The 57,671-nt window shown below is 33.0% G+C and carries 48 protein-coding genes and 2 riboswitches (2 of these 50 running past the window's edge); of the genes, 35 read left to right on the top strand and 13 right to left on the bottom strand.

The features are described from left to right. Positions 1 to 1,107: the start of a translocation and assembly module lipoprotein TamL gene (gene tamL / locus IW18_RS05310; protein ID WP_052480089.1), read on the bottom strand. Its footprint begins 1,467 nt before the window's first position; only the first 1,107 of its 2,574 coding nucleotides appear in the window; its start codon is at positions 1,105 to 1,107; the stop codon falls past the left edge of the window. A gap of 37 nt (positions 1,108 to 1,144) precedes the next feature. Between tamL and IW18_RS05305 the strand changes: the two genes are divergently transcribed. Further along, a complete protein-coding gene (locus tag IW18_RS05305; RefSeq protein WP_041516536.1) occupies positions 1,145 to 1,873 on the top strand; it encodes an RNA methyltransferase in 729 nt (242 codons plus the stop codon). A 9-nt stretch (positions 1,874 to 1,882) separates the two neighbouring features. On the opposite strand, the gene porT is transcribed toward IW18_RS05305, so the two are convergent. The 4 genes from porT to IW18_RS05285 form a co-directional block, all read right to left on the bottom strand. Continuing rightward, a complete protein-coding gene (porT, locus tag IW18_RS05300) occupies positions 1,883 to 2,593 on the bottom strand; it encodes a type IX secretion/gliding motility protein PorT/SprT (RefSeq protein ID WP_041516535.1) in 711 nt (236 codons plus the stop codon). A gap of 1 nt (position 2,594) precedes the next feature. Further along, positions 2,595 to 3,326 carry a bifunctional demethylmenaquinone methyltransferase/2-methoxy-6-polyprenyl-1,4-benzoquinol methylase UbiE gene (gene ubiE / locus IW18_RS05295; protein ID WP_041516534.1) on the bottom strand — a complete coding sequence of 244 codons (732 nt, stop codon included), beginning with the start codon at positions 3,324 to 3,326 and terminating at the stop codon, positions 2,595 to 2,597. A 567-nt stretch (positions 3,327 to 3,893) separates the two neighbouring features. After that, on the bottom strand, positions 3,894 to 4,376 hold the full coding sequence (locus IW18_RS05290; RefSeq protein ID WP_041516533.1) for a dihydrofolate reductase: 483 nt from the start codon (positions 4,374 to 4,376) through the stop codon (positions 3,894 to 3,896). Positions 4,377 to 4,387: 11 nt separating this feature from the next. After that, positions 4,388 to 4,741, bottom strand: coding sequence for a 2TM domain-containing protein (locus IW18_RS05285; protein WP_041516532.1), 354 nt, complete (start codon positions 4,739 to 4,741; stop codon positions 4,388 to 4,390). A gap of 238 nt (positions 4,742 to 4,979) precedes the next feature. Here IW18_RS05285 and IW18_RS05280 point away from each other — a divergent pair, with 238 nt between their 5' ends. Continuing rightward, positions 4,980 to 5,276 carry an isoamylase early set domain-containing protein gene (locus IW18_RS05280; RefSeq protein ID WP_041516531.1) on the top strand — a complete coding sequence of 99 codons (297 nt, stop codon included), beginning with the start codon at positions 4,980 to 4,982 and terminating at the stop codon, positions 5,274 to 5,276. 36 nt (positions 5,277 to 5,312) lie between these two features. Here the strand turns inward: IW18_RS05280 and IW18_RS05275 are convergent, their stop codons facing one another. From IW18_RS05275 to IW18_RS05260, 4 genes are all read right to left on the bottom strand, one after another. Continuing rightward, complete coding sequence (locus tag IW18_RS05275) at positions 5,313 to 6,164, bottom strand: thymidylate synthase (RefSeq protein ID WP_041516530.1); 852 nt, start codon at positions 6,162 to 6,164, stop codon at positions 5,313 to 5,315. Positions 6,165 to 6,261: 97 nt separating this feature from the next. Then, positions 6,262 to 6,885, bottom strand: coding sequence for a bifunctional nuclease family protein (locus tag IW18_RS05270; RefSeq protein WP_041516529.1), 624 nt, complete (start codon positions 6,883 to 6,885; stop codon positions 6,262 to 6,264). Positions 6,886 to 7,050: 165 nt separating this feature from the next. After that, positions 7,051 to 8,019 carry an electron transfer flavoprotein subunit alpha/FixB family protein gene (locus tag IW18_RS05265; protein WP_041516528.1) on the bottom strand — a complete coding sequence of 323 codons (969 nt, stop codon included), beginning with the start codon at positions 8,017 to 8,019 and terminating at the stop codon, positions 7,051 to 7,053. Between the two features lie 144 nt (positions 8,020 to 8,163). After that, entirely contained in the window at positions 8,164 to 8,910 is a 747-nt protein-coding gene (locus tag IW18_RS05260) for an electron transfer flavoprotein subunit beta/FixA family protein (RefSeq protein ID WP_041516527.1), read from the bottom strand. Positions 8,911 to 9,402: 492 nt separating this feature from the next. On the opposite strand from IW18_RS05260, the gene IW18_RS05255 reads away from it, so the two are divergent. From IW18_RS05255 to IW18_RS05235, 5 genes are all read left to right on the top strand, one after another. Then, positions 9,403 to 10,380: a pyruvate dehydrogenase complex E1 component subunit beta gene (locus IW18_RS05255; protein ID WP_041516526.1), complete on the top strand. Its 978-nt coding sequence runs from the start codon at positions 9,403 to 9,405 to the stop codon at positions 10,378 to 10,380. A 68-nt stretch (positions 10,381 to 10,448) separates the two neighbouring features. Further along, positions 10,449 to 12,950 carry a DUF5686 family protein gene (locus IW18_RS05250; protein WP_041516525.1) on the top strand — a complete coding sequence of 834 codons (2,502 nt, stop codon included), beginning with the start codon at positions 10,449 to 10,451 and terminating at the stop codon, positions 12,948 to 12,950. 245 nt (positions 12,951 to 13,195) lie between these two features. Continuing rightward, positions 13,196 to 13,795, top strand: a complete 600-nt coding sequence (locus IW18_RS05245) for a DNA-3-methyladenine glycosylase family protein (protein ID WP_041516524.1) — start codon at positions 13,196 to 13,198, stop codon at positions 13,793 to 13,795. 110 nt (positions 13,796 to 13,905) lie between these two features. Beyond that, positions 13,906 to 14,436 carry an inorganic diphosphatase gene (locus IW18_RS05240; RefSeq protein WP_026983866.1) on the top strand — a complete coding sequence of 177 codons (531 nt, stop codon included), beginning with the start codon at positions 13,906 to 13,908 and terminating at the stop codon, positions 14,434 to 14,436. A gap of 112 nt (positions 14,437 to 14,548) precedes the next feature. Beyond that, entirely contained in the window at positions 14,549 to 17,119 is a 2,571-nt protein-coding gene (locus IW18_RS05235) for a sodium-translocating pyrophosphatase (protein ID WP_041516523.1), read from the top strand. Positions 17,120 to 17,220: 101 nt separating this feature from the next. Here IW18_RS05235 and IW18_RS05230 read toward each other — a convergent pair whose 3' ends face one another. After that, positions 17,221 to 17,835 (bottom strand): deoxynucleoside kinase, encoded by a 615-nt coding sequence (locus IW18_RS05230; protein ID WP_041516522.1) that lies wholly within the window; start codon positions 17,833 to 17,835, stop codon positions 17,221 to 17,223. Then, entirely contained in the window at positions 17,835 to 18,650 is an 816-nt protein-coding gene (locus IW18_RS05225) for a hypothetical protein (RefSeq protein ID WP_041516521.1), read from the bottom strand. The genes IW18_RS05230 and IW18_RS05225 overlap by 1 nt, the downstream gene beginning before the upstream one ends. A gap of 224 nt (positions 18,651 to 18,874) precedes the next feature. On the opposite strand from IW18_RS05225, the gene IW18_RS05220 reads away from it, so the two are divergent. From IW18_RS05220 to IW18_RS05205, 4 genes are all read left to right on the top strand, one after another. Continuing rightward, positions 18,875 to 19,780 (top strand): GLPGLI family protein, encoded by a 906-nt coding sequence (locus IW18_RS05220; RefSeq protein WP_041516520.1) that lies wholly within the window; start codon positions 18,875 to 18,877, stop codon positions 19,778 to 19,780. A gap of 42 nt (positions 19,781 to 19,822) precedes the next feature. Further along, entirely contained in the window at positions 19,823 to 22,510 is a 2,688-nt protein-coding gene (locus IW18_RS05215; RefSeq protein ID WP_041516519.1) for a TonB-dependent receptor, read from the top strand. A gap of 93 nt (positions 22,511 to 22,603) precedes the next feature. Next, positions 22,604 to 24,829 (top strand): hypothetical protein, encoded by a 2,226-nt coding sequence (locus tag IW18_RS05210; protein ID WP_041516518.1) that lies wholly within the window; start codon positions 22,604 to 22,606, stop codon positions 24,827 to 24,829. Positions 24,830 to 24,995: 166 nt separating this feature from the next. Then, the gene (locus tag IW18_RS05205) at positions 24,996 to 26,462 is read left to right on the top strand and encodes a M28 family metallopeptidase (protein ID WP_041516517.1); all 1,467 of its coding nucleotides are present in this window, start codon (positions 24,996 to 24,998) and stop codon (positions 26,460 to 26,462) included. A 307-nt stretch (positions 26,463 to 26,769) separates the two neighbouring features. Here IW18_RS05205 and metK read toward each other — a convergent pair whose 3' ends face one another. Next, a complete protein-coding gene (gene metK, locus IW18_RS05200) occupies positions 26,770 to 28,020 on the bottom strand; it encodes a methionine adenosyltransferase (protein ID WP_041516516.1) in 1,251 nt (416 codons plus the stop codon). 535 nt (positions 28,021 to 28,555) lie between these two features. On the opposite strand from metK, the gene IW18_RS05195 reads away from it, so the two are divergent. From IW18_RS05195 to IW18_RS05140, 12 genes are all read left to right on the top strand, one after another. Then, positions 28,556 to 31,402: a TonB-dependent receptor plug domain-containing protein gene (locus tag IW18_RS05195; RefSeq protein WP_041516515.1), complete on the top strand. Its 2,847-nt coding sequence runs from the start codon at positions 28,556 to 28,558 to the stop codon at positions 31,400 to 31,402. 416 nt (positions 31,403 to 31,818) lie between these two features. Continuing rightward, entirely contained in the window at positions 31,819 to 32,007 is a 189-nt protein-coding gene (locus IW18_RS05190; RefSeq protein WP_041516514.1) for a hypothetical protein, read from the top strand. A gap of 75 nt (positions 32,008 to 32,082) precedes the next feature. Further along, positions 32,083 to 33,387 (top strand): O-acetylhomoserine aminocarboxypropyltransferase/cysteine synthase family protein, encoded by a 1,305-nt coding sequence (locus IW18_RS05185; protein WP_041516513.1) that lies wholly within the window; start codon positions 32,083 to 32,085, stop codon positions 33,385 to 33,387. A gap of 225 nt (positions 33,388 to 33,612) precedes the next feature. After that, positions 33,613 to 34,701, top strand: a complete 1,089-nt coding sequence (locus IW18_RS05180) for a homoserine dehydrogenase family protein (protein WP_041516512.1) — start codon at positions 33,613 to 33,615, stop codon at positions 34,699 to 34,701. A gap of 560 nt (positions 34,702 to 35,261) precedes the next feature. After that, positions 35,262 to 35,465 (top strand): hypothetical protein, encoded by a 204-nt coding sequence (locus tag IW18_RS05175; RefSeq protein WP_041516511.1) that lies wholly within the window; start codon positions 35,262 to 35,264, stop codon positions 35,463 to 35,465. Between the two features lie 188 nt (positions 35,466 to 35,653). Continuing rightward, positions 35,654 to 35,762, top strand: a riboswitch (SAM riboswitch). A gap of 77 nt (positions 35,763 to 35,839) precedes the next feature. Beyond that, positions 35,840 to 36,823, top strand: coding sequence for an alpha/beta fold hydrolase (locus IW18_RS05170; protein ID WP_240475533.1), 984 nt, complete (start codon positions 35,840 to 35,842; stop codon positions 36,821 to 36,823). Between the two features lies 1 nt (position 36,824). After that, complete coding sequence (gene thrA, locus IW18_RS05165; RefSeq protein WP_041516509.1) at positions 36,825 to 39,239, top strand: bifunctional aspartate kinase/homoserine dehydrogenase I; 2,415 nt, start codon at positions 36,825 to 36,827, stop codon at positions 39,237 to 39,239. 69 nt (positions 39,240 to 39,308) lie between these two features. After that, positions 39,309 to 39,734 carry an OsmC family protein gene (locus IW18_RS05160; RefSeq protein ID WP_041516794.1) on the top strand — a complete coding sequence of 142 codons (426 nt, stop codon included), beginning with the start codon at positions 39,309 to 39,311 and terminating at the stop codon, positions 39,732 to 39,734. A gap of 132 nt (positions 39,735 to 39,866) precedes the next feature. After that, positions 39,867 to 41,039: a trans-sulfuration enzyme family protein gene (locus tag IW18_RS05155; protein WP_041516508.1), complete on the top strand. Its 1,173-nt coding sequence runs from the start codon at positions 39,867 to 39,869 to the stop codon at positions 41,037 to 41,039. A 172-nt stretch (positions 41,040 to 41,211) separates the two neighbouring features. Continuing rightward, complete coding sequence (locus IW18_RS05150; RefSeq protein ID WP_041516793.1) at positions 41,212 to 41,730, top strand: RDD family protein; 519 nt, start codon at positions 41,212 to 41,214, stop codon at positions 41,728 to 41,730. A 40-nt stretch (positions 41,731 to 41,770) separates the two neighbouring features. Then, entirely contained in the window at positions 41,771 to 42,310 is a 540-nt protein-coding gene (locus IW18_RS05145) for a hypothetical protein (protein WP_041516507.1), read from the top strand. A gap of 179 nt (positions 42,311 to 42,489) precedes the next feature. Then, positions 42,490 to 42,900 (top strand): RrF2 family transcriptional regulator, encoded by a 411-nt coding sequence (locus IW18_RS05140; protein WP_012023576.1) that lies wholly within the window; start codon positions 42,490 to 42,492, stop codon positions 42,898 to 42,900. 84 nt (positions 42,901 to 42,984) lie between these two features. On the opposite strand, the gene IW18_RS05135 is transcribed toward IW18_RS05140, so the two are convergent. Next, positions 42,985 to 43,767, bottom strand: coding sequence for a sulfite exporter TauE/SafE family protein (locus IW18_RS05135; protein WP_041516506.1), 783 nt, complete (start codon positions 43,765 to 43,767; stop codon positions 42,985 to 42,987). Between the two features lie 313 nt (positions 43,768 to 44,080). Between IW18_RS05135 and IW18_RS05130 the strand changes: the two genes are divergently transcribed. The 12 genes from IW18_RS05130 to metH form a co-directional block, all read left to right on the top strand. Next, positions 44,081 to 44,983: a sulfite exporter TauE/SafE family protein gene (locus tag IW18_RS05130; RefSeq protein ID WP_052480088.1), complete on the top strand. Its 903-nt coding sequence runs from the start codon at positions 44,081 to 44,083 to the stop codon at positions 44,981 to 44,983. A 27-nt stretch (positions 44,984 to 45,010) separates the two neighbouring features. Further along, on the top strand, positions 45,011 to 45,721 hold the full coding sequence (locus IW18_RS05125; protein ID WP_041516505.1) for a phosphoadenylyl-sulfate reductase: 711 nt from the start codon (positions 45,011 to 45,013) through the stop codon (positions 45,719 to 45,721). A 233-nt stretch (positions 45,722 to 45,954) separates the two neighbouring features. Next, positions 45,955 to 46,854, top strand: a complete 900-nt coding sequence (gene cysD / locus IW18_RS05120) for a sulfate adenylyltransferase subunit CysD (RefSeq protein ID WP_035645595.1) — start codon at positions 45,955 to 45,957, stop codon at positions 46,852 to 46,854. 162 nt (positions 46,855 to 47,016) lie between these two features. Continuing rightward, a complete protein-coding gene (locus tag IW18_RS05115) occupies positions 47,017 to 48,261 on the top strand; it encodes a sulfate adenylyltransferase subunit 1 (protein WP_041516791.1) in 1,245 nt (414 codons plus the stop codon). Positions 48,262 to 48,343: 82 nt separating this feature from the next. Next, a complete protein-coding gene (locus IW18_RS05110; protein WP_041516504.1) occupies positions 48,344 to 50,434 on the top strand; it encodes a HEPN domain-containing protein in 2,091 nt (696 codons plus the stop codon). Continuing rightward, a complete protein-coding gene (gene cobA / locus IW18_RS05105; protein WP_041516503.1) occupies positions 50,427 to 51,200 on the top strand; it encodes a uroporphyrinogen-III C-methyltransferase in 774 nt (257 codons plus the stop codon). Before IW18_RS05110 ends, cobA begins: the two co-directional genes overlap by 8 nt. A gap of 164 nt (positions 51,201 to 51,364) precedes the next feature. Continuing rightward, on the top strand, positions 51,365 to 51,940 hold the full coding sequence (locus IW18_RS05100; RefSeq protein ID WP_041516502.1) for a precorrin-2 dehydrogenase/sirohydrochlorin ferrochelatase family protein: 576 nt from the start codon (positions 51,365 to 51,367) through the stop codon (positions 51,938 to 51,940). Positions 51,941 to 52,042: 102 nt separating this feature from the next. Continuing rightward, the gene (locus IW18_RS05095; RefSeq protein ID WP_041516501.1) at positions 52,043 to 53,095 is read left to right on the top strand and encodes an NAD(P)/FAD-dependent oxidoreductase; all 1,053 of its coding nucleotides are present in this window, start codon (positions 52,043 to 52,045) and stop codon (positions 53,093 to 53,095) included. Between the two features lie 138 nt (positions 53,096 to 53,233). Continuing rightward, positions 53,234 to 54,046, top strand: coding sequence for a hypothetical protein (locus tag IW18_RS05090; protein ID WP_041516500.1), 813 nt, complete (start codon positions 53,234 to 53,236; stop codon positions 54,044 to 54,046). A gap of 252 nt (positions 54,047 to 54,298) precedes the next feature. After that, a riboswitch (SAM riboswitch) is annotated at positions 54,299 to 54,413 on the top strand. Between the two features lie 308 nt (positions 54,414 to 54,721). Continuing rightward, the gene (locus IW18_RS05085) at positions 54,722 to 55,726 is read left to right on the top strand and encodes a homocysteine S-methyltransferase family protein (RefSeq protein ID WP_041516499.1); all 1,005 of its coding nucleotides are present in this window, start codon (positions 54,722 to 54,724) and stop codon (positions 55,724 to 55,726) included. Further along, complete coding sequence (locus IW18_RS05080) at positions 55,719 to 56,213, top strand: hypothetical protein (RefSeq protein ID WP_089081904.1); 495 nt, start codon at positions 55,719 to 55,721, stop codon at positions 56,211 to 56,213. Before IW18_RS05085 ends, IW18_RS05080 begins: the two co-directional genes overlap by 8 nt. Before the next feature lie 267 nt (positions 56,214 to 56,480). After that, a protein-coding gene (gene metH / locus IW18_RS05075) for a methionine synthase (RefSeq protein ID WP_084607918.1) crosses the window boundary here: on the top strand, positions 56,481 to 57,671 show its start. 1,485 nt of this gene lie beyond the right edge of the window; the window shows 1,191 of its 2,676 coding nt (coding positions 1-1,191); it begins with the start codon at positions 56,481 to 56,483; its stop codon lies beyond the right edge, outside the window.

The raw sequence follows: 57,671 nt of genomic DNA, 5'->3' as shown, positions 1-57,671 counted from the left end.
GCGTTTATCAACTTCATATTGAATAGAAGGATAATTAAATATTTTTAGGTTGTTTAAATATCTTGATGAAAGAGTTGTTCTTGTGTCAGAAAAAGTACTTCCTTTATTAATAAAAACAGCATCTGTAATGGCGCGAGGTTTATATTTTAATTTTTTGTAGCTGTACAAATTAAAGTTGTTGTACGTTGTGCTGTCAGTAATTTTGTTTTTTGCATTTGCAGCAGAATAATCGGTAAAAATATTGACATCACTAATTTTATACAGTTTGAAAGGTTCCGTACGACTTGAATCTTTTTCCTGGATATTATTGTTGTTAATAATTAAAGTAACATTTGCTTTGTTCTTTTTGCCAATTGTATCAATGTCAAAAGTGATATAAGTGGGCTGAAAAAAGTAAGCTCCGTGATTTCTAAAGTATGTGGTAAGACGATTTTTTTCTTCTTCAAAATCTGAGGTTTTGTATTGATTTCCCGATTTTAAAAATGAAGGTTCAGGATTGTTTTTGTATAATGAATCTAATGCAGGAGTCATTATATTGGTTTTAATGGTATCTAGAGTATATCCTGGACCAGTTGTAATGTTATAATTTATTTTGGCTTTTTTCTTAGCAACACTATCAATAGTGTAATCTGTTGTAACATTAAAATAACCGCTATTGAAATAATAATATTTCAAGCGTAAAAGAGATTTTTTTGTTTTTGCTGTATCAATAATTACAGGGGGCTCGCCAGTGCTTTTTAGGAATTCATGAATACCTTTGTAATAGAATGATTGACCAAGTCGATCTACTTGTTTGGCAGATAAGATTTTAGACATTCGCTCGTACTTGCCAGGATGATTTTTAAATTTTGCCTGATAAGTTGAGTCTGGATTTAAGTTGGCTAAATTGTATAAATTTAAACGTAAGCGATAACCCAATAAGGTACCATTTGGTTTTTGGTACATTTGGTTAGAAGCAGTTTCGTCGTTTGTGGCCTTGCCATTTACAAGGATATTATTTTTAACAAGAAGGTTTTTTCCATCAGGAACTCTTTTTACAGCATTACAAGCGCAAATAAATGTTGCTATTAGAATAAATGCTATTATTTTTGTGGAATTCTTTTTCAAGTGTTCTTAAATATTTAATTCAAAAGTACATTATTTTATGGTTAGTAAAAACCAAATAAAACTTATCTCAAGTTTACATCAAAAAAAGCAACGTTTTGCAAATCAATTATTTTTCGCCGAGGGAGTAAAAGTAATTCAAGAATTGTTGCAATCCAATTTTGAATTAGAGCATTTATACACGACTCTAAATGATTTTGAAACAGTTCAGACTTCAAAACGCACTCTAATTAATGAACAAGAGCTTAAAAAAATAAGTGCTTTAGCAACTCCAAATACTTGTTTAGCAGTGTTTAAAATTCCAATGGAAAATAAAATCATCGATTCAGGTTTAATACTGGCTTTGGATGATATTCGTGATCCAGGAAACTTAGGTACTATTTTACGCCTTTGTGACTGGTTTGGTATCAAACAAATCATTTGTTCAAAAGAAACGGTAGATATCTACAATCCAAAAGTCGTACAGGCAACAATGGGTTCAATTACCAGGGTAAATGTAAATTATGTTGATCTGAAAACTTTTATTAGCCAAACAAAAATGTCTATTTTTGGAACTTTTATGGACGGTGAAAATATTTATCAATCCCATTTGCCAAAAGAAGGAATCATTATTATGGGTAACGAGGCCAACGGTATTTCGGCAGAGATTGAAGAAATAGTTACAAGCCGTCTTTCAATTCCCAGATTTGGAGAACTACAAAAAACCGAAAGTTTAAATGTAGCTACAGCAACAGCAATTATTCTTAGTGAGTTTAAACGAAATAGTTAAAGATTTGTTTTAATGAAAAGTAAAATTTATTAAAATAGCTCTCGATTTCATAGAATCAATATTATCAGTCCATGGACTTGGTCCTTTTGCCGGATTATCGCGAATCAATTCGTCTGTAATGCCAAACATACCTCTTATTGAAGGAGAGAAAATAAAGTATTCAGAGAAAATGTCGATTCCAAAACCTAGTTCATAAGCAGCAGTCCATGGTTTTACTCTAAATTTCCCTTCGTTGTTATCATCCTGAGATTTTGAATTACTTGAGAGATTCAATGTAGTAGACATTCCACCAACTAAATACGGGCGAATATTTCCAGTACGTAAAGAAGAAAATTTTAATAATAAAGGAAAGTGTATATAAGTACTATTTACTTCTCTTAAATAGTCTTTTTGTAAAGGCATATTGGGATAGTATAAGTCGCGTTTGGTGTAATACAAACCTGGTTCAAAGCGCAAATTAATATATTCCTGTAATCTTAAATCGGCAACAACACCTACATTAAAACCAGTAGTTTTTTTTACCTGAATGTCCTGCCCTGGATTTTTGTAGTCGAATTTAAAGTCAAAACTATTGAATCCTAGATAATATCCAAAGTAAACACGTTGCTTTTGCCAGTTTTCCAGATTGATAATAGGATCTTTACTAAACATGCTTTTAGTAAATTGAGAATATCCTTTTGTCGTTAAGACTAATAAAATTAAGACTACAGTTTTTTTCATACTATTTTTTAGATGCAGAATAAATAGTTGCAACGCCAAAAGTTTGAGGCATAGCTACAACATCTATAAACCCAATTTTTCTTAAAATATTGTTCAGCGCTTCTCCATATGGAAAAGCTGCCGCAGATTCAGACAAATAGCCATATGCAGAATTGTCTTTAGAGAATAACTTCCCGATAAGAGGCAAGATATTTTTGCTGTAAAAATTATATCCTTGCTTGTAAGGAGTTTTATCCGGTACAGAAGTTTCTAGGATTACAAATACACCATTAGGTTTTAAAACTCTCAAAATTTCAGCAAAACCTTTTTCTAAATTTTCAAAATTTCGAACTCCAAAACCAACCGTTATAGCGTCAAAATAATTATCATCAAAAGGAATTTTTTCTGAATCTCCTAAAACCAGATCGATAACATTTGATAAGCCTTTTGCTTCAACTTTCTTTTTGCCTACTTCAAGCATACCTGCTGAGATATCTAAACCAATGATTTTTTCTGCATTAGTTTGCGTCATTAAAATAGCTAAATCACCAGTTCCGGTTGCAATATCAAGAATTTTTTTTGGTTTAGTATCAGAGACAATTTTTAAGACTTTTTTGCGCCATTTTGTATCAATTCCAAATGAAATTACGCGATTTAAATTGTCATAGTTACCAGAGATGTTATCAAACATTTGGGCAACTTGCTCTTTTTTACCTAAAGAAGAGTCTTTATATGGAGTTATTTTTTCAGACATTTTTTTTATTTACGCAAATATAAACAATCTAGTTTAACTGTAATTGTGTTTTTTAATTTGTAATTAAAATGTATTTAGAAAGAGGCTCCTGATGGTTTATTAGTTGGCATCCCTAAAAGTTGGTATTGTAAAAAAATCCCTAAAAGTGGGTATTGTGTGTGGTCGATTTTATAGTCAACTTTGTCAAAGTAAAAATGATGAGATTTTAATGATTGATAATACAATGGCTTAAATCAAATGAGTGTTTTTTGCGCTAATATTCATTCGTTCTTGTAGATAGTTTTGAAAGTATTGTTCTTGGGGGTCAGTACTATTTAAGAGTGCAAAATACGTTCTTAGGATTAAATTTGTTTTTGGAAATTTTAATTTTCTTGCCTTTAATATCTTAGTGGTATTTGTTATTAAAGGCACTTTTGAGATTCGTTCTCAAATAACATTCAATGTTATTCATTTATTTCAAATGCTTATTTAGCATTTGTTATTTTTTTACAAAGCTATTTCTCGAAAGAGTCAGATGTAAAAAATCAATCGTTTTTAAAAAACATCCTCTGAAAAGAGGGTGTTTTTTTATTTTCTAATGTAAGTTTCGTAAGTGTAATCGTAAAGATGTTTTTCGTCTTTAAAGTTTTCTTCCGCTTCAACAAGTTGCCATTCACTTTCTTTGATTTTAGGAAAAAAAGCATCTGCATCAAAAGTGTGATGCACTTTAGTTATTTCTATAATGTCAGTATAAGGTAAGCCTAAGTTATAAATTTCGCCTCCACCAATGATGTAAGAATCTTCATTTTCAGGACATGCGGCAATTGCTTTTTCTATACTGTCGACAACAATACAGCCTTCTGGATGATAATCATTCTGACGTGTTATTACAATATGGACTCTATTTGGTAAAGGTTTTGGAAAACTTTCAAAAGTTTTTCTGCCCATAATAATGTGATGATTCGTAGTAAGCGATTTGAATCTTTTAAAATCATTTGGTAAATGCCAAACTAATTCATTATTTTTTCCAAGGGCATTATTTTCGGCTACAGCCGCTATCATTATAATCATGGTATTCTAAACTAAATTTTACTTTCAGTATCCTCGTTCACTCGGGATTCTAATTGACTGATTCTTTTTTGCTGTAATGCGACAAGTCTGTCAATTTGTTCTCTTTCCCATTTTTTATTCATAAATCGGTCTGTAATATAGACTTTTATAAAATGTAAAATAAAAATAAAGAACCAAATAGTAATGGCCCAAATACACCAATTTTGATCAGTTGTGGTGCCAAAACCAAAAAATCTGTTAGCAATAAATAAAAATAAACTTCCTAAAAGAAAGAGTACAAAATGAAAATATAGAATCTTCTTTTGTCTAAGTCTTCTTCTCGCGTATTCATATTGTTCATATTGTTCGTGTACTTCTTTTTCCATAAAGCGTAAATGAGATCATAAAGTTAAAATTTATTTTTAAAACACAATATTTTGATCGCATTATATTTGTTTTAAAATGAGTTACGAATCTGAATTACAAAAAATATTATGGATTTAATTACGGATACGATTAAAATAATATTCTGTTTTTGATATTATCGTAAATCGGCCAGAAGAGTATTGAATGTTTAAGTGATTTTGTTTAATTTAGATGTATAAATCTAAAAACTAAATAGTTATGTCTTTAAAGAAGCAATTTATTAAAACAAAGCCAGTATGTAAAGTAACATTTTCTGTCGAAGCTAAAGATGCAAGTTCAGCTGCGGTAGTTGGAGATTTTAACAATTGGAACGTAGAAGAAGGAACTTTGAGTAAGTTAAAAAACGGAACTTTTAAAGCGACTTATGATTTAGTTAAAGATGCAATTTACGAGTTTAAGTACGTAATCGATGGAATTTATATTAACGATCCTGAAGCCGATTCTTATAAGTGGAATGACTTTGCAGGAAGCGAAAATAGTGTTTTAGTTGTATAAAAAAAATCCGCTTATAAGCGGATTTTTTTATAAATTTTATACAGCAACACTTCCTTTTATTCCGGCATGCGGTTCATAATCTACAAGTGTAAAATCGTTATAATCAAAATCGAAAATGTTTTTAATCTCAGGATTTAAAATCATTTTTGGTAATGGTTTTGGTTCGCGTGTCAATTGCAATTCTAGTTGTTCAAAGTGATTGTTGTAAATGTGTGCATCCCCAAATGTATGAATGAATTCGCCATATTCTAAATCGCAAACCTGAGCAATCATCATAGTTAGTAATGCATAAGAAGCAATGTTAAAAGGAACTCCTAAAAATATATCAGCACTACGTTGGTATAATTGACAAGAAAGTTTCCCTTTTGTTTCTCCTTTTTCAAGATCTGGACTTGCTACGTAAAACTGAAAAAAAGCATGACAAGGAGGTAAAGCAGCTTTATTATTGGCTACATTTTCTTCGAATGATTTTTTTGTGTCAGGTAAAACACATGGATTCCAAGCCGAAACTAACATTCTTCTGCTATTTGGGTTTGTTTTTAATTCTGTAATTAATTCAGAGATCTGATCAATTTCTTCACTATTCCAATTGCGCCATTGATGACCATAAACAGGGCCTAAATCGCCGTTGGAATCTGCCCATGCATCCCAGATTTTTACTCCATTCTCCTGAAGGTATTTTATATTAGTATCGCCTTTTAAAAACCAAAGTAATTCGTAAATAATAGATTTTAGGTGTAATTTTTTAGTAGTAACCATTGGGAAACCTTCACTTAAATCAAAACGCATCTGGTAGCCAAAAACACTTTTGGTTCCCGTTCCTGTTCTATCTCCTTTTTGACAGCCATTTTCTAAAACATGCTGTACTAAATCTAAGTATTGTTTCATTGCCGTTTAATTGTTTAATCGTGGATTTGTTTAATCGTTTTTGTTTGTTTGTCTAATCGATTTAACAAATAAACAAATCAACGATTAAACGTGAGAATTATCTTTTAGAGATTTCGTCTCTAATTTTGGCTGCTTTTTCATAATCTTCTTGAGAAACTGCCTGATCTAAAAGTTCGTTTAGTTCTTGTAAAGTATGTTTTGCGTAAACATCGCCAGATTGATTTGTTTCTTCTTCATGTCCAAAAGTTTCCGGATTCGAAAGTACATCATCAATTTCCTGAGAACCCTGATCTGTTTCTGCTGTATTTGATTTTAAGTAAATACCAGCTTTATCAAGTATGTTTTTATAAGTAAAAATCGGAGCGTTAAAGCGTAAGGCTAATGCGATTGCATCAGAAGTTCTTGCGTCGATAATTTCTTCGATTTTGTCTCTTTCGCAGATCAAACTAGAATAGAATACACCATCAACAAGTTTGTGAATGATGACCTGTTTTACGACAATATCAAATCTTTCGGCGAAGTTTTTGAATAGATCGTGTGTTAATGGGCGAGGAGGTTTGATTTCTTTTTCTAATGCAATAGCAATTGATTGTGCTTCAAAAGCACCAATAACTATTGGTAATTTTCTTTCACCATCAACTTCATTCAAAATTAAGGCATAAGCGCCATTTTGAGTTTGACTGTATGAAATTCCTTTTATGGATAATTTAACTAGACTCATATATATGGGTAAAAAAGGGCAATTAATGCCTCATTTTAATACTTTTTTTGATTGGAAAATAAAGGTGCAATTTTAATCAAAAAATATGGAACAAAAAAGCCACCTAAAGCAAAGATACGATTATCTTATTTTTAGGCAGCTATATTTTTATAGAGAATTTCTAAATTAAGAGTGTTGTGCTTTAAAAGCTTTTAATTTCTCAATTAATTGTGGTACAATTTCAAAAGCATCTCCAACAACACCATAATCAGCAACTTTAAAGAAAGGAGCTTCTGGATCATTATTGATAACAACTTTTACTTTTGAAGAGTTGATTCCGGCAATATGCTGGATTGCTCCAGAAATTCCAATAGCAATATATAAGTTTGTTGCAACCGGTTTTCCTGTTTGTCCAACGTGCTCGCTATGAGGTCTCCATCCTAAGTCTGAAACCGGTTTAGAACATGCAGTTGCAGCACCAAGTACAGCAGCAAGATCTTCTACTAATCCCCAGTTTTCAGGACCTTTCAATCCACGTCCGCCAGAAACTACAACATCAGCATCAGCAATAGATACTTTTCCTGTTACTTTTTCTACAGATTCTACTTTTACTCCAAAGTCATTGTCTCCAATTGTAGGGTTAAAATCTTCTTCAGTAGCAGATCCTGCACTTTCAAAAATTCCGTAAGAGTTTTTAGCCAAGCCAAGAACTTTTACATCTGTATTGATTTCTGTAATGTTAAAAGCTTTGTTTGAGAAAGCATTTCTTTTTACCTGAAAAGGGGAAGTGCTTACCGGTAATCCAACCACATTTGAAGCAAAACCAGCGTTTAAAGCCACTGCTACTAATGATGAAAGGTAGATACTATCTGTTGTAGAAGAAAGTAAAACTACTTTTGTTCCTTCTTTTTCAGCAGCTTGTTTGATTACATCGGCGTAAGCCTTAGCAGTAAAACCTGCTAATTTGTCGTTTGTTACTTTTAACACCTTATCAACTCCGTATTTAGCTAATTCGCTTACGTCGCTAGTGTTAATAGTTAAAGCTGTAACGGTTGTTCCTAATGATTCAGCTACTTTTTTAGCGTAAGATGCTAATTCAAAAGCAACTTTTTTAAATTTTCCTTCTGCAGATTCTGCATATATTAATATTGACATAACAATTTTAGATTTTAGATTTTAGATTTCAGATTTTTGAAAATGAAATCTAAAAAGATTATTGATTTTAGATTTTGAAGTGAATCAAATGTAATTTTAGATTTTGTATTGCGTTCTGCAATCTAAAATCTAAACTCTACAATCTTAAATCACCTTAGCCTCGTTGTGTAATAAATTGATTAACTCATCTAAATTATCAGGAGAAACTAATTTCACTGCTGATTTTGGAGCTGGTTTTTCAAATTTAACCGCTTTTGTATTTACTGGAGCGTCAACTGGCTCTAGAATAGTTAAAGCTTTTGTTCTAGCAGTCATAATTCCTCTCATGTTTGGAATACGTAAATCTTTTTCTTCAACAAGACCTTTTTGACCGCCAATGATTAAAGGTAAAGTTGTACTTACAGTTTCTTTTCCACCATCGATTTCACGAACCGCTTTTACGTTGTTTCCGTCAACAGTTAAGGCTGTACAAGAGTTTAAAAAGTTAGAGCCTAAAATTCCAGCAATCATTCCAGGAACCATTCCTCCATTATAATCTAAAGATTCCTTACCAGCGATTACTAAATCGTAACCACCGTTTTTAATTACTTCAGCTAATTGTTTTGCAACGAAAAAACCATCAGTTGGATTAGCATTTACACGAATTGCTTCGTTTGCACCAATTGCCAATGCTTTACGTAAAGTTGGCTCTGTGTCAGGGCCTCCAACATTTACCACAGTTACAGTTGCGCCTTGTTGTTCTTGGAACCAAATTGCACGAGTTAAACCAAACTCATCATTAGGATTAATTACATATTGTACACCATTGGTATCAAATTCTGAATCACCATTGGAGAAGTTGATTTTTGAAGTAGTATCAGGCACGTGGCTGATGCAAACTAATATTTTCATAAGTATATATTTTGGATTTATAATATGCTTTTACAAATTTAGAATTTAATTCGGAATAATTATACTATGCATGCATAATATTTTTAAAAAACTATTACGTTTTCGCAGATTCTGAAATTATGAAGTCTTTTTATCGTGGTTCAACAGTGATAATGCAGTCAATTCAATTGATTGCTAAGGATTTTGCAAATTAAGAAGGCTGCTAAAGTGTTGAAATTTATATGTGTTCATACTACATTTTCAATTGCTACGTTATATAGATAGAATTTTGCAAAATAAGAATCAAACAAATAAAGTAGAGTTTGTCTGAAAAATGTTTTTTATGATGAAAACACACTTATTATATCGATTTCGTTAATATCACAATAATTTTTAAAAAGTTAAAAGCTTAGGTAGGGATGAAGTTCATGTGATTTTAAATGTATTTTATGCATTTAAGTTATTTAAAATATTTATTTTTGCTCTTCAGAAAATTCAACATACAATATAAATATGAGAACAATACAATTTAGAGAGGCCATTTGTGAAGCGATGAGCGAAGAAATGCGTCACGATGAATCCATATATTTAATGGGCGAAGAAGTTGCAGAATATAATGGAGCATATAAAGCTTCAAAAGGAATGCTTGCTGAGTTTGGCGAAAAAAGAGTAATTGATACTCCAATCGCAGAGCTTGGTTTTACAGGAATTGCAGTAGGATCAGCTATGAACGGTTGTCGTCCTATTGTTGAATATATGACTTTCAACTTCTGTTTAGTAGGTATTGATCAAATTATAAATAATGCTGCTAAAATGCGTCAAATGACAGGAGGACAATTTAATGTGCCTATCGTTTTTCGTGGACCAACTGCTTCTGCAGGTCAATTAGGAGCTACTCACTCTCAAGCTTTAGAAAACTGGTTTGCTAACACTCCAGGTCTTAAAGTTGTTGTGCCTTCAACTCCTTACGATGCAAAAGGACTTTTAAAAGCTGCAATTCGTGATAATGATCCTGTGATTTTCATGGAATCTGAGCAAATGTATGGTGATAAAGGTGAAGTGCCAGACGGAGAATATACAATTCCTCTTGGAGTTGCTGATGTTAAACGTGAAGGAACAGATGTAACAATCGTGTCTTTTGGTAAAATTATCAAAGAAGCTTTTATCGCTGCTGATGAATTGGCTAAAGAAGGAATTTCATGTGAAATTATCGATTTAAGAACAGTTCGTCCAATGGATAAAGATGCTATTCTTGCTTCTGTTAAAAAAACAAATCGTTTAGTAATTTTAGAAGAAGCTTGGCCATTTGCAAGTATTTCATCTGAAATCACTTATATCGTACAAGAACAAGCTTTTGATTTTCTTGATGCGCCAATTCAACGTATTACTACTGCAGATACACCTGCGCCTTACTCTCCTGTTTTACTAAAAGACTGGTTGCCAAATGCAGCTGATGTAGTAAAAGCAGTAAAAAAAGTAATGTACAAATAGTCAAATAAACAATACTCTTAAAACTTCATCAGTCATAATTAATTGATGAAGTTTTTTTTTGCCGGATTATGAAAAAAATAATTTTACTCAGCCTGTTTTTTGTACTTGTATTTGCGAGTATCGCTACTGCACAAACTAAAGTGAGTGGAATTGTTTTGGATAAATCTAAACAGCCAATTCCTTTTGCAAATATTGTTTTTAAAGGATCAAATACAGGAATCGTTTCTAATGAAGATGGTCGTTTTTATTTAGAATCGCCAAATACATATACTGCTTTGTTGGTTACTTCGGCAGGATTTTCGGATAAAGAAGTGCCCTTAGAAAAAGCAGTCAATTATAATTTTGTTATTGTTCTTAATGAAGCCGAAGTGCTTAGTGAGGTTGTAATTTATACCGGGAAAACTTCTAAGAAGAATAATCCGGCCTTAGATATATTGAGAAAAATTTGGGAAAGAAAGCGTAAAAACGGACTTTATCAGTTTGATCAATATCAAATGCAAAAGTACGAGAAAGTCGAGTTTGATATGAACACGATCGATAGTGCATTTATGAAGAATAAGCTCTTTAAAGGAATGGAGTTTATCTTTAAACACATTGATACATCTGACGTTACCGGAAAAACATACCTTCCAATTTTTATTAATGAATCTGTTTACGATGTTTATGGAGATAATAAAATAAAAAAGGTAAAAGAAAATATGACTGGAAATAAAATGTCCGGTTTTAATGGAAATCAACAAATTTTATCTTTCGTAAAAGATCTATATTCAGATTATAATATTTACGATAATCACCTTAAATTTTTTGATAAAAGTTTTACAAGTCCACTGTCAAGAACAGGAATTGACGTGTACAATTATGTATTAAAAGACAGTGCTTATATTGATAAAAAATGGTGTTATAATATTGTTTTTTATCCAAGACGTAAAAATGAACTAACCTTTAAAGGAGATTTTTGGGTTAATGATACCACTTTTGCGATCAAGAAAATTAATATGGGCGTTACTAAAAGTGCCAATATTAACTGGGTAAAAGATATTTATATAGAACAGGAATTTGACGTAGAAAACGACTCTGTTTTTTTACTGACAAGAGATTATATGATGTCTGATTTTGCTTTAAATAAAAAAGAAAAATCAAAAGGAGTTTATGGAAAACGTACCACTTTGTACAGAAACCATAAATTCAATCTTCAGAAACCTGAAAAATTTTATAAAGAAGAAGTCAATTATGTTGATAACGCAGTTTATGAGCGGCCGCCAGAGTTTTGGGACGAAAATCGCTTTGAGAAATTAAATAAAGACGAAGCGGGTATTTATAAAATGCTCGATACATTGCAGACCGTTAAACGATTTAAGCAACTCTATAGTCTCGTCTCTATTTTAGGAAGTGGTTATGTTGAGTTTAAAAACTTCGATTTTGGGCCTATTTTTTCCACATTTGGATATAATGAGGTCGAAGGCTTGAGGCTTCGTGCAGGAGGAAGAACATATTTTGGACCAAACGATCCTTGGCGTATACAAGCTTATACCGCTTATGGTTTTGATGATAATAAATTTAAATATGGAGTTTCTGGAAAATGGATGATCGATAAGAAAAATCGAATCATTATTTCTGGAGGAAATAGGCGTGATATTGAACAAATTGGAGCCAGTTTAACGACAACAAATGATATTTTAGGACGAAGTTTTGCCTCTTCGGCATTGTTCACAACGGGAAGTAATGGTAAGTTGACAAATATTAATTTAAGTAATGTTTCGTTTGAAATAGAGCCTAAAAAGAATTTTCTTATTCAAGCAGGATTGTCTTATCGTACGCTGGAGTCGGCATCGCCAACCTTTAGTTTAGATTATTACACCACTTTGCCCTCCGCAACAAACCCAACGGGCGTTATAGAAAGTAAAGTAACACAGTCTGAAGCAAATATTCAATTTGAATACATGCCCAATCGTAAAACAATTGGTTATGGAGTAGAGCGTAGTCTTGTAGATAGCCCATTTAGTCATTTCTTTGTTAACTTTAGTTATGGTTTAAAGGGAGTTTTGAATAGTGATTTCGCTTACGAGAAAATTCAAATATTCTATAAACAACCTATTATTATTGGACCATTAGGAAGATCAAATATTATTCTTGAAACAGGGAAAACCTTTGGAACAATTCCGTTAGGATTAATGAGTGTAATTCCGGGTAACCAAACTTACTTTACGATCGAAAATACGTTTAGTAACTTGAATTTCTATGAATTTGTAACAGATCAATATACAACTTTACAATGGAATCATGATTTTGGAGGAAGATTGTTTGCCAGGGTTCCGTTTATGAGAAAATTAAACTGGAGGGAATTTATTGGGGTTAGAGCTGTTCACGGAACTATTTCTGACGCCAACCGAGCTATAAATGCTTCTGGATTACCATACAATGCGCCAGAAAAAGTATATTGGGAATACAACGCCGGAATAGGAAACATCTTTAAAGTTTTTCGTATTGATTTTTCATGGAGAGGAAACTATTTAGACATGCCAGATGCTCATAAATTTGCTATAAAGGGATCTTTCGGATTCTATTTCTAATTATAAAAGGTACAAAGCATCAAAGTTACAAAGTCGCAAAGTTTTAAATTCTTTGCGGCTTTTTTTGTAGCATAATATTTGTTTCTCGCAGATTTGGCAGATTAAAGAAATTTTAATTACCATTTGAAAAGAATAAATCTGCTCAATCTGCCAAATCTGCGAGAAGCAAAACTTTGCGCCTCTGCGACTTTGCGAGAGTTGACTCCATTTTTCTTAATTTTGATTCAGTATCAAAAACTAAAGTAATGCAAGAAGCCATCGATTTTCTTTCAGCCAAAAATCCAATATTTCAGCAAATCATCGATAAATATGGATTGCCGCCAATACCAAAACGGCCACAAGGTTTTGAGACCTTAGTATTGCTAATACTCGAACAACAGGTTTCTATAGATTCGGCGAAAGCCACCTTTTTAAAAATTAAAGCTTTTACGATTTGTAATCCAGAAGCAATGTCGGTTTTATCAGATGAGGACTTTCGAGCATTGGGTGTAAGCCGGCAAAAAACGAAATACATCAAAATCTTGGCCAGTGCCATTTTAAACAAAGAGTTAGATATTGAAAGTCTAGCAACAAAATCTGCAAAACAAGTTAGAGAAGAACTCATAAAGCTAAAAGGAATTGGGAATTGGACGATCGATATTTATCTCATGTTTTGTCTGCAAGAGCCAGATTTGATTCCGCTAGGAGATATTGCAGTGGTAAATACAATCAAAGAATTACTGGATATTCATGACAGAAATGAAATGGAAATTCACGCGCAACAATGGAGTCCTTATCGATCTTATGCTACATATTTACTTTGGCATTATTACTTAAACAAGCGTAATAGGAAAATTACATATTAACTGTCTGTTATTTAAAAGAAAAGTGTGTAGATAAATGTAGTTTTTTATTGTAAAAAAGGATTCTTTAGTTACTTTTGCAATCGAAATTATAGAAAAAATAAAAAACGAAAATGACCGCAGACAAACTAACGACTTTCGATGTATTAATCGAAATACCAAGAGGAAGCAGAAATAAATATGAGTACGATTTTGAAATCAAAAGAATGCGTTTTGACAGAATGTTGTTCTCGTCAATGATGTATCCAGCTGATTACGGATTTATTCCTGAAACTTTAGCTCTTGATGGTGATCCTCTTGATGTATTGGTTTTGATTAACGAACCAACTTTTCCTGGATGTGTTATAGAAGTAAAACCAATTGGGGTTTTTCATATGGCAGATGACAAAGGACCAGACGAAAAAATCATTTGTGTACCAGTTTCAGATCCAATCTGGAATTCATTAAATGATCTTTCAGATATTAACGGACATTTATTGAAAGAAATCGAGCATTTCTTCCAAGTTTACAAAGATCTTGAAAACAAACAAGTAGATGTTGAAGGTTGGGGAGATGTAAACGAAGCATTTGCAATTATTGCTGAGTGTACTAAGCGTTTTAACGATATTGAAAACAAACCAGAAGGATTATTTAGTATTAAATAATTTTTGCATTCATATTTTATAAAAAAAGCAATACTCCGTTAGGAGTATTGCTTTTTTGTTTAAATTCGTTTTAGTTAGTTTATTGACTATTAACCAAAACCATTAAAATATTATGAATGCATTTATGATTTATTTGCCAATTGTAATGGCAATTATAGGATTACTTTTCATGGGAATAAAAAGGACTTGGGTTTTAAAACAAGATGCTGGCGATGGCAAAATGAAAGAAATCTCAGATCACATTTACGAAGGCGCACTTGCCTTTTTAAAAGCAGAATATAAATTATTGACAATTTTCGTAATCATCGCAAGTATTGCTTTGGCGGGAATTACTTTTATTCCTGGAGTTAAAACGCATTTATTAATAGTTGTTGCATTTATTTTTGGAGCATTTTTTTCGGCTTTGGCCGGAAATATGGGAATGAAAATAGCAACCAAAACAAATGTTAGAACAACTCAGGCAGCACGTACTAGTTTACCTCAAGCTTTAAAAGTTTCTTTTGGAGGAGGAACAGTAATGGGACTTGGAGTTGCTGGTTTAGCGGTTTTAGGTTTAACTACTTTTTTTATAATCTTCTTTAATTTATTGTCTGGCGGAGTTTGGAAAGATACCGAGACAATGACAGTTGTTCTAGAGACTTTGGCGGGATTTTCGTTGGGCGCAGAGTCAATTGCGTTGTTTGCCAGAGTTGGAGGCGGAATCTACACAAAAGCAGCCGATGTTGGTGCTGATTTAGTAGGTAAAGTCGAAGCTGGAATTCCAGAAGATGATCCTCGTAATCCGGCAACAATTGCAGATAATGTTGGAGATAATGTTGGAGACGTTGCGGGTATGGGTGCCGATTTGTTTGGATCGTATGTAGCAACAGTTTTGGCAGCGATGGTTTTAGGAAACTACGTTATCAAAGATATGGGTGGAAATATTCAAGATGCTTTTGGTGGAATTGGACCAATTTTATTACCTATGGCAATCGCCGGTTTCGGAATTTTATTTTCAATAATAGGAACGACTTTGGTGAAAATATCAGATGATAATGCCAAAGAAGCACAAGTGCAAAAAGCATTAAATATAGGAAACTGGGTTTCGATTGTGTTAACTGCAATCGCTTGTTTTTTCTTAGTACAACATATGTTGCCTGAGACAATGCAAATGACTTTTTTTGGAGAAGGTTCTAAGGCCATTTCTTCAATGCGTGTTTTTTATGCCACTTTGGTTGGATTGGTAGTTGGTGGAGCTATTTCATCGGTAACAGAATATTATACAGGATTAGGTACAAAACCAGTTATGGCAATTGTTCAAAAATCATCTACAGGAGCAGGAACAAACGTAATTGCAGGTTTGGCAACGGGTATGATTTCTACGTTTCCAACAGTATTATTATTTGCAGCTGCAATCTGGGTTTCATATGCATTAGCAGGGTTTTATGGAGTGGCGCTAGCAGCTTCTGCAATGATGGCAACAACAGCCATGCAATTAGCAATTGATGCTTTTGGACCAATCTCTGACAATGCCGGAGGAATTGCTGAAATGAGCGAATTACCAAAAGAAGTTCGTACAAGAACAGATATTTTAGATTCAGTTGGAAATACTACAGCAGCGACAGGAAAAGGTTTTGCGATTGCATCTGCAGCATTAACCTCTTTGGCTTTGTTTGCAGCCTATGTTACTTTTACGGGAATTGATGGAATTAATATTTTTAAAGCGCCAGTTTTAGCGATGCTATTTGTAGGCGGAATGATTCCGGTAGTTTTCTCTGCTTTAGCGATGAATTCAGTTGGAAAAGCAGCAATGGATATGGTATATGAAGTTCGTCGTCAGTTTAAGGAAATTCCGGGAATTATGGAAGGAACCGGAAAACCGGAATACGGAAAATGCGTTGAGATATCTACAAAAGCAGCTTTACGTGAAATGATGCTACCAGGAATCTTAACGATTGGTTTCCCAATTGCAATTGTACTTTTAGGAAAATTAGTTTACGCAGACAACAATCAGTTAATTGCTGAAATGTTGGGCGGATATATGGCAGGAGTGACAGTTTCTGGAGTTCTTTGGGCAGTTTTTCAAAACAATGCTGGAGGTGCTTGGGATAATGCTAAAAAATCTTTTGAAGCAGGAGTCTTAATCAATGGTGAAATGACATATAAAGGTTCTGATGCACACAAAGCAGCTGTAACCGGAGATACAGTTGGAGATCCTTTTAAAGATACTTCAGGGCCGTCAATGAACATCTTGATTAAATTGACTTGTTTGATTGGTCTTGTAATTGCTCCAATTTTAGGTGAAGGACATTCGACATCGGCAATGACAGAAAAAGGTTCTTGTTGTGCAAAAACAGAAATGCATGTTGCTGGAAATTCGGCTAAATGCGATATGTCAAAAATGGCAACAATGACTAAGGAAGAATGTGCACAGATGTGCAAAGAAAAAGGATGTACACCTGAGGAAACTGCAAAATGTTTAGCGAATTATGATGCCAACGGAAAGTATATACACCAAAAAACCGATTGTTTTGATACAACAAAATACAGTAAAACCACTACGGAAGGAGTTCGTGTAGAAATTGTAAATTTAAATGGTCAGGTAGTTGGAACTGTTATAACAACTAAAAATGGTAAAGTTGATACGAAGGTTTTTAAAGGTACAGAAAAGGAAGTTAATGCTCAAATCGACGCTTTGAAATAAGAAAATAACTTAGTGATACTGACAAATTTTTAAAACAAAAAATGCCTCTAAAAATATTTAGAGGCATTTTTTTATTTGTGTAAATTAGTGAAATTCGTGTTCTAGAATAAACCGTTTAATTCAGCATCAATTCTATTAATGATGTTTCCTAAATCTTCGGGATTATCAACAAAGTTAATGTTGTCAACATCGATAATCAATAGTTTACCTTTAGTATAAGTTTGAACCCAAGCTTCGTATCTTTCGTTCAAACGACTTAAATAATCAATAGAGATTGAATTTTCGTAATCACGTCCGCGTTTATGAATCTGTCCCACTAAATTAGGGATAGAACTTCTTAAATAAATCAATAAATCCGGAGCTTTTACCAAAGATTCCATTAACTCAAAAAGAGATGTGTAATTTTCGAAATCACGGCTTGTCATTAAACCCATCGAATATAAGTTGGGAGCAAAAATATAAGCATCTTCATAAATCGTTCTGTCCTGAATGATTTTCTTTCCGCTTTCGCGAATTTGCAATACCTGACGAAAACGACTGTTTAAGAAATAAATTTGCAAATTAAACGACCAGCGTTCCATTTGATGGTAAAAATCATCTAAATAAGGATTGTCAACTACATCTTCATAATGTGGTTCCCATTTAAAATGTTTCGCCAATAATTTAGTTAAAGTTGTTTTTCCGGCCCCTATGTTTCCTGCTATTGCTATGTGCATTACGGTGTTACGATTTTATAATTTGTTATTTCTTTAGTTGTAAAAATAGATAAAATTTGGTCTTTGTAGCAGAATTTGTCGAATGATTTTTCTAAAATTTCAATTTCCGAAAAACCATTTGAATTTGTACTTGTAATGTCTTTAAAATACAACAAATTAACTTTGCTAAAAAGATATTGATGATTGTTAATTATTTCAATCGAATCAAAATCAGCAACTTTTCCTAAAGAAGATACTTTTCCAAAAATATCACATGAAAACCAATTGTTTTTTTTATCAATCCAATAAAAAGTATTGAAATCTGTTTGATAATATTTTATGGTTTCTATAAAAGGCGTTGAAACCGTTTTATATTCATTTTTTAAGTAATCGAAAAGACCAATTTGTTGGTTTAAAGTGTTGAAAATCCAAAGTTGATTTTGCGTTGACATTCCAATTGCCGAAACTACAATAGGCGTATTATTTAAAGAAAAATTAATCTCAGTAATTTTATTCAATTGATTGTCCAGTAAAACTACAGTATTAAAATCTTCATAGAACAATACTATTTTAAGAGGGTTTTGTAAATCGACTTTTGTGATTTTTCCTAGCGAAACATTTTTATACTCAAACAGCTCCTTTCCTTTTATTTTGCTAAAAACGTTGTTTGTTATTTGATAGTAATAACCAAAAGAGTCAAAACCTAAAAAATCATCTGTATCATTTGTAAAATGAGAGATTAGAGTTGCTTTTAGTTTTGGATTTTGCGAAAAAACAACTGAAAAAGAGCAGACGATAAATAAAAGACATAAAAAAGTATGTGCCGTTTTGCTCATAAGATTAGGTTTGTAAACAGCCAAATTACAAAAAACAACAGAACAAATTGTTTAAATTATTCGAGAATTAACTTTAAAACCTTATTAAATCATAACGGTCTAACTAATAGCAGGTTTTGTCTATATCTTACAGGTGTTGATATATTTAACGCTCTATAATTTAAAAATAAATAATACATTTGAGTGTGAGTTTTAGTGGCTTACTCAATTTTAAAGAAAACGAAATGAAAAAAGGGTTTTATTATATTTTCTTGATGTTTGCGTTTACTCAAATGCAGGCGCAAAAAGATTTTCAGGGAATGGCGGTTTACGAATCGAAAACACAAGCGCCAAAATTTGATGGGATCAGAAGTAACCGAGACATCACACCCGAGATGCAAAAGAACATGGAGGAGCGAATGAAAAAAATGCTGGAGAAAACCTTTATTCTGAATTTTGATAAATCAGCATCAATTTATAAAGAAGAAGAAAAACTGGAAGCTCCTGGACAGCAGGGAGGCGGAATGCGTATTATGATGAATTCGTTTATGGGCGGAGGCGGAACTTTTTACAAAGATGTAAAAACCAAGTCGTATACTGTAGATAAAGAATTTATGGGTAAAGAATTTTTGGTAGTAGATTCTTTGCCAAAATTAAACTGGAAATTAGAACAAGAAACCAAACAAATTGGCGGTTATACTTGCTACAAAGCAACGGCAGTAAAAGAAGCCAGTAAAACGGACTTTAGAAATTTTAGACCTAAAAATAACGACGACAAAAAGCCTGAAGAGAAGAAGGTCGATGCGAAAAAAACTTCGGGAGAAACAAAAACTAATTTTGAAGACAACTTTGAAATGCCAAAAGAAATTGTTGTTACAGCATGGTATTCGCCAGAAATTCCAGTAAATCAAGGTCCAGAAAACTATTGGGGTTTACCTGGTTTAATTTTAGAAGTAAACGATGGCAAAACAACTATTTTGTGTTCTAAAATTGTTTTGAATGCCAAAGATAAAGTAGAAATAAAACCATCTAAAAAAGGAAAGGTTATTTCGCAAAAAGATTATGATGAAACTGTAATTAAAAAAATGAAAGAGTTTAGAGAAATGAATGGCGGACGTCCAGGTGGGCCTCCTCCTATGATGGGAAGATAAGAACTTCGGATTCTGAAATTTATTTATTCTAAAGCTTTTTTAATGAACAAGATACTTTGTTTCTTCGCTATTTTATGCACTTGTGTTTCCTTTTCGCAAAGTGTACGTTTTGATGGTTTTATTCAGGACGAACAGAAAAATCCGTTGGAAATGGCTAATATTATGGCAATAAACGTTGCTACAAAAGCAATGGATTCGTACGGAATTACCAATGATAAAGGTAGGTTTCAATTGACCTTAAAACCCAATACCTCTTATTCTGTTAAAGTGAGTTATCTGGGGATGAAATCGAAGGAAATTGTAATTTCGACAAAAGCAGAAAATATCGTTCAGAATATTGTGATGGATGATGCAGGAATCGAACTCGCTGGCGTAGAAATTGTTCGTGAAATGCCAGTTTCCATAAAAGGGGATACAATTGTATATAATGCAGATTCTTTTAAATCTGGAACTGAAAAAAAATTAGAAGATGTCCTGAAAAAGCTTCCGGGAGTTGAGGTAAATGCTGATGGCGAAATAGAAGTTGAAGGAAAAAAGGTGAGTAAATTAATGGTCGAAGGAAAAGACTTTTTTGACGGAGATACTAAACTTGGTGTAAAAAATATTCCTGCAGATGCGATTGATAAAATTCAGGTTCTTAGAAATTATAACGAAGTTGGCGCATTAAAAGGTTTAGAAAATGATCAGGATAATGTGGCCATGAATATTAAATTGAAAGAGGGAAAAAAGAATTTTTGGTTTGGAGATGTTACTGCCGGAATTGGAGTTGCAGAGCTAGATAGCCGTTATATTATAAATCCAAAACTATTTTATTATAGTCCAAAATACAGTATAAATTTAATTACTAATTTTAATAATATTGGTGAATTGCCACTTACGGCTCAGGATTATTTTAAGTTTACAGGTGGATTTAAAAATTTGGCCAAAAAAGGAGGAAGTAATTTTAATGTTTCTTCGAATGATTTGGGAATTTCGATTTTGAGAAATAACCGCGCCAAAGAAATTGAAACCAAATTTGGAGCAACAAACTTCGCGTATTCTGTTACAAAAGCATGGAATATAAGTGGATTTGGAATTCTTTCTACATCAAAAACAGATCTTGAAACCAAATCTCAAACTACAATTTTAGATTCTGGAGATCAGCAAAAACGTGATGAATTAACGCATCAAAAAAATAATCTTGGACTTTTTAAACTGAGTTCAACTTATAAACCCAATGATAAGTTTCAGTTTGATTATGATATCTTAACCAAGATATCCAAACAAAATGAAAATACTGATTTGTTGCGTGAATCTATTGTAAGTAACGTCTCGACAACAGAAACTATTTTTACCAATAAAAAACAAGACCCAACATCTATAAATCAAAATCTGAGTTTGTATTATACGCAGAGCCCAAAGAATATTTTTGCTTTTGAAATGCAACACTTATATCAAGACGAAAATCCTTTTTATAATGCCAATTTGCGCACACAGCCTTTTGATTTATCTGGTTATACTTCAGGTCAGCAAAGAAATGATCTTAATCAGGATCGTTTTGTTAAAACCAATAAACTCGATGCCAAATTGGATTACTATTATATGGTAACACCAAAAAGCAACATCAATATCACGCTTGGAAACACCTTTTCTTATCAGGATTTTAATTCGCATATTTTTCAGATGTTAGATAACGGAAGTAAAAATGATTTGAATAATCCGGAAAATAACAATCAGGTAAATTATAATTTCAATGACACATTTTTAGGATTTCATTATAAAATTCTAACTGGAAAATTTACCTTAACTCCGGGTGTTAGCGTGCATTCGTACACCATGAAAAACACCCAATTGGGAACAGATTATTCACAGAATTTTACAAAAGTATTGCCTGATTTATTTGCTTTATATCAAATCAAGAAATCAGAAACATTGACCTATAATTTTTCGTTAACAAATGATTTTACAGATATTAATCAATTGGCAGCGGGTTATGTTTTATCAGATTATAGTAGTTTGTTTAGAGGAAATCGCTATCTCGAAAATGCCACTTCGCAAGTGCATTCGTTGCGTTATTTCAAATACAATATGTTCAACTTTGAGAATATTTTTGCCAATGCAACTTATACAAAAAAAGTAGATGCAATTAAAACCAGCGCCGATTTTACGGGAATTAATCAGTCATCATCGCCTTATAATTCTAATTTGGCCGATGAAACTTTTACCGGAATGGGAAATTACGGTCGTTCGTTTTTAAAGAATTATAAAGCCTCAGTCAATGCAAGTTTCAACTGGTCAAAATTTAATAATATCCAAAATAATGAATTAAGCACAACCGAAAGTTTTGTGCAGAGTTATACCGTAAAAGCATCAACAAACTATAAAAATGCCCCGAATATTGAATTTGGCTACAATGCCTTAATTAATAAATACAGCGGTTCAACTTATTATACAGACAAGCCTTTTGCAAGATTAGATTATTACTTTTTGAATAGTTTTTCGTTTGTTTCTGAATATGAATTTTATCATTATTATAACGGGAATAAAACAGTCAATAATGAATATGACTTTTTGAGCGCCAGCTTAATTTATCAAAAAAAGAATAGTAAATGGGAGTACAAAGTTTCGGCAACAAACCTCTTAAATACTACTTATCTTAACGACGATAGCTTCTCGCAATTCTCGACAAGAGTTTCTCAATACACTGTACAGCCGAGGTATATTATCTTTTCGATGAAATATAATTTATAGTACTTTGATTACATATTTTTTTGTTTTTAGAGAGTTTATTTCGACTAGAATCAAATATCTTTGCGCCTGATATTAACAATCAAAATTTAGATCATGCGCAAATTTTTATGGAGTTTTTCAATATTTTTCTGTTTAATATTTAGTTCTTATTCCCAAACAAAAGGCATTGAAAAAGGCACCTATTTATCTACAAACAAAGGGCAAAAAATCAAGTTAAATTTATTAGACAATAATAAATACGAATTGGTTTTTTATTCTGGGGACTATAAAATCAAAGGAGATTCTTTGTCATTTTTTCAAACCGAAAAAACGGAGAATTCTTTTAATCTTACTTTTAAAAATGACAAGAAGGCTAAAAAGATTAAAATTAAGTTTTTAGATCCATCTTATTATTCATTTTATATCGGAACACAAAGCGGTTCTGCATCAGTTCAATATCAGAGAATATCAGATATAAAAACAGAAGTAGATCCTGATTGGACAAGTGTTGATGCTGATTTTGAAATTGACCGTACAGATTTTTTATATTTAGTATATGAAGGATATGAAACAGAAAGCAAAATTTATAAATATGCTTTACCAAAAGATGTTTCAGAAGTCACGATCAAGTATGAACTTGATGCCGTGGGAGATTTAAACATTTCAGGTTTTTTTGACAGAAAAACAAATCAACTGATGATTTCGGAGCAAACGGGGAAAAATCCTATAGCTTTTTCGAATGAAAAAGATGCTTCGCCAGTTGCTGCTACAACGGTTAAGCCAATTGAGAGTCAAAGTGTTTCAAACTGGACATATCCAGGAAAAGAAGCTTTTGTAAACCCAGATAATGGAGTGGCTGTTGATAGTTCATATGTTGTTGTAGATAGTGCTTATGCTGCTAAAGGTTTTGATTTTAAATTTAAAATCGAGAATAATCTAAAAAGTGCGATTGCATCTACCAAAAATGATAAAACTAAATTTTTGGTAGTTTCTGTAGATAGCAAAAATACTTCGGCTAAAGCTGATTTTGATGCATTTATTAAAGATCATGAATCTCAATTGAGCGATACAATGTATGATGAATATCATCCGGAATATGATTTGTTTAATTATTATTTAGCTACAGCCGATGATAAAAAGTGGTTGAAAATCAATAAAATTACAGATAGCCCAACTGTGTTAGTATTGGATAGCAATGGAAATATTTTGGCCAGTGCAAAATCTAATTTGCTGGATAAACGTTATCAGTTTTATTATTATGATGAGTTGTATAAAAAACTCCAAAGAACAGAGAGATTAATTTCTTTTAATAAACCCCTAAAAAATAAAAAAGCAACAGATGCTGATTTAATTTTAGCTTTTAATAAGATTGCAGCGCTTGAAATACCATATGACTACGACACAACTACAGATGAAAATGATGCTGAATTTAAGTTTGTAAATACTACAGTAGATAAAAAAGAAGTAGCTCAAACTTGGAAAAAACTTGTTGAATCGCATCAAAAAGATAAACAGCCAAATATGTATTTGGTTGAAACCATTTTAAGAGAAATTAAAAATCAAGGATTCTCGAAGCAATTTTTACCAGAAGACAGAGTACTAAACGATACTGATTTTCTTGCTATAGATTATTTGATAAAACATTATGATGCAATCGATGCAGGACGTTTGGCGTTTACATCTATCGAAAATGAAACCCATACAATTGGTGCTTTAAATACTGAAATTGCCAATGCATTAGAACAAAACAAATATGTTGTAGAGAATGAAATTTCGGGAGAATCAAATCAAAGTAAAGTGATCTCTGTTTACAAAAAATTAATCGCGGCAGGAAAAGGAAGCTTTGAGTGTTATCGAAATTACTTTGCTTATTTGGCTCAAACCGAAGATAAAGACGGTTCTAATACAAGTTACTTAAAGGAGTTTAGTACTTATTTTAACACAAACTTATTAGCAGATAACCAAAGCCCAATTGAAAGACTGGACACTATGTTTACCGCTTTGGATTCAAGCTCTAGTTATACTTATGATGGTTGGAATTCGTTTAAAGAATATCATTCTAATTTTTGTAATGATGCCGCTTGGGCAGTAGTTTTAAAACCTGCAAATTCTAATTTTATAAAATCGGCTATTACTTGGTCAGAGTATAGTTTGGCAGTGACCAAAAACAATCCTTATTATTTAGATACTCTGGCGCAGTTATATTATAAAGATGGTCAGAAAGAAAAAGCAATTGCAACCCAAACATTAGCAGTTAAGTATTTAAATGCTGATGTAGAAGAACAAACAGCAAGTGAAATAAAAGAAACCTTAACGAAGATGCAAAACGGAACATATTAAGATAGTTTCAAAAAAAATTGTAAAAGAATGACTGCCACAATTGGCAGTCATTTTTGTTTAAATTCGATTCCTTTTATAGATTTTATCATTTAACAGACAGATGTTTTAAAATTGAAGGTTACGTTTCTGCATAAATTAGTAAGTTTGGAATACTAAACTTAAACATATGAAAAACAAAATGATCTTAGGTTTGATTATTTGCGGAGGACTTGCTTTCTCTCAAAACATCAAAAAACCTTTAGTTACGGCAATCACTGAAAAAGATCTTAGAACCGATATGTACCAAATGGCAGGCGATCATTTTAATGGTAGAGAAGCCGGAACTTTAGATGAGTTAAAAGTATCAATGTGGTTGGCAAATAAAGCCAAAGAAGCAGGAATGTTACCAGCGGGTGATGACGGAACTTATTTTCAGTTTTTTGATTTATACAGGCATCAGGTAACTCCAAACACAAAATTTAAAATAGGACAAAAAGAATATAAATTGTGGAAAGATGTTCTGGTAGCAGAGACGACAAATATAAAAGTCGATGCGTCATTAGTGTATTTGGGAGCGGCAACAAAAGAAGAAATTGAGAAAGCCGATGTAAAAGGAAAAGCTGTTGTTTTATTAGCATCTAAAGATGGAATCGCAGATGATATTTCGTTATTTGACAGACGTTATCCAGGTCTTGTTCGAAATAAATATTATGATCTTGTTGTAAAAAAAGGAGCAGTGGCACTTATTATGGTGGCAGATCAATTGGCAGAAGAAAGCTGGTCTCAAGTCGAACCACAAATGACAAGAGGTATTTATGGAATCGAAGGTTTTCGAGATAAAATTGGTGCAACAATGCCAGTATTTTGGGTACACAATGATCAATTAGCATATTTAAAAAGTACAAAAGATCTTTTATCTACAGAAGTAATTTCTGAAACCTATAAATATCCATCCGTAAATGTGGTTGGAAAAATCGAAGGAACAGATCCTACATTAAAAAAGGAATATGTTCTTTTTAGCGGACATCAGGATCATGATGGCGTTCGTCAAAAATACGGTCAGGATTCAATTTATAATGGAGCCGATGATAATGCCAGTACTTGTGTAGCAATGTTAGCGATTGCAAGAGCCTATAAAAAACAGCCCGGAAAAAGAACCGCTTTATTTGTATTTCACGGTTCAGAAGAACGTGGTTTGTTAGGATCAAGATGGTATGCGTCGCACCCAACAGTTCCTGAAAAGGATATTATTGCAGTTTTAAACGGAGATATGATCGGTAGAAATAATGTAAATCAGGCGGCACTTTTAGGTTCATCTTCTCCTCATGAAAACTCATCAGATTTAGTTGCTATAGCTAAAAGAGCAAATGACGAAGGGCCAAAATTTGATTTGGATAAACTTTGGGACAGACCAGAACATCCAGAGTATTTTTATTTCCGTTCAGATCATTTGCCATATGCAAAAAAAGGAATTCCATCTGTTTTTTACACTAGTGTTTTGCACAGTCAATATCACACACCAATGGATGAGTCTGAAAACATTGATTTTGTGAAGCTACATAAAATGACTGAATGGATTTATCGTACAGGTTGGATTTTATCAAACGATGCCAATCGTCCTAAAACATTACCAAATGTACAATTAGAGCGATAAATTCTGTTTTATTTGTATTGAAATTTAGACGCTGATAAAACGGATTCGCTATTGCGAAAACGCGGATAAAAACGGATTTTTTCTTTCTTTATTTTCTACTTTAGGCAGGATATAAATAAAAAATCCGTTTTTATCCGCGTCTTTATGAAGTAAATCCGTTTCATCCGCGTTCAAATAAACACACAGATTTCAAAATCCATACTAAAAATAAAGAGGCTATCTAAATGAATAGATAGCCTCTTTTTATGCTTAAGAATAACTAGTTGTCGAAAAATCTAACAATCTAAGTTAGTCTAATAATCTAAATTTACAATCCAAAAGCAGTTTTTACTTGGTCAACAAAATCAAGTTTTTCCCATGTAAACAATTCAACAGTAACCGTTTTTTCGTTTCCTCCCGGAGCAGAAAAAGTTTTAGTTACAGTTTCTGGTTTACGTCCCATGTGTCCGTAAGCAGCAGTTTCACTATAAATTGGGTTTCTTAATTTTAAACGTTGCTCGATAAAGTAAGGACGCATATCAAAGATAGCTTCTACTTTTTTAGCGATTTCACCGTTAGTTAAGTTTACTTTAGAAGTTCCGTAAGTATCAATAAAGATTCCCATTGGTTGAGCAACTCCAATTGCATAAGAAACTTGAACTAAAATCTCGTCTGCAACACCAGCTGCAACTAAGTTTTTAGCGATATGACGTGTCGCGTAAGCAGCACTTCTATCAACTTTACTTGGATCTTTTCCAGAGAATGCACCACCACCGTGAGCACCTTTTCCACCGTAAGTATCAACAATGATTTTTCTTCCTGTTAAACCAGTATCTCCGTGAGGTCCTCCAATAACGAATTTTCCTGTTGGGTTAATATGGTAGTTGATTTTATCATTAAATAAATGAGCGTGCTCAGGATTTTTAGCGATAATTCTTGGAATCAAAATTTCGATAATATCTTTTTTGATTTTAGCCAACATTGTAGCTTCTTCATCAAAATCGTCGTGTTGAGTCGAAATTACAATTGCATCAATACGAGTTGGTTTATTATCGTCACTATATTCTAAAGTTACTTGAGATTTAGCATCAGGACGTAAATAAGTAATCTCCTTATTTTCGCGTCTTAAAATTGCTAATTCTTGCAATAAGCTATGAGATAAGTCAAGAGCCAATGGCATGTAGTTTTCAGTTTCGTTAGTTGCATAACCAAACATCATTCCTTGATCACCTGCACCTTGTTCTTCTGGCTTAGCTCTGTCAACACCTTGATTAATATCTGCAGATTGCTCGTGAATTGCTGAAAGAATTCCACAAGAATTTGCTTCAAACATATATTCACTTTTAGTATATCCAATTTTACGGATTACTTCGCGAGCAATTTGCTGCACATCAAGATAGGTATTCGATTTTACTTCACCAGCTAAAATTACCTGACCAGTTGTAACAAGAGTTTCACAAGCTACTTTTGAGTCAGCATCAAATGCCAAAAAGTTATCAATTAATGCATCCGAAATTTGATCTGCAACTTTGTCTGGATGCCCTTCACTAACAGATTCTGACGTAAATAAATAAGCCATAATAATTTTTTAAATTAAAATTAATTGAGGAAAAATAATTGCTAGAAAAGGCTAAAGGAGAGTTTCTGCTTTAGCATTTTTTACTACTGAAATCAATTTTCCAGTATTCATAACGAACCATTTCATTATGAAGAGGTTGCAATCAGTTCAAATTTTTCCTCTGTATTCGGGTGCAAAGGTATAAAACCATTTTGATTTGCAAATCAAAGTTCAACTTTTTTTACTTTTATAAGTAGAAATTTAACAGAAACATACTAAATTGATAGGGTAGTGGAAATTATTTCTATTTTTGTTTGGTCGATTAAAAAATAGTTTGCAAATTTGCCTCATCAAAATAATAGAAAGAATGAAATTAACAGTTTGCAATAAGCCATGTATGATGCCGGAGCCTTCCGCAGAGATGCTATTGTAGTTTTTTTTCAAGAAAAATATAAATAGAACCTCTGCAAATTGCAGGGGTTTTTTTGTTTCTAAAAGAAACTAAACCGCAACAAAAACAATTTAAACCAAAACATTAATTAATCAGAAAAAAGTAATGAAAAAAAATGTACTACTTGCATTAGGTCTTTTAACATTTTCCGGTATTTATGCGCAGGATAATAAAAAAGAACAAGACAGTTTAAAGAATAACGAATTGTCAGAAGTTACAATAGTGGGATCTAGAAGTAAGAACAGAGTAAAAACAGATGTGCCGGTTCCGGTTGATGTTTTTAATATTTCTGAGATAACAAAAGGATCTCCACAAACCAGTGTAACCCAAATATTAAATTACGTAGCGCCTTCATTTACCAGTAACGCAACTTCGACCGCCGATGCAACAGATCACGTCGATCCTGCACAATTAAGAGGTTTAGGCCCGGATCAGGTTTTAATTTTAGTAAACGGTAAACGTAGACATACAAGCTCATTAGTAAATATTAATGGTTCTCCTGGTAGAGGATCCGTTGGAACAGACTTAAATGCAATTCCGTCATTTGCAATCGAAAGAATCGAAGTTCTTAGAGATGGAGCTGCTGCACAATACGGTTCAGATGCAATTGCGGGAGTTATCAATATTGTACTAAAAAAGAATGCGAATTTTATTTCAGGAGGTATTCAATACGGTACAAATTTATCTTCGGGATCTAATAATTTTAAAGGAGGAGCCGATGGTCAAACCTTGCAATTAGACCTAAACTACGGGACTTCTCTTGGTAAAGCAGGAAGTTTTCTGAATGTTACAGGTAGTGCAGTTACGAGACAAGCAACAAGTAGAGCAGGAATTAGAAACAATGGTATTTTTAATGCTTATAATGCTGTCGAAAATAGAGCTGCTCAAAATGGTGTTGCTATTAACTCCTTATTTAGCAATATCAATAATACTCCAAATACAGCACAAATTCTGAGTTCGTTAAAGCAATATGCGCCACAAGTTGGTTATTTTACGCCAGCACAACAAACCGCAATTTCATCAGCGACAACGCTAGCTCAAATGCAAACAGCCTTAAATTTTGATACTACAAATAACGAACTCGCTTATAGAGGTCAGCAAAGAAGCGACTATAATATGAGTGTTGGTCAGTCAGAATTGGCATCAGGACAAGCTTATTATAATTTAAAATATCCTTTAACAGAGATTACATCTTTATATTCATTTGGTGGAGTATCTTATAGAAATGGAGATTCTTATGCATTTAATAGATTGCCAAATGGCTCGGGAACATTCACGCAAGTGTATCAAAACGGATTTTTGCCTCAAATCGAATCAAAGATTTTAGACGCTTCATCTGCGGTAGGACTTACAACACAATTATTTGGTTTTGATACTGATATTAGTACAAACCTCGGAACAAACTCTTTTAGATATGATGTGAACAATACTATTAATGCTACTTTGGGAACCAATTCAGCCTCAAGTTTTGATGCAGGTAAAGTTTCGTTTTTGCAAAGTACAACCAATTTAGATTTAACAAAAAAGTATGATGTTTTAAAAGGATTAAACGTTGCTTTTGGTGGAGAGTTCAGATATGAAAATTATCAGATAAAAGCAGGTGAAGAAGCTTCTTACGGATTGTATGATATAAACGGAAATCTGGTTTCTGGAATTTTACCAAGTAATTCACCATTAATTGTTACGGACTTTTTTGGTAATAAACGTGGAGCAGGAGCACAGGGTTTCTCTGGATTTCAGCCTTCAGATGCTAAAACAAAAGACAGAAAAAGTGGCGCGGCATACGTAGATTTAGAATTAAACGCTACAGAAAATTGGCTTTTAAACGGAGCGGCTCGTTATGAGAATTATTCTGATTTTGGCAGTACAGTAATTTTTAAACTAGCGTCTCTTTTAAAATTGAACGATAACATCAATTGGAGAATTTCCGGACAAACAGGTTTTAGAGCGCCATCGTTGCAACAAAAATATTTTGAAGCGAGTTCAACACAGTTTATAAATGGTTCACCTTATCAAGTAGGATATTTTACAAACGATTCTCAGGCAGCAAAAAGTATTGGAGTTGAAAATTTAAAACCTGAAAAATCTAAAAGTATCAGTACAGGATTTACATTCAAAATTCCTGAAGCAAACATTACAATTGCAACAGATGCTTATTTTACAAGAATCGACGACAGAGTTGTATTAACAGGACAATATGCAAGACCAACAGATGCGCAAATAAATGCCGCTACATCGCCGGAACAAAAAGATGCGTTGACATTGTTTCAACAAGCATTTGATTTAAAAGGAGTAGAAAGAGCTTCATTCTGGACTAACGGAATTAACTCTGAAACTAAAGGTGTTGATGTGGTAATTTCTCAAAAATACAATGTTATTCCAGATTTTACGATCAGAAATGATTTTGCATTAAGCTATAATGAAACCAAAAGAGTAGGAGATTTAAATGTTCCTCAATCTATTATTAATGCGGGTGGAGAACCTTATAAATATTCGTTTTTTCCGGAATCAAGCAGAATTTATTTAGAAGAAGCAATTCCGAAATTGAAAGCGAATTTAATGACAACCTTCAGTATCAAAAAACTGGATATTTATTTGAGAAACAGTTATTTTGGAAAAGTGACTGATCCAGGCGCAACAGATGTAAATTTAGATGGTTCATCTTCAGTTTACGAACACCCGGAATACAGTTCAAAAATAGTTACCGATTTGTCTCTTGGATATCAAATCAACGACAAGTTTAGATTTACAGTTGGATTTAATAATATAGGAGATGTTTATCCGGACAGAAATAATCCTGCAACACCAGCATTTACAAATACAACGCCAACATTAACGCCAGCACCAAGCACAGATTTAACAAATGCAAATCAGTTTGCTTACTCTAGAGCAGTTTCGCAATTTGGATTAAACGGTAGATTTGGTTTTGCCAGATTAAGTTTCAAATTCTAAAGAATTATGAAAAGTGAGCCACAGATTAAGGGATTAAATAGATTTTAATCATTCTAATCTTTTAATCTGTGGCTTTTTTTTAAAATATTAGAGTAAAATAATATCAGTATTCACAGGGCTTAGGAAAAAAATAATGTTAAAAGTTAGTTTTTGGTTTGGTAGATCTAAAAATACTTTATATATTTACCCTATCAAATTAGTCGAGTTTAAAAATGAGAATTAATTTAAATAAAATGAAAATGAAAACAATAGCAAGAAGAGATATGATGATATGTTGTAGTATGATGCAAATGCGCATCCAACCTTGCTGTTGCCAAAAGTAAAAGATACAGTCTTTGTTATAGTTAGAACTATAAGCCCTTTTGGTAGCCATCCGAAAGGGCTTTTTTTTATTTAAACATTTAAAATTTTAAACCATGAATACATTAGATATAAATACAATCGCATTTCATTATTTATTGAGAACAGATTCTCAAAAGAATAACAGCAAAATCGAAGAATCAAAAAGGGAAACTTTAAAGTACAATCCGGAACAATATATAAAGGAGCAAAAATCTTTATTAGCTCAATTGTATAATCTGGAAGAAGAAGATCTTTTTATATAAAACGATCGCAATTTCAAAAGAAACATTTTCAATAACAATATATAGTATTAATAATACCTAAAAAACTAAGAAATCATGAGCACACAAAAATTTGCAACAAACGCACTACACGCAGGACACGATGTTACTAAAAATGCAGGAACAAGAGCAGTGCCAATTTATCAAACTTCATCATATGTATTTAATGATTCAGATCATGCTGCCAATTTATTTGGTCTTGCAGAATCTGGATTCATTTACACTCGATTAAATAATCCAACAAACGATGTTTTGGAACAACGGCTTGCAGCGCTTGAAGGCGGAATTGCGGCTGTTGTTACAGCATCTGGAGCATCGGCAATTTCTACAGCTTTGTTGACTTTGCTAAAAACAGGTGATCACATTGTAGCTTCAAATAGTTTATATGGGGGAACATATAATTTACTAAATGTCACTTTACCTCGTTTAGGAATTACCACTACTTTTGTAGATCCATCAAAACCGGAAAATTTTACCAAAGCTGCTAAAGAAAATACAAGAGCCTTTTTTGTAGAATCTTTAGGAAATCCAAAATTAGACGTCTTGGATCTAAAAGGTATTTCGGCGGAAGCCAAAAACTTTAAAGTGCCCTTTATTGTAGACAATACTGTTGCTACTCCTTATTTGTTAAGACCAATTGAACACGGGGCCAATATTGTAATTCATTCTCTAACTAAATACATTTCAGGAAATGGGACTTCGTTAGGAGGTGCAATTATCGATGCTGGAACTTTTGACTGGTCTAACGGAAAATTCCCTGAATTTACAGAACCTTCAGCCGGATACCACGGATTAGTGTATCACGAAGCATTGGGAAATGCAGCTTTTATTGCAAAAGCAAGAATCGAAGGATTGCGTGATTTTGGTGCAGCTTTGAGTCCGTTTAATGCTTTTCAAATCATTCAGGGATTAGAAACATTACCAATCCGAATCCAGAAACATAGCGAAAATGCTTTGGCTTTAGCCTCTTGGTTAGAAAAACAAGATGAGGTAGTTTGGGTTAATTACCCAGGTTTAAAAACGAATAAATACTACGATTTAGCGCAACAATATTTACCAAAAGGACAAAGTGGTGTCATCACATTTGGACTAAAAGGAGGCTTTGAAGCGGCTAAAAAAGTAGTAGATCAAACAAAACTATTCTCGCTTTTGGCCAATATTGGTGATACAAAATCATTAATAATTCACCCGGCAAGTACTACACACCAACAATTGTCTGATGCAGATCAACTAGAAACAGGAGTTTCAAAAGATTTGGTTCGACTTTCTGTTGGAATTGAAGATATCGAAGATTTAATAGCTGATTTGAAAGCTGCGTTTGCAAGCGTTACACAAGCTCAATACAGCATTAATAAAAATTAGGTTTTTTTGTTTTTTGTTTGAAAAATTGCCTTTAGTAGCGTGAGTTCTACTAGAGGTGATTTTTTATAATAAAGAAATCAGTATAAAATTTTTTCACCATATAAGTGATATAAGTTCATTTTAGTAGAGATGTACGACGTCGTCTAAATTATATATGTTCAGAAAATTAAATGAACTTATATCACTTATATGGTTTAAAACAACCCCCAATTAAATTAAAAAATTATGTCAAAGCTTAAAATAAATATCATCCTTTTTGGAATTGGAAATATCGGAAGTACTTTGATCAATCAGATTATCGAAAGTCAGGAGTTTTTTCTCGAAAGTAAAAATATAGATTTTCATTTTCCGATAATCACCAATTCGACAGTTGCTTTTTTCGAAAAAGAAGGTGTTGGATATTCTTGGGAAACCAATTTTCTAGAATTGGCAGTACCGTTTAAAGTTGAAGATATTGTTGAGTTTGCAAAAGAAAACGAATTCGAAAACTTAATTGCGGTCGATGCTACAGCAAGTGATGAATTAATAGGTCATTATAATACTTTAATTCAAAACGGATTTAATATTGTTGCGGTAAATAAAAAAGCAAACACGCTACCTCTTGATTTATATAAAGAAATTAGATCAAATCTGAAAAAGTATGATAAAGAGTTTTTGTATGAAACTTCAGTAGATACAGGTTTTCCGGTTTTGCAAACACTAAGAGATTTGTATTATTCAGGAGAAAAAATCACCAAAATCAGAGGCGTTTTTTCAGATAATCTAAGTTATGTTTTTAATCGATTTGCAAATGAAGAAGCCACTTTTTCTTCACTTTTAAAAGATGCCAGTTTATTGGGTTTGATGCGTTCGACTTTTAAAGAAGATTTATCCGGAAATGACACAGCCAGAAAACTACTGATATTGACAAGAGAAATTGGAAAAGATTTTGAGCTTTCAGACATAAAAATCAATTCGCTTATTAAAGAAGAATTTTTAGAGAAAAATGGTATTCTTAATAAAGAAGCAATTGACAAATCGTTCAAAATTGCAAAAATCACTCAGGCAGATAATCATGTCTTGCGATATGTAGGAGAATTTGATGTCGAGAAAAATAAACTGGAAGTTAAACTAGTTTCAGAGCCGGTTTCATCGGCAATAGGTCAATTAAAAGGTTCCGACACTATTTTTGAAATTTACACAAAATCATATGCAGATGTTCCTATAGTAATTCAGAGTGCATCAGCATGTAAACAAGCAATTTCGAGAGGGATAATAACGGACATTTTAAAAGTGGCTGAAAAAATTAAAAACAAAGAAGCAGTTTGGTTGTAAGTGGCTTTTAATGTTGGTTAGTTGTTCTTTGACAGATTGAAACAGGAAAGTTTATTATGTTGTTTTTTGTAGGTATTTTACAGGTAAAATTAAAAAAGTCAATTTTGTAAGATGTTTTTTAACGATAAAAAGGTGTTTTTTAACGTTTTTTAAGATTAATTTGCTGATTCTCACTTGTATTATTGAAAAAATATTCGCACATTTGTAAGGCCTAGAAATTATAAGAAGGCCATTAGTATTTTTATCCCTAAAAAGGGCAATAATTAAAAAATGTTTCAGTAATTTTAGGAAGCTTATTAAAATATAACAAATGCAAGAATTTTTTAAAATAGCAAGTAAATCAAAGATGAATAAATCCCTACAGATGAATAAGATGTTTAATGTCGCACGTATTTGTGTACGCGTCTGTTGATACTAAAAGTATATATAAGTTTTAAAAAACTTAAACCCTTTTGGTATTAGAAACCCAAAAGGGTTTTTTTATTCCATTTAGTAAGCATAACAAAGAAATAAAGAATTAATAAAGATTATAAAACACGATCAACATAAACTTAAATATCATGAGCACATTAAACTACTTAACAAAGACTTTTTCTACATTGAAAAACATAAGGGCAAAAAGAAATAATCCGCCACCAACAAAAAATGAATTGGTACATCCTAGATTCGGAATTACTGAAACAGATAAAGTAGCGGAAAAAAAAGAACCAAACTCATTATTATTTTTGATGTATTCAAAAGAGAATGAAACACTTTTTATTTAAATCAAAAAGTATCATAAAATAAGGGTAAACCTGCTTAATTTTACTGGGCAAATTGTTCGGTAATTTTTTGCGTACAATAGTTTGTGTTTGAATTATGTTTAAGAAATTGAGGAATCAGTTTCGATAAAATTTGTTAGTTTAAGAAATTAGTAGTTAATTTGCACCGTTAAGTTCAAAAACGTATTGAAATGTTATAAAGAAAGGACGAGGGATTAGACCCGATGAATCCTTAGCAACCCTTCGTTAATTCGAAGAAGGTGCTGCATTCTACCACGCCCAAACGTGGAAAGATAACAACAAGAATTTTCTAGTTTCACTCTAGTACTTTCTTTCTAATATTTCCACATACAAATCAAAATTAAAAAGATTTGAAATTGGAAAATATACCAAGTCCCATTATAGTTCAAGATTTCATCACCGAAAGTGGTGCATCATATCCGTCATTGCCATTAAGTTTTACACTTTCCGGTTTACCATTGCATAGCGCGCCTATAGTTTTGGTCAATCATGCTTTGACAGGAAATGCACAAGTTACTGGCGAGAATGGTTGGTGGAATGATTTAATTGGCGACGAAAAAACAATCGATACCCACAGATACACCGTATTAGCATTTGATGTTCCTGGAAATGGGAATAATTCATTTATAGTTGATAACTATCTGGATTTTACCACAAGAGATATTGCCCGAATTTTTATAAAAGGTTTAGAGGCTTTAAATATTACGCAATTACATACCATTATTGGAGGTTCTGTTGGTGGAGGAATAGCATGGGAAATACTTGCGCTGGAACCAAATATTACGCAAAACCTAATTCCAATTGCAACAGATTGGAAATCGACTGACTGGATGATCGCGAATTGCTACTTACAAGAGCAAATCCTGAATAATTCTTCAAAACCAATAGAAGATGCCAGAATTCATGCAATGTTGTGTTACAGATCTCCTGAATCATTCAAAGAAAAATTTCAACGAACAATCAATAACGATCTTTCTATTTTTAATATAGAAAGCTGGTTGGCGCATCACGGAAAGAAATTGCAAAAAAGATATCAATTATCATCTTATAAATTGATGAATCAATTGCTTAAAACGATTGATATTACCAGAAATAGTTACGATTTTGAAACCTTATTGTCCAAAACAAATGCCGCGATTCATATTATCGGAATCAACTCAGATTTGTTTTTTACATCAAAAGAAAATCGTGAAACTTATAATGAATTAAAAAAGTTTAAACAGAATGTTTTTTACAGCGAAATAGATTCGGTACACGGACATGACGCTTTTTTAATCGAGTACAAACAATTAGATCATTTACTTGCCGATATTTTTAAGGCAGAAACAATAGAAAAATAAAATGAAAATATTAAAATTTGGAGGCAAATCGCTATCAAACGGAGAAGGACTTAATAAAGTAGTTTCAATCATTTCTGATAAAGTAAATCAAGGCGAACAAATTGCAGTTGTCGTTTCGGCACGTGGAAATGCAACAGATGAGTTAGAGTATATTTTGAAACTTGCTGCTAAAAACGGCGATTATAAAACACTTTTAGAAAATTTTAAAACCTATCAGATTTCAGATTATCCGCAGGTTGATTTGTCTGAAGAATTTAATGTTTTAGATAAACTTTTTGAAGGAGTTAGTTTAATTGGAGATTATAGCAATAAAATAAAAGATCAAATTTTATCAAAAGGTGAGTTACTTTCGGCTAAATTATTAACGGCTATTTTAAAAGAAAAAGGTGTTCCTGCTAATTTTGTTGACTCAAGAGAATTGCTTAAAACCGATTCTAAATTTGGTGATGCACAACCTTTAGAGCAGCTTTCTAAGAAAAATGTTATCAATTATTTTAAAGAACATAATGGTTCAACTGTTAATATCGTAACAGGTTTTATTGGTTCAAACAATAACAACGATACTACAACTTTAGGAAGAAACGGAAGTAATTATACAGCATCGTTAATCGCGAATTATTTAAATGCCGAAGAATTACAAAACTTTACCCACGTTGACGGAATCTATACTGCAAATCCTGATTTAGTAGCCGATGCCAAAAAAATCGAATATTTATCATTTAACGAAGCAAACGAATTAGCCAATTTTGGAGCAACAATCTTGCACGCCAAAACCATAATTCCATTATTAGAAAAAAATATTCCGCTTCGTATATTAAATACATTTAATCACGAAAATCGCGGAACCTTAATCACTTCAGATTCTGCAAAAGAAGGAATCAAAACACTTTCGGTTTTAGAGAATCTATCTTTAGTAAATCTTGAAGGTCGTGGATTATTAGGGAAATCTGGTGTCGATGCCAGAATTTTTAAAGTAATGGGCGATCACAATATTAGTGTGAGTATTATTTCGCAAGGTTCTTCAGAAAGAGGAATCGGGTTGGTTGTTGCAACAGATAAAGCAACAACAGCAATGATCGAATTAGAAAAAGAGTTCGAAAATGACTTTTATTCTAAAGATGTAAATCAGATCACAGTAACAGATAATGTTTCGGTTATTTCGATTATTGGACAGGATTTAAGCACTTTCCATAAACCATACACCGCTTTAATCAAAAATAAAATAGTTCCAATATTATTTAACAACACCGTTACAGGTAAAAACGTGAGTTTGGTAGTTAAAAAATCAGAACTTAATAAAGCATTAAATGTAATTCACGGAGAGATTTTTGGAGTTTCTAAAAAAATCAACATTGCTATTTTCGGTCACGGATTAGTGGGAGGAACATTAATCAACCAAATTTTAGAATCAGCGGCAGCGATCGAAAAACGTAAAGACATTAAATTAAATGTTTTTGCAATTGCAAATTCTAAGAAAGTACTTTTAAATAAAAATGGCGTAACTTCAGACTGGAAAAATCAAATCCAGAAAGAAGGCTTGGAATATACAATCAATGATGTAATTGCATATGCAAATCAGCATCATTTAGAAAACTTAATTGCGATCGATAATACAGCAAGTGCCACTTTCGTAGAAAATTATATTTCATTGATTGAAAGTAGTTTCGATTTGATTTCGTCTAATAAAGTTGCCAATACATTAAGCTACGGTTTTTATAAAGAATTGAGAAAATCTTTGGCAGAAAACCAAAAGAATTATTTGTACGAAACCAATGTTGGTGCCGGATTACCATTAATTGATACGATAAAATTATTGCACCTTTCGGGCGAAAATATCACTAAAATAAAAGGAGTTTTCTCAGGAACGTTAAGTTATTTATTTAATAATTTCTCTGCAAAAGATGTTCCGTTTAGTGAAATTCTGCAAGAAGCAATTGACAATGGATATACGGAACCAGACCCGCGTGAGGATTTATGTGGAAATGATGTAGGAAGAAAATTATTGATTTTGGCAAGAGAGTTAGATTTGCAAAATGAGTTTGAAGAAATCTCCATTCAGAATTTAATTCCAGAACATTTACGCGAAGGAAACGTTTCTGATTTCCTGACAAAACTAAAAGAATTCGACCCAATTTACGAGAAAATAAAAGCCGATCAAAAGCCAAATCACGTATTAAGATATATTGGTGAATTGTCTGGAGATTTGCAAAATGATAAAGGAATTTTAGAAGTAAAATTAGTTTCGGTACCATCTGACACTGCTTTAGGCGGATTAAAAGGTTCTGATTCTTTCTTCGAAATTTATACAGAATCTTACGGGGATCGTCCAATCGTTATTCAAGGAGCCGGTGCAGGTTCTGCGGTAACAGCGAGAGGAGTTTTTGGAGATATTTTGAGATTATCTGATAAAGGGTAATTTGATTTAAGATTTTAGATGGTAGATTTTAGATTGAGCTCGACAAAAAAACAAAAAAATAACAACACAATGAAAGTAACTTTAAACAGAGTAAACGACGCGTTTCATTTTAAACTTAAAAATGAAAGAGGTCATGTAGTTGATGTAGATAGCAGAGCCGAATTTGGCGGAAGCGATTTAGGTGCAAGTCCAATGGAGTTAGTATTAATGGGAGTTGCAGGATGCAGCGCGATTGATATGATTTCGATTTTAAAGAAACAACGTCAGGATATAACAGCATTTAATGCTGAGGTTGAAGGAGAACGCGTACAAGTAGGCGAGGCAAAACCTTTTAAAGAAATCAATGTAGTTTTTTATTTAGAAGGCGATATTAATCCTGAAAAAGCACAACGTGCAGCACAGCTTTCTTTCGAAAAATATTGTTCAGTTGCCAAAACAGTTGAGCCAACAGCAACAATAAATTATAAAGTTGTCCTGAACAACGAACAGTTATAGAATTAGAAAATTAGTCAATTTGAGAATTAGATAATTCCTTTGACTAGCTATTAATAATGAAAGACTATTTCGTGAAACTTAGTGTTTACTTTGTGAGCCTTTGTGAAATAGCCTCTTTTAAAAACAAAAAAAATGAACGAACAAGAATTTGGTTTTGAAACCCAAGCCATACGCACACATTTAGAAAAATCACAATTTCAGGAACATTCTACACCTTTGTATTTATCATCAAGTTTTGTATTTGATGATGCAGAGGATATGAGAGCATCATTTACGGAAGAGAAAGTACGCAATATTTATTCGCGTTTTAGTAATCCAAACACAACAGAGTTTGTAGATAAAGTTTGCGCTATGGAAGGTGCAGAAGCTGGATATGCTTTTGCAACAGGAATGGCTGCTATTTATTCTTGTTTTGCAGGATTGTTAGAATCAGGTGATCACATCGTTTCTGCCGGAAGTGTTTTTGGATCGACTCATGCATTGTTTATGACGTATTTTCCAAAATGGAATATTGAAACAACTTATTTTGATATTAATAAACCTGAAACAATAGAAGGTTTTATTAAGCCAAATACTAAAATCTTATATGCTGAAACACCTACAAATCCTGGTGTAGATGTAGTTGACTTAGAATTGTTGGGGCAAATTGCAAAAAAACACAATCTGATTTTAATAATTGATAACTGTTTTGCAACACCATACATTCAACAGCCAATAAAATATGGAGCACATTTAGTAGTGCATTCAGCAACAAAATTAATAGACGGTCAAGGTCGTGTTTTAGGAGGAGTTGCAGTTGGAGATGCCGAGTTGATTCGTAAGATATACTTGTTTTCAAGAAATACAGGACCGGCAATGTCGCCATTTAATGCGTGGGTATTGTCTAAAAGTTTAGAGACTTTGGCAGTTCGTGTAGATAAACATTGCGAAAATGCTTTAAAAGTAGCTGAATTTTTAGAAAGCCATCCGAATGTAAATAGCGTGAAATATCCGTTTTTAAAATCGCATCCAAAATATGAAATTGCCAAAAAACAAATGCTTTTAGGCGGTAATATTATCGCAATCGAAATTAAAGGCGGTCTTGAAGCAGGAAGACAATTTTTGGATAAAATTAAACTGTGTTCACTTTCGGCAAATATTGGAGACGTAAAAACTATTGTAACACATCCGGCTTCTACAACTCACAGTAAATTATCTGAAGAAGATCAATTAGCAGTTGGAATTACACAAGGCTTGGTTCGTGTTTCTGTAGGTTTAGAAACCGTTGCAGATGTAATTGCAGATTTAAAGCAAGCGCTGGATTAAATTTTAGATTTCTGATATTAGATTTTATCCGGTTCATAATTATATAATGACGATTTTTAACTGTAAAATTATTACGGTTAAAAATCGTCATTTTTTTTGGTCGTTGTCTCAGTAAAAAATATATTTTTGTTAAAAGATGTATCACAAATTACTAAATAACCAAATCCAAAATATGAGCAAACCACTTTATATCCTAGACGAAGAAATATTAGCTTCTAGCGGAAAACGCTTCTTAAATTATCTGGTAGATTATGCTTTTACGTATGCTTTTTCATATGGATTTGGACTTTCCTTACCAACTGTTATAGGTTTGTTAGATTCTATTGGTTTAACAGGATTTGGAATATGGGTTTATAATGCGGGGAATGTTACCTGGTATTTTGTAAGTGTTGTATTAAGTATAGGATATTATCTCTTCACTGAAGGCTTATTTGGAAGATCCTTAGGTAAATTTATTACAGGAACTGTAGTTGTAGATGTAAATGGTTTGAAGCCTAGTTTTGGAACTATATTTAAAAGAACGTTATGTCGCCTTATTCCTTTTGAAGCATTATCTTTTTTAGGAAGTTCAAGAACAGGAGGTTGGCACGATTCAATTTCAAATACTTATGTAGTAGATAAACAAGCTTTAGAAGAAGGCATAAAAATCTTTAATGAATTTGATTTAATAGGAGTAAATGAAGAAAAATAACTACATCATTTTTTAATCTGACTCTTATTCTTTATCTCTTATGAAGCCCAAATTACTTATTTTATCGGACTTATTTGGAGGAGAAAATCCCAAATGGGTAAAGTACTATGTAGATATATTAGAATCTAAATTTGAGATTCAATATTATGATGTTCTGGAATTGGCTAATATTGATGCTTCTAACCTTTCAGAATCTGAAATTCATAATCAATTTATTGCTGGAGGAATCGATAAAGCTGTTGCGAAATTGCCGGAATTAGAACTTGGTAAAGTAATAGTTTTAGGATTTAGTATTGGAGGAACAATTGGCTGGAAAGCTTCATTGTTAGGATTAAAAACGAATTGTTTGTTTGCTATTTCCTCTACAAGATTAAGATATGAAATAGAATCTCCAAATTGTTTTATACAATTGTATTTTGGAGAAAATGATACAAACAAACCTGATTTACAATGGTTTTTAGATTTAAATATTTCAAATGAAACTCTTAAGAATTGTAATCATCAATTGTATTTAGACAATAATAATGCGGCTATAATTTGTAATTCAATCTTAAAAAAGGATATTGAGAGCATAGTTTAATTGAAGTTTTGGAAACAACAGTGTTAAACTATACTAATTTAGTAGAATATAAGATTGAACCTGTTATAATCTCATTTAAAAAGTTTATTTTTGTTGCAGAAAAATATGGATATTGTTTGTTTTGGTATTTTCGGGTAATCTCGAAACTAAAATTTACAGTTACAAACTAAAATATAGAAATGCTTTCAAAGAAAACAAAATACGGAATTAAAGCTTTAACATACTTAGCCAGACGCGAAAATAACGAACCAGTACAAATTGCTGAAATTGCTAAAAGCGAACATATTTCGATTAAATTTCTGGAAAGTATTTTATTGCTTCTTAGAAATTCAGGTTTTCTTGGTGCTAAAAAAGGAAAAGGCGGAGGTTATTACCTTATAAAAGATCCTAAAGATATTAGTATGGCAAAAGTGTACCGTATTCTCGAAGGTCCAATTGCATTGCTTCCTTGTGCGAGTCATAACTTTTATGAAAAATGCGACGATTGCGATGACGAATCTACTTGTGCAGCAAGACGATTAATGACCGAGGTTAGAGATAATACACTAAAAATATTAGAAAGTAATTCGTTAGCAGATATTGCATTTTAATCAATCCTGTTTCTAATCAAAATAAAAAAAGACCATTTCGTTAAATCTGAAATGGTCTTTTGCATTTTTAAAAGTGACATCTTACTAAAAAATAAGTTTATATCCCACCATAAATAACATTACGGCGATAGCGTTTCTAAGAAGTAAATCAGGAACTTTTCCGCTTAACATACTTCCGATATAAATTCCGGGAAGAGACCCTAATAATAATTGACCTAATAAAAGCAAATCTAAATTACCCATAGAAGCATGCCCAATTCCTGCAACCAGTGTTAACGGAACAGCATGAGCAATTTCGGTTCCAACCAAACGAGGTGTTGGCAAAAGCGGATATAAGAAAAATAAAGTAACTGTTCCTAGTGCTCCAGCTCCAATAGATGTTAACGTAACAGTTGCACCAAGTAAAACACCAATTCCAATAGTAAGCATGTTTTGAGTATGACTTTCATTATGAAATCTGTCTCCTGCATGTTTCTGAGATAATGCTAATAGTCTTTTTTTAAATAAAATAGCAACCGAAGTAAAAAGCAAGGCCCAGCCTAAACTATATTTTATTACGGCATTAATAGTCGAAATATCCGTTTTAATGCTATTTAAGATCCATAAAGTCAGCAAAGCGGCAGGAACACTTCCTAAAGTTAGCCATCCTGTAATCTTCCAATTAATATTTCCTTTTTTATGATGTACAAATACGCCTCCCATTTTTGTAAAAGCTGCATACAGTAAATCGGTGCCAACAGCTGTTGTTGGAGGAATACCAAACCACAATAAAATAGGAGTCATTAAAGAGCCGCCTCCAACGCCGGTTAATCCAACTACAAAACCTACAACCAAACCTGCAATTACAAGACCTATTTGAAAATCCATGAATAAAATTTTGCGGTAAAAATAAAAACAATTTTATAATTATCCTATAGATATGGTAGACTTTAAAATGTTATATTTGTAAACGAATATCATTACTTGTTTATTTGGTTGCAATACAGGGTAGTACAGTTTTTAACTTAAGAAGTCATTTTTGTTAAAGTACAAAGAGTTGCTACTTGCTTAATGCAAAGAGAACTAGAGTTGTAAAAAAATTAAATAATGTTTTGATATTTAGAAATAAGTATTAATTTTGCATAGTAATCTATTAACCCGATAGGGTAATAGATTTTGCAAGTCAAAGCAATCCAGAAGTATGGAGAATGAATTAAAAATAAACAGTTATGATGTTAGAACAGATGCATCAATAAAAAACAAGTTATGGGTTATAGTACCTGTTGTTTTGCTTGTAGGTTTATTATCAACATTAGTATACAATCATTACACAGAGTTTTCGGTAGATGGATTTGTGAATGGATTTGATCAGAATTTTGCAGTTTTTTTTGCTATTGGTGTTTTTGCGCAATTGGTTGATGGAACACTTGGAATGGGTTATGGCGCAACATCAACATCATTTTTATTAGCTTATGGAGTTCCGCCCGTTGTTAGCAGTACAGCAGTTCACGTGTCGGAAATGTTTACAACTGGAGCATCGGCGCTTTCGCATCATCGCTTTGGAAACATCAATAAGAAGTTGGTAAAACACTTATTGATTCCGGGAGTTTTAGGTTCGATAACAGGAGCTTATTTACTTTCAGATGTAATTAGTGGAGATATTATAAAACCATTTATTGCGGTTTACATGATTATTTTGGCAGTTGTAATTATTAAAAAAGCCTTGAAAAAAACCGTTGTAAAAAAGAAAACAAAAAAATTAGGGATTTTAGCTGGTTTTGGAGGTTTTATGGATTCTGTTGGAGGTGGAGGTTGGGGACCAATCGTAACTTCAACATTATTAGGAAGAGGTAGAAATCCAAGATACACAATAGGTTCAGTAAATGCTGCTGAATTTGCAATTTCATTTGCAAGTGGAATCACTTTTATGCTGTTTGGAGGAATACACGGTTGGCAGGTTATTATAGGATTGATTTTAGGAGGAGTTATTTCAGCACCGTTAGCGGCATATTTGGTAAATAAAATCAAAAGAAAACCAATGATGGTTGCGGTTGGGATACTAATTATATTATTGAGTTTAAAAACATTATCTAAATTATTGTAAAAGATAATTTTAGAAAGTAAAGAGATTATGAGTGCGATTATTGTAGAAGAATTATTAAACAAAACTAAAGATTTCTCGCTAGAGGAAACCTTAGTTTTTTTAGCAAAAGAATTTCCGGGAAAAGTAATTTTTTCAACTTCTTTTGGACAGGAAGATCAGGTAATTACAGATTTTATTGCAAAAAGCAATACAGATATTACTGTTTTTACTTTAGACACCGGAAGATTGTTTCAGGAAACTTACGACGTTTTTCATAAAACATTAAAAAAATATAAAAGACCTATTGAAGTCTATTTTCCGGAAACAACAGCTGTAGAAAATTTACTTAAAACAAAAGGACCAAACAGCTTTTACGATTCGGTTGAAAACAGAAAAGAATGCTGCTTTATTCGAAAAGTAGTCCCGTTACGAAAAGCTTTAGCAGGAAACTCAGTTTGGATTACAGGTTTAAGAGCAGAACAATCAGAAAACAGACAAGATTTACATTTGTTTGAATACGATGGAGGCTTCGAAATCATAAAATTCAATCCATTATTAAAGTGGACTTTAGAAGAAGTTGAAACCTATTTACAAGAAAACAATGTTCCTCAAAATGCTTTACACAAACAAGGTTTCGTAAGCATAGGTTGCGCACCTTGTACCAGAGCAATTTTTCCAGGTGAAGATATTAGAGCCGGAAGATGGTACTGGGAGTCAAGCCATAAAGAGTGTGGTTTGCATAGCGCTAAGAAAGAGTAAGTCTAGATTTTTAGAAGTAATAAGCTAGAGACAAGAGAATAGAATAAAGAGGAAAGAGCAAAGAATATAGATTTAAAGTTCCGAAGGAACGCTTCATATTTTAGGGTCGTCCCGAGGCTTCGGGATCAACCCGATGGAGAATAAAGAAAACAGAATAAATAGCGAAAAGTTTTAGAATAACTCACAATTTAAAATCTAAATCTTGAACCTAAAAAATATCAAACAAAAAAACAATGAGTTCAGTATTAAAAACAAACGCTTTAGAGAGTGAAGCAATATACATTTTCAGAGAAGTAATTTCACAGTTTGACAAACCGGTTTTACTTTTCTCTGGAGGAAAAGATTCTATAACATTAGTACGTTTAGCGCAAAAAGCATTTTTTCCTGCTAAAATTCCGTTTCCTCTATTGCACGTTGATACGGGACACAATTTTCCTGAAACTATTGCTTTCAGAGACAAATTAGTTGAGGAATTAGGTTTAGAATTAATCGTTCGTAATGTTCAGGACGCTATTGATGAAGGAAAAGTAGTTGAAGAAACAGGAAAATATTCTAGTAGAAACAGCCTGCAAACCACAACACTTTTAGATGCAATTGAAGAATTTAAGTTTGATGCTTGTATTGGAGGCGCGCGTCGTGATGAAGAAAAAGCAAGAGCTAAAGAACGTATTTTTTCTGTTCGTGACGATTTTGGTCAATGGGACGAAAAAAATCAAAGACCTGAGTTGTTTGATATTTTAAATGGAAAAATTGAAAATGGACAAAACGTTCGTGTTTTCCCAATTTCAAACTGGACAGAATTAGATGTTTGGAGTTATATTGAAAAGGAACATATCGAAATTCCGTCAATCTATTTTTCACATAAAAGAAAAGTTTTTTTGAGAGACGGTTTAATCTGGTCGCATTCTCCTTTTGTGTACCAAGAAGAAGACGAACAAATCGAAGAAAGAATTGTTCGATTCAGAACCGTTGGAGATATGAGTTGTACAGCAGCAGTTGAATCTTACGCCGCAACAATCGAAGAAGTTGTAGGTGAAATTAGAGAATCAACCATTTCTGAAAGAGGAGCCAGAATTGATGACAAACGTTCTGAAGCTGCAATGGAAAAGAGAAAACAACAAGGATACTTTTAATAATTGTTAATTATGAATTGTTAATTGTTAATGCAATTCGGGGAGTATTAAAAGTAGAATCAAGAAAACAAAAACATACAGATTTAAATTTTAGTTCAAAGGCAAGCAACGTGAAACTTGAAACCTGAAACAAAAAAATTAAACCTGAAACAAATATTAAGAATGGAAGTTTTAAAAATAGCAACAGCAGGAAGTGTAGATGACGGAAAAAGTACTTTGATCGGGAGATTATTGTACGATACAAAATCATTGACGACTGATAAAATAGAAGCAATCGAAAAAAGCAGTAAACAAAAAGGATACGATTATCTTGATTTTTCATTAGCGACTGATGGTTTAGTGGCAGAAAGAGAACAAGGAATCACGATTGATGTTGCGCATATTTATTTTTCGACTGCAAAGAAAAGTTACATTATTGCCGATACTCCAGGTCACGTAGAATATACAAGAAACATGGTTACAGGAGCTTCGACTTCTCAAGTTTCTATCATTTTAATTGATGCGAGAAAAGGAGTAATTGAGCAAACATACCGTCACTTTTTTATCAATAATTTATTGAGAGTAAAAGAAGTAATTGTTGCCATTAACAAAATGGATTTGGTTGATTATTCAGAAGAAGTTTACAATAAAATCAAAGCCGATTTTCAGGCATTAAATGCTAAAAGCACATTCAAAGAACAAAACGTAAGTTACATTCCGTTAAGTGCAATTAATGGCGGAAACGTAGTTGATCAGTCAAAAGATATGCCTTGGTACGACGGACAAACCGTTCTGGAACATTTAGAAGGATTACATTCTCATGATGTTTTCGAAGCAGGAAAAGCACGTTTTCCGGTTCAAACCGTGATTCGTCCAAAAACTGAAGAATACCACGATTTTAGAGGTTACGCAGGAAAATTATACGGAAACTCAATTAAAGTTGGTGATGCCGTTACAGTTCTCCCTTCTTTAACAGAATCAAAAGTATCTAAAATTCACTTTTTTGATAAAACATTTGACGAAGCCGTTGCAGGTTCGTCAATCACAATCGAATTAGAAAATGATATCAATGTAACAAGAGGTGATATGATTGTAAAATCATCAGACCTTCCAAAAATTGAAAAAGATATCGACACCACAATTTGTTGGATGGATAGCAAGAAATTGGTTCCGGGAACAAAATATCTTGTACAACACAATACCAATAGAGTTTTGGCTAAAATTGAAAGCGTTAAAAATACAATAGCAACAGATTATTCTGGAACTACACCCGCTTCGCAATTAGCAATAAACGAAATAGGCGAAGTAAGTATCAAATTAAGTAAACCTTTATATTTTGATGCTTACAACGAAAACAAATCAAACGGAGCTTTCATCTTAATTGATACAGCAACAAACACAACAGCAGGAGTAGGATTTATTCGCTAGTTGATAGTTGATGGTTTTTGGTTGATAGTTATTCTGCCAGCAAACCAACAACCTACAACTGACAACCAACAACTAAAGAGAAATGGAAAGTTTTAGAACAGAAATAGAAAATCCGGTAGTTCAAAGAGAGATTATCGAATTAGAAAAAAAGATTCATTTATTCCGTGGAGGAAAAATTGATGATGAGCGTTTTCGTAGTCTTCGTTTAGCGCGTGGAATCTACGGGCAGCGTCAGGAAGGCGTTCAGATGATTCGTATCAAATTGCCTTATGGTAAAGTGACCAGCGAGCAATTGGTGCGTATTACCAAAGTTTCTGATGAATATTCTACAGGACGTTTACATATTACAACACGTCAGGATATCCAGATTCACTATGTAAGTTTAGACAGAACGCCAGAACTTTGGGCAGATTTAGCTAAAGACGATATCACACTTCGTGAAGCTTGCGGAAACACCGTTAGAAATATTACAGGAAGCGAATTAGCAGGAGTAGACGTAAACGAACCATTTGATGTTTCGCCTTACGCACACGGACTTTTTCAATATTTGTTAAGAAATCCTATTTGTCAGGAAATGGGACGTAAATTCAAAATTTCGTTCTCATCATCTGATGAAGATACAGCTTTGAGTTATTTACACGATTTAGGATTTATTCCAAAAATTAAAGACGGACAAAAAGGTTTCAAAATCATGTTTGGAGGAGGTTTAGGATCGCAGCCAGCACATGCTGAATTGCTTTCGGAATTTGTTCCCGTAAACGAAATCATTCCAACAGCAGAAGGAATCATCCGTATTTTCGATAGATATGGTGAGCGTGCCAAAAGAATGAAAGCACGTATGAAATTCTTAATCAAAGAAATGGGAAGAGATGTTTTCCTTGATTTGGTTGAACAAGAGAAAAAAGCCATCGCTTTTGAAACATACGAAATTGATACAACAGCTTTTGAGGGCCCAATTGCAGAGCCATTATTAGAAGTTCCGCAAGTTACAATCGAAGATACAAAGGCCTATGAAGCTTGGAAAAAATCGAATGTAATAGCACAAAAACAAGAAGGTTATTACGCTATTGGAATCAAAGTTTTATTAGGAGATTTTTATACTTATAAAGCCAGATTATTAGCCGATTTAATTAAAAATTACGGAGCAAATGAATTACGTTTTTCATTGCGTCAAAATATTGTAATACGTCATATAAAAGAAGCGAATTTACCTTTCTTTTACCAAGAATTAGCCAAACTGGATTTTGTTCATTTAGGATATAATTCTACGGCAGATATTACAGCATGTCCGGGAACTGATACTTGTAATTTGGGGATTGCAAGTAGTACCGGAATTGCAGAAGAATTAGAAAAAGTTTTAAATGCAGAATATCCACAATACTTAAACAATCAGGAAATTGAAATTAAAATCTCTGGTTGTATGAATGCTTGCGGGCAACACAATATGTCTGCAATTGGATTTCAAGGAATGTCTATAAACTCAGGAAAACTAGTAGCTCCGGCTTTACAAGTTTTATTAGGTGGAGGAAGATTAGGAAACGGAGCCGGACGTTTTGCCGATAAAGTAATTAAAATTCCAAGCCGTAGAGGACCAGATGCTTTACGTACTATTTTAAATGATTTTGATGCCAATGCAAACGGCGAAAAATTCCTAAACTATTACGATCTAAAAGGAGAGAAATATTTCTATGAAATTTTAAAACCTTTTGCAGATGTTACCAATTTAACCGAAGCTGATTTTATCGATTGGGGAAATGCCGATAATTACGTAAAAGCAGTTGGGGTAGGAGAATGTGCCGGAGTTGTAATTGATTTGGTTGCTACTTTATTATTAGAAGCCAAAGATAAATTAACATTCGCACAAGAATCTTTCGACGAAGGAAAATGGTCAGATGCAATTTACCATGCGTATGCAGGATTTGTAAATGGTGCAAAAGCATTGTTGCTTGCAGAGAACGAAAAAACAAATAATCATGCTGGAATTGTAGATTTATTTGATACCGTTTTTACATCAACATCAAAAATAGAATTGTCAACAACATTTAGAGATTTAGTGTATCAAATAAATCAAAACGATCCTTCAGAAGAATTTGCAAAAGCATACATTCAACAAGGAATTTCATTTTTTGATACCATAGAAAAATATAGAGCTCAAGAATTAGCAAATGCATAATATCAAACCAAAAGTAACTTTAGTTGGCGCAGGTCCCGGAGATCCGGATTTGCTTACGCTCAAAGCCGTAAAAGCACTAGCTGAAGCAAATGTGGTGTTGTACGATGCATTGGCCAACGACGAAATATTAGCACATGCTCCTAAAAATGCCATCAAAATTTTTGTTGGAAAAAAAATAGGAAATCACGCCTACACGCAAGATCAAATCAATCAGTTGATTGTAGATAATGCATTAACGTACGGAAATGTTGTGCGTTTAAAAGGTGGAGACCCTTTTATTTTTGGCAGAGGGAGTGAAGAGGTTGATTTTGCTGAAAGCTTCGGAATTGAAACAATCGTAGTTCCTGGAATTTCATCTGTAGTTGCCGTTCCTGCAAGTCAGGGAATTTCAATTACGAAACGAGGAGTTTCAGAAAGTTTTTGGGCAATTACTGGAACAACTTCTGATCGAAAATTATCTTCAGATGTAGCTTTGGCAGCCCAATCATCTGCAACAGTTGTAATTTTGATGGGAATGCACAAATTGCCTCAAATTATCGATTTGTTTCAGAAAGAAAGCAAAGGAGAATTACCCGTTGCGATCATTCAAAACGGAACAACTTCTGAAGAAAAAGTAGGAGTAGGAACAGTAGATTCGATTTTAGAAGTTGTAAAAGCGAAAAAATTAAGTTCACCAGCAATTATTGTTTTGGGCGAAGTTGTCCGCGAGAGCAACAAACTAAAAGGTTTTTACGAAGAATTTCTATCAAAAGAAATCACACGATAAAGTTCCGGAGGAACGACCAATTTTGTAGCGTCGTCCCGAGGCTTCGGGATCAACCCGATGTCGCCAAAGAAAATGTTACCAACAAAAATGTTCCATTTGGAACATCTAATAGGTTATCCGATTCAAAAAAATCATCTAATTTTACTAGATGAAACTAAATTAAAATGGAACAGAACGAATTATATCCAATATTCTTAAAACTTCACAATTTGAATGTTTTAATTGTTGGAGGAGGAAATGTAGGATTAGAGAAACTTTCTTTTTTATTAAAGTCAAGTCCGAATGCAAATGTAGAGGTTGTGGCGCCACATTTTCATTTAGAAATTAAGGTTTTGGCCGAAAAACATCCTTCGATTATATTAACAGAATCGAAGTTTAAAAAGAAAATGCTCAAAAAACGTCATATGGTAATTGCTTGCACAGATGATTTAAAAGTCAACAAAAAAGTATATGATTTATCCCGAAAGCGTTATTTGATTTGCAATATTGCAGATACTCCAGATTTATGTGATTATTATCTGGGCGGAATTGTAACAAAAGGAAATGTGAAAATTGCCATTTCAACCAACGGAAAATCACCAACAACAGCCAAAAGGTTGCGTGAATTTTTTGAAGAAGTAATTCCGGACGACATCAATCAAATGGTTGAAAACCTCAATGAATATCGAAAAACATTGAAAGGCAACTTTGAGGATAAGGTAAGAAAGATGAACGAGATTACCGCTTCGTTAAAAAAATAGAGTAAAAAAAATCTCAAAGAAATGAATGATAAAAATCATTGAAAATAGAATAAATTATTCGTTTCTTTGCATTATTAAGAATGATTATAAATAAATACCATAATGATTAAAACAGATATACTTATAATTGGAGCAGGGCCAACAGGTTTGTTTGCCGTTTTTGAGGCAGGATTATTAAAACTAAAATGTCATATTCTAGATGCTTTACCACAAGCAGGAGGACAACTTTCAGAGTTATATCCAAAAAAGCCTATTTATGATATTCCTGGTTTTCCAGAAGTTTTAGCAGGGGATTTAATTGATAACCTACAAGAACAAATTAAACAATTTGAGCCAGGTTATACATTAGGAGAACGTGCTGAAACCATTGACAAACAAGAAGACGGAAGTTTTATTGTAACCTCAAATAAAGGAACTAAATTTCATGCGCCGGTTATTGCAATCGCTGGAGGTTTAGGAAGTTTTGAGCCACGTAAACCACTTATTGAAGATATCGAGTTTTATGAAAATAAAGGAGTAAAATACTTTATCAAGAATCCTGAAAAATTCAGAGATAAAAGAGTTGTAATTGCAGGAGGAGGAGATTCAGCTTTAGACTGGAGTATTTTCTTGTCTAACGTAGCTTCAGAAGTAACTTTAATTCACCGTAGAAATGAATTTAGAGGCGCTTTAGATTCGGTAGAAAAAGTACAAGAATTAAAAACAGCTGGAAAAATTAAATTAATTACACCGGCAGAAGTTATCGGAATTAATGGCGCAGAGCATATTGAGTCATTAGATATCGAAGAAAACGGAGCACACCGTAAAATCGAGACCGATTATTTTATTCCACTTTTTGGATTAACTCCAAAATTAGGACCAATCGGAGACTGGGGATTAGATATCGAGAAAAATGCAATTAAAGTAAACAATGCTTTAGATTACCAGACAAATATTCCGGGAATCTTCGCTATTGGAGACGTAAATACATATCCAGGAAAGTTGAAATTAATCCTTTGTGGTTTCCACGAAGCAACTTTAATGTGTCAAGCAGCTTACCAAATTATCAATCCAGGTAAAAAATACGTATTAAAATATACGACAGTTTCTGGTGTAGACGGATTTGACGGAACTCGTAAAGAAGCTCCAAAAGCGGTTGTGAAAGCGATAGTTTAGTCTGAGGTGATGAGGTTCTAAGGGACTAAGCCGCTAAGATTTATATATAAAGCTCAAACGTTTAGTTTGAGCTTTTTCTTTTTTAAAACCTAATGTGTTATTCTATATCTTTAATGGAAAAAATATTTGAACTAATAAATGAAGAATACAATAATCCTACTCTTTGTTTTCTTAGGTTTTTTAGCTGGCTGCCAAAAAACTAAACAAGAACCAAGTAAAGTAAAAATCTCTGAAAAGAAGGAAACAGCATGTTTACCTCATTTGTATAACGATCCAAAACTTGAAAAAGAAAAGATACTTATTTATGCAGAGGAAGGAGTTGATTCGCTAATAATTTCAAGAAATGAATTGAATAAAATTGAAAAGCTTTTTCCTGTATTTAAATCAGAATTTCATTCAAATCCAGAAGAATCATACGCAAGTACATCATGGCAATATTACATTAATGAAGATGGAGAAAAAGAAGATTTAACATTTAGTAGTGAAGCAGGTGAAGACTCATTTTGTTTATTGTATAGTTATTATCTTAAACAAAAAAATGGCGAAAAGAAGTTTAAAACAGAAAGAGAAACATTAGTTCAATTGTATCGTGCAGTTAATGGTCTTTACGAAGGTCTAAATTACGGCGGAACTTATTTTGGGCATCAACATAAAAGACTAAATGCTTCTGTAGAATATTCGATTTATCAATTAGCAAAAGGAAAAGAATATTTTGATAAGAAATATAATTTTCAAAAACAGAAAGACTTATACATAAAATCGTTAATGCAATATGTTTCAGATGAAGAAAGTCAAAATCCATATAATCAAGAAGATTCAAGAGATAGTAAAGAGAAAGGAAGTAAAAGAGCAAAACAGCTCCAGGAAAAAATTAATGTTTTGCAAAAATTAATTACAAATTATTTCTATTTAAATCAGGTTCAAAATTTTGAAATAACGTATTATAGGTAAGTCTATTATTAAAGATTGGTATGAAAATTTATCGAAAGAAGAAAAAGAAGAAATTGAAACTGGACTTAATCAGACAGAGAATAACGAATTTACAGCTCATGAAAAAGTAATGGAAATATTCAAAAAACATAAGCAAAACACTGATAAAACTCTAAACTTAGAGCCTTAGCATCTCAGAACCTTAGAAACTTAAAAAAAACTTGCAATTGTTAAGCTTATGTCTTTACTTTGCACTGTTCTTAAAATTACTGAAAGTTATCACGAAAGGCGGAGGGAAAGACCCAATGAAACCTTAGCAACCCTTTATCATAAAGAAGGTGCTACATTCTACTTTTTACTAATTCATAGTATTAAAGATAGATAACACAAATACATAAAGTATTTCTCCAACTTTTCCTGACAACCTTACAACATAATTTTACTGAATTTCAGTATTATGAGCGAATCATTGATGCATTTTTGCTATCAATCGTTCCCGCTTTCGCCTATATCTCTCCATTTCATTGCGAGGATACCGGCTTAATCGGGGCTAATGAGCCATCAATAGTAAATTTTTGGAATTAAAGTGAATCAAAAGCGTATTAAAACCGACAGGTTTTTAAAGCGGAAATTATAATTAAATAAAAACTTAGCAACTTAGAACCTTAGCGTCTTAGTAGCTAAAAGCCAAAAGATATGTCAACAACAATTCAGGAAGCAATAAAAAAAAATATCCTAATCCTAGATGGAGCAATGGGAACTATGTTGCAACGTTATAATTTCTCCGAAGAAGATTTTCGTGGAGAGCGTTTCAAGGATTTTCCGCATCCATTAAAAGGAAACAACGATTTACTATCCATAACACAACCACAAGCAATCCGCGATGTCCACGCCGCTTATTATGAAGCGGGTGCAGACATCGTAGAAACCAACACATTTTCGGGAACAACAATCGGTATGGCCGATTATTTCCTTGAAGAGTACGTTTACGAATTAAACTACGAATCGGCAAAACTTGCTCGAGAAGTAGCCGATGAGTTTACAGCCAAAAATCCAGACAAGCCACGTTTCGTAGCCGGATCAATTGGACCAACAAACCGTACAGCAAGTATGTCACCAGATGTAAACGATCCAGGTTACAGAGCCGTAACATTTGATGATTTACGTATTGCGTACAAACAGCAAGTAGAAGCCTTAATGGATGGAGGTTGCGATTTACTTTTGGTAGAAACAATTTTTGATACCTTAAATGCAAAAGCAGCACTTTTTGCCATTGAAGAAGTAAAAGAAGAACGTAATCTTGATATTCCAATTATGGTTTCAGGAACAATTACAGATGCTTCAGGAAGAACACTTTCCGGGCAAACTGTTGAAGCTTTCCTTATTTCAGTATCACATATTCCGTTATTAAGTGTAGGATTCAATTGCGCTCTTGGAGCCGATTTATTGAAACCTTATTTAAAAACCTTATCGCAACATACAAGTTTTAATGTTTCGGCACATCCAAATGCAGGATTGCCAAACGCATTCGGACAATATGATGAAACACCGGAACAAACTCAGGCATTCATCAAAGAATATTTAGACGATAATTTAATCAATATTATTGGCGGTTGTTGCGGAACAACTCCAGATCATATTAGATTGATTGCTGAGGTTGCAAAGGATTATAAACCGAGGGTTGCGCCAACTTTTGAATAATTTAGAAAATTCTGTACAAATAAAAATTATGCTAAAAACAAGTAAAATTCTTTTGATTTTTATTTTACTTAATTTTTGTTCTTGCGATAAATTAGATATAAGAGAACTGATTGTTAAAAATAGTTCTGATAAAATAATATATAGCATTCTATCCGAAAATGATAGTATGAATGATTCAGGCTTTTATTATGAATATCAAGATGATTTTAATGAAAGCAAAAGAGGAGATTATGATGCTCCATTTGTTTTCGAGGAAATCATGAGCGGAAAAATGATTGCTAATAGCGATAGACCGAGATATTGGAATAATTATTTTCAAGGATTAGAAGATAAAAAAGCAAGATTATTTATAGTAGAGAAGGATAGTGTAGATAAATACGGTTGGAAAACAATATTTGCTAAAAATATTTATAGTAAAAAATATTTTATTACCCTTGAGAAATTAGATAGTCTTAAGTGGCAGATTGAATATAAAAGCGGTAATTGAGAAATCATAGAAAATAAATTTCTTATTAAATCAAGTTCGCGTGAGGGATAGAAGCGGTTAGCCCACAGCCTGACGAAGGAAGTGCTAGCACTAATATCGGATAGCCCGGTTCGCCTTTTTCGGCGAACACGCCCAAAATAAGATTATTAGAAAACAGATACCTTCAAGATTTTGAAAATCTTGCAGGAATATAAATAAAGAATAAAAAAAAACTCAGAACCTAAGTCCCGAGGCTTCGGGATAGGATCTTAGTAACTTAGAAAAGAAATGGCAGAAAATAGAAGAGACCTTGTATTAGCAGGATTAGAACCATTAATTATTACGCCAACCAGTGTTTTTGTAAACATTGGAGAGCGTACGAATGTAACAGGTTCAAGAAAATTCCTTCGCTTAATCAAGGAAGAGAAATATGACGAGGCACTTGATATTGCAAGACAACAGGTAGAAGGAGGAGCGCAAATCATCGATATTAATATGGATGAGGGAATGCTTGATGGAGTTCAGGCAATGACTAAATTTTTGAATTTAATTGCGTCAGAACCGGATATTTCGAGAGTGCCGATTATGATTGACAGTTCGAAATGGGAAATCATTGAAGCAGGTCTAAAAGTAGTACAAGGAAAAAGCGTTGTAAACTCGATTTCGTTGAAAGAAGGCGAAGAAGCCTTTATTCACCATGCCAAATTAATTAAACGATATGGAGCTGCGGCGATTATCATGGCCTTTGACGAAGTAGGTCAGGCGGATAATTTTGACCGAAGAGTCGAAATCTGTCAGCGTTCGTATGATATTTTGGTGAACAAAGTTGGTTTTCCACCACAGGATATTATTTTCGATTTGAATATTTTCCCAGTCGCAACCGGAATGGAAGAACATCGCTTAAATGCTTTGGACTTTTTTAGAGGTACAAAATGGGTTCGCGATAACTTGCCTCATGCACATATTAGTGGTGGTGTGAGTAATGTTTCGTTCTCTTTTAGAGGAAACGATACCGTTCGTGAAGCGATGCACTCGGTGTTTTTATACCATGCGATCAAGAACGGAATGACAATGGGAATCGTAAACCCGGAAATGCTTTCGATTTATGATGATATCCCAAAAGATTTATTAGAACACGTTGAAGACGTAATTCTTGACAGACGCGACGATGCAACAGAACGACTTTTGGATTTTGCCGAAAACGTAAAGGGCGAAGTAAAATCAGATGAAAAAGCGATTCAGGAATGGCGTTTAGGAACCGTTCAGGAACGTATTACGCATTCATTGGTAAAAGGAGTTGACGCTTTTATTGAAGAAGATGTTGAAGAAGCTCGTTTGGCAGCAACAAAACCTATTGAAGTTATCGAAATCAATTTGATGACAGGAATGAATGTCGTTGGAGATTTATTTGGAAGCGGAAAAATGTTCTTGCCTCAGGTAGTAAAATCGGCACGAGTAATGAAAAAAGCTGTTGCTTAT

The organism is Flavobacterium hibernum (assembly GCF_000832125.1).
GTDB classification, from domain to species: Bacteria; Bacteroidota; Bacteroidia; order Flavobacteriales; family Flavobacteriaceae; genus Flavobacterium; species Flavobacterium hibernum.
This window is presented reverse-complemented; position numbering and strand designations above follow the sequence as displayed.

What these genes read in the sequence shown, in the direction of transcription:
- IW18_RS05305 (WP_041516536.1), top strand. Translation starts at nt 1,145, where the DNA reads ATGGTTAGTAAAAACCAAATAAAACTTATCTCAAGTTTACATCAAAAA.
- porT (WP_041516535.1), bottom strand. Translation starts at nt 2,593, where the DNA reads ATGAAAAAAACTGTAGTCTTAATTTTATTAGTCTTAACGACAAAAGGA.
- ubiE (WP_041516534.1), bottom strand. Translation starts at nt 3,326, where the DNA reads ATGTCTGAAAAAATAACTCCATATAAAGACTCTTCTTTAGGTAAAAAA.
- IW18_RS05290 (WP_041516533.1), bottom strand. Translation starts at nt 4,376, where the DNA reads ATGATTATAATGATAGCGGCTGTAGCCGAAAATAATGCCCTTGGAAAA.
- IW18_RS05285 (WP_041516532.1), bottom strand. Translation starts at nt 4,741, where the DNA reads ATGGAAAAAGAAGTACACGAACAATATGAACAATATGAATACGCGAGA.
- IW18_RS05280 (WP_041516531.1), top strand. Translation starts at nt 4,980, where the DNA reads ATGTCTTTAAAGAAGCAATTTATTAAAACAAAGCCAGTATGTAAAGTA.
- IW18_RS05275 (WP_041516530.1), bottom strand. Translation starts at nt 6,164, where the DNA reads ATGAAACAATACTTAGATTTAGTACAGCATGTTTTAGAAAATGGCTGT.
- IW18_RS05270 (WP_041516529.1), bottom strand. Translation starts at nt 6,885, where the DNA reads ATGAGTCTAGTTAAATTATCCATAAAAGGAATTTCATACAGTCAAACT.
- IW18_RS05265 (WP_041516528.1), bottom strand. Translation starts at nt 8,019, where the DNA reads ATGTCAATATTAATATATGCAGAATCTGCAGAAGGAAAATTTAAAAAA.
- IW18_RS05260 (WP_041516527.1), bottom strand. Translation starts at nt 8,910, where the DNA reads ATGAAAATATTAGTTTGCATCAGCCACGTGCCTGATACTACTTCAAAA.
- IW18_RS05255 (WP_041516526.1), top strand. Translation starts at nt 9,403, where the DNA reads ATGAGAACAATACAATTTAGAGAGGCCATTTGTGAAGCGATGAGCGAA.
- IW18_RS05250 (WP_041516525.1), top strand. Translation starts at nt 10,449, where the DNA reads ATGAAAAAAATAATTTTACTCAGCCTGTTTTTTGTACTTGTATTTGCG.
- IW18_RS05245 (WP_041516524.1), top strand. Translation starts at nt 13,196, where the DNA reads ATGCAAGAAGCCATCGATTTTCTTTCAGCCAAAAATCCAATATTTCAG.
- IW18_RS05240 (WP_026983866.1), top strand. Translation starts at nt 13,906, where the DNA reads ATGACCGCAGACAAACTAACGACTTTCGATGTATTAATCGAAATACCA.
- IW18_RS05235 (WP_041516523.1), top strand. Translation starts at nt 14,549, where the DNA reads ATGAATGCATTTATGATTTATTTGCCAATTGTAATGGCAATTATAGGA.
- IW18_RS05230 (WP_041516522.1), bottom strand. Translation starts at nt 17,835, where the DNA reads ATGCACATAGCAATAGCAGGAAACATAGGGGCCGGAAAAACAACTTTA.
- IW18_RS05225 (WP_041516521.1), bottom strand. Translation starts at nt 18,650, where the DNA reads ATGAGCAAAACGGCACATACTTTTTTATGTCTTTTATTTATCGTCTGC.
- IW18_RS05220 (WP_041516520.1), top strand. Translation starts at nt 18,875, where the DNA reads ATGAAAAAAGGGTTTTATTATATTTTCTTGATGTTTGCGTTTACTCAA.
- IW18_RS05215 (WP_041516519.1), top strand. Translation starts at nt 19,823, where the DNA reads ATGAACAAGATACTTTGTTTCTTCGCTATTTTATGCACTTGTGTTTCC.
- IW18_RS05210 (WP_041516518.1), top strand. Translation starts at nt 22,604, where the DNA reads ATGCGCAAATTTTTATGGAGTTTTTCAATATTTTTCTGTTTAATATTT.
- IW18_RS05205 (WP_041516517.1), top strand. Translation starts at nt 24,996, where the DNA reads ATGAAAAACAAAATGATCTTAGGTTTGATTATTTGCGGAGGACTTGCT.
- metK (WP_041516516.1), bottom strand. Translation starts at nt 28,020, where the DNA reads ATGGCTTATTTATTTACGTCAGAATCTGTTAGTGAAGGGCATCCAGAC.
- IW18_RS05195 (WP_041516515.1), top strand. Translation starts at nt 28,556, where the DNA reads ATGAAAAAAAATGTACTACTTGCATTAGGTCTTTTAACATTTTCCGGT.
- IW18_RS05190 (WP_041516514.1), top strand. Translation starts at nt 31,819, where the DNA reads ATGAATACATTAGATATAAATACAATCGCATTTCATTATTTATTGAGA.
- IW18_RS05185 (WP_041516513.1), top strand. Translation starts at nt 32,083, where the DNA reads ATGAGCACACAAAAATTTGCAACAAACGCACTACACGCAGGACACGAT.
- IW18_RS05180 (WP_041516512.1), top strand. Translation starts at nt 33,613, where the DNA reads ATGTCAAAGCTTAAAATAAATATCATCCTTTTTGGAATTGGAAATATC.
- IW18_RS05175 (WP_041516511.1), top strand. Translation starts at nt 35,262, where the DNA reads ATGAGCACATTAAACTACTTAACAAAGACTTTTTCTACATTGAAAAAC.
- thrA (WP_041516509.1), top strand. Translation starts at nt 36,825, where the DNA reads ATGAAAATATTAAAATTTGGAGGCAAATCGCTATCAAACGGAGAAGGA.
- IW18_RS05160 (WP_041516794.1), top strand. Translation starts at nt 39,309, where the DNA reads ATGAAAGTAACTTTAAACAGAGTAAACGACGCGTTTCATTTTAAACTT.
- IW18_RS05155 (WP_041516508.1), top strand. Translation starts at nt 39,867, where the DNA reads ATGAACGAACAAGAATTTGGTTTTGAAACCCAAGCCATACGCACACAT.
- IW18_RS05150 (WP_041516793.1), top strand. Translation starts at nt 41,212, where the DNA reads ATGAGCAAACCACTTTATATCCTAGACGAAGAAATATTAGCTTCTAGC.
- IW18_RS05145 (WP_041516507.1), top strand. Translation starts at nt 41,771, where the DNA reads ATGAAGCCCAAATTACTTATTTTATCGGACTTATTTGGAGGAGAAAAT.
- IW18_RS05140 (WP_012023576.1), top strand. Translation starts at nt 42,490, where the DNA reads ATGCTTTCAAAGAAAACAAAATACGGAATTAAAGCTTTAACATACTTA.
- IW18_RS05135 (WP_041516506.1), bottom strand. Translation starts at nt 43,767, where the DNA reads ATGGATTTTCAAATAGGTCTTGTAATTGCAGGTTTGGTTGTAGGTTTT.
- IW18_RS05130 (WP_052480088.1), top strand. Translation starts at nt 44,081, where the DNA reads ATGGAGAATGAATTAAAAATAAACAGTTATGATGTTAGAACAGATGCA.
- IW18_RS05125 (WP_041516505.1), top strand. Translation starts at nt 45,011, where the DNA reads ATGAGTGCGATTATTGTAGAAGAATTATTAAACAAAACTAAAGATTTC.
- cysD (WP_035645595.1), top strand. Translation starts at nt 45,955, where the DNA reads ATGAGTTCAGTATTAAAAACAAACGCTTTAGAGAGTGAAGCAATATAC.
- IW18_RS05115 (WP_041516791.1), top strand. Translation starts at nt 47,017, where the DNA reads ATGGAAGTTTTAAAAATAGCAACAGCAGGAAGTGTAGATGACGGAAAA.
- IW18_RS05110 (WP_041516504.1), top strand. Translation starts at nt 48,344, where the DNA reads ATGGAAAGTTTTAGAACAGAAATAGAAAATCCGGTAGTTCAAAGAGAG.
- cobA (WP_041516503.1), top strand. Translation starts at nt 50,427, where the DNA reads ATGCATAATATCAAACCAAAAGTAACTTTAGTTGGCGCAGGTCCCGGA.
- IW18_RS05100 (WP_041516502.1), top strand. Translation starts at nt 51,365, where the DNA reads ATGGAACAGAACGAATTATATCCAATATTCTTAAAACTTCACAATTTG.
- IW18_RS05095 (WP_041516501.1), top strand. Translation starts at nt 52,043, where the DNA reads ATGATTAAAACAGATATACTTATAATTGGAGCAGGGCCAACAGGTTTG.
- IW18_RS05090 (WP_041516500.1), top strand. Translation starts at nt 53,234, where the DNA reads ATGAAGAATACAATAATCCTACTCTTTGTTTTCTTAGGTTTTTTAGCT.
- IW18_RS05085 (WP_041516499.1), top strand. Translation starts at nt 54,722, where the DNA reads ATGTCAACAACAATTCAGGAAGCAATAAAAAAAAATATCCTAATCCTA.